At 71.8% G+C, this 57,671-nt stretch carries 45 protein-coding genes and 1 pseudogene (1 of these 46 running past the window's edge); 24 read left to right on the top strand and 22 right to left on the bottom strand.

The features are described 5' to 3' along the window. From AB0B14_RS08080 to AB0B14_RS08065, 4 genes and pseudogenes are all read left to right on the top strand, one after another. Positions 1-2,054, top strand: partial view of a glycoside hydrolase family 9 protein gene (locus AB0B14_RS08080; protein WP_357521962.1) — the 3' portion only. Its footprint begins 556 nt before the window's first position; only the last 2,054 of its 2,610 coding nucleotides appear in the window; the start codon falls outside the window, past its left edge; it ends in the stop codon at positions 2,052-2,054. Between the two features lie 76 nt (positions 2,055-2,130). After that, positions 2,131-2,400 (top strand): hypothetical protein, encoded by a 270-nt coding sequence (locus AB0B14_RS08075; protein ID WP_357521960.1) that lies wholly within the window; start codon positions 2,131-2,133, stop codon positions 2,398-2,400. 94 nt (positions 2,401-2,494) lie between these two features. Beyond that, positions 2,495-3,743 (top strand): annotated as a pseudogene (locus AB0B14_RS08070) (DUF222 domain-containing protein). A 222-nt stretch (positions 3,744-3,965) separates the two neighbouring features. Then, positions 3,966-5,222: an MFS transporter gene (locus AB0B14_RS08065; RefSeq protein WP_357521958.1), complete on the top strand. Its 1,257-nt coding sequence runs from the start codon at positions 3,966-3,968 to the stop codon at positions 5,220-5,222. Here AB0B14_RS08065 and AB0B14_RS08060 read toward each other — a convergent pair. Genes AB0B14_RS08060 through AB0B14_RS08040 form a run of 5 tightly spaced genes read right to left on the bottom strand, consistent with a single transcriptional unit; the run spans position 5,198 to position 9,772 of the window. Beyond that, positions 5,198-5,455, bottom strand: a complete 258-nt coding sequence (locus AB0B14_RS08060; RefSeq protein ID WP_357077707.1) for a UBP-type zinc finger domain-containing protein — start codon at positions 5,453-5,455, stop codon at positions 5,198-5,200. The genes AB0B14_RS08065 and AB0B14_RS08060 overlap by 25 nt on opposite strands. Then, entirely contained in the window at positions 5,452-7,023 is a 1,572-nt protein-coding gene (locus AB0B14_RS08055; protein WP_357077704.1) for a Na+/H+ antiporter, read from the bottom strand. Before AB0B14_RS08055 ends, AB0B14_RS08060 begins: the two co-directional genes overlap by 4 nt. 39 nt (positions 7,024-7,062) lie before the next feature. Beyond that, a complete protein-coding gene (locus tag AB0B14_RS08050) occupies positions 7,063-8,028 on the bottom strand; it encodes a TIGR03885 family FMN-dependent LLM class oxidoreductase (RefSeq protein WP_357077701.1) in 966 nt (321 codons plus the stop codon). Between the two features lie 52 nt (positions 8,029-8,080). Beyond that, positions 8,081-9,496: an NADP-dependent succinic semialdehyde dehydrogenase gene (locus tag AB0B14_RS08045; RefSeq protein ID WP_357077697.1), complete on the bottom strand. Its 1,416-nt coding sequence runs from the start codon at positions 9,494-9,496 to the stop codon at positions 8,081-8,083. Between the two features lie 12 nt (positions 9,497-9,508). Continuing rightward, positions 9,509-9,772, bottom strand: coding sequence for a DUF6343 family protein (locus AB0B14_RS08040; RefSeq protein ID WP_357077694.1), 264 nt, complete (start codon positions 9,770-9,772; stop codon positions 9,509-9,511). A 112-nt stretch (positions 9,773-9,884) separates the two neighbouring features. Between AB0B14_RS08040 and AB0B14_RS08035 the strand changes: the two genes are divergently transcribed. Both AB0B14_RS08035 and AB0B14_RS08030 read left to right on the top strand, forming a co-directional pair. Continuing rightward, the gene (locus tag AB0B14_RS08035) at positions 9,885-10,475 is read left to right on the top strand and encodes an antibiotic biosynthesis monooxygenase (protein ID WP_357077691.1); all 591 of its coding nucleotides are present in this window, start codon (positions 9,885-9,887) and stop codon (positions 10,473-10,475) included. A gap of 135 nt (positions 10,476-10,610) precedes the next feature. Continuing rightward, entirely contained in the window at positions 10,611-11,459 is an 849-nt protein-coding gene (locus AB0B14_RS08030) for a GDSL-type esterase/lipase family protein (RefSeq protein WP_357077688.1), read from the top strand. Between the two features lie 19 nt (positions 11,460-11,478). On the opposite strand, the gene AB0B14_RS08025 is transcribed toward AB0B14_RS08030, so the two are convergent. The 3 genes from AB0B14_RS08025 to AB0B14_RS08015 form a co-directional block, all read right to left on the bottom strand. Further along, positions 11,479-12,234 (bottom strand): EcsC family protein, encoded by a 756-nt coding sequence (locus tag AB0B14_RS08025; RefSeq protein ID WP_357521955.1) that lies wholly within the window; start codon positions 12,232-12,234, stop codon positions 11,479-11,481. Between the two features lie 49 nt (positions 12,235-12,283). Then, positions 12,284-12,430 (bottom strand): hypothetical protein, encoded by a 147-nt coding sequence (locus AB0B14_RS08020; RefSeq protein WP_357077681.1) that lies wholly within the window; start codon positions 12,428-12,430, stop codon positions 12,284-12,286. Positions 12,431-12,536: 106 nt separating this feature from the next. Continuing rightward, positions 12,537-13,388 (bottom strand): peptidase M23, encoded by an 852-nt coding sequence (locus tag AB0B14_RS08015; RefSeq protein WP_357521953.1) that lies wholly within the window; start codon positions 13,386-13,388, stop codon positions 12,537-12,539. A 421-nt stretch (positions 13,389-13,809) separates the two neighbouring features. On the opposite strand from AB0B14_RS08015, the gene AB0B14_RS08010 reads away from it, so the two are divergent. The 4 genes from AB0B14_RS08010 (at position 13,810) to AB0B14_RS07995 (ending at position 16,992) form a co-directional block, all read left to right on the top strand. Then, the gene (locus AB0B14_RS08010; protein WP_357077675.1) at positions 13,810-14,730 is read left to right on the top strand and encodes a PAC2 family protein; all 921 of its coding nucleotides are present in this window, start codon (positions 13,810-13,812) and stop codon (positions 14,728-14,730) included. Between the two features lie 37 nt (positions 14,731-14,767). Then, complete coding sequence (locus tag AB0B14_RS08005) at positions 14,768-15,565, top strand: exodeoxyribonuclease III (RefSeq protein WP_357077672.1); 798 nt, start codon at positions 14,768-14,770, stop codon at positions 15,563-15,565. A 17-nt stretch (positions 15,566-15,582) separates the two neighbouring features. Beyond that, positions 15,583-15,900, top strand: a complete 318-nt coding sequence (locus AB0B14_RS08000; protein ID WP_088947279.1) for an antibiotic biosynthesis monooxygenase — start codon at positions 15,583-15,585, stop codon at positions 15,898-15,900. A gap of 216 nt (positions 15,901-16,116) precedes the next feature. After that, positions 16,117-16,992 (top strand): alpha/beta hydrolase, encoded by an 876-nt coding sequence (locus AB0B14_RS07995; RefSeq protein WP_357521951.1) that lies wholly within the window; start codon positions 16,117-16,119, stop codon positions 16,990-16,992. A 30-nt stretch (positions 16,993-17,022) separates the two neighbouring features. Here AB0B14_RS07995 and AB0B14_RS07990 read toward each other — a convergent pair whose 3' ends face one another. Further along, entirely contained in the window at positions 17,023-17,664 is a 642-nt protein-coding gene (locus tag AB0B14_RS07990; protein ID WP_357077721.1) for a class F sortase, read from the bottom strand. Between the two features lie 208 nt (positions 17,665-17,872). Continuing rightward, positions 17,873-18,502, bottom strand: a complete 630-nt coding sequence (locus tag AB0B14_RS07985; RefSeq protein WP_357077718.1) for a hypothetical protein — start codon at positions 18,500-18,502, stop codon at positions 17,873-17,875. A 130-nt stretch (positions 18,503-18,632) separates the two neighbouring features. Here AB0B14_RS07985 and trmB point away from each other — a divergent pair, with 130 nt between their 5' ends. Both trmB and AB0B14_RS07975 read left to right on the top strand, forming a co-directional pair. Further along, positions 18,633-19,340 carry a tRNA (guanosine(46)-N7)-methyltransferase TrmB gene (gene trmB, locus AB0B14_RS07980; RefSeq protein WP_357077665.1) on the top strand — a complete coding sequence of 236 codons (708 nt, stop codon included), beginning with the start codon at positions 18,633-18,635 and terminating at the stop codon, positions 19,338-19,340. Between the two features lie 112 nt (positions 19,341-19,452). Beyond that, positions 19,453-21,966 carry a DUF3516 domain-containing protein gene (locus tag AB0B14_RS07975; RefSeq protein WP_357077661.1) on the top strand — a complete coding sequence of 838 codons (2,514 nt, stop codon included), beginning with the start codon at positions 19,453-19,455 and terminating at the stop codon, positions 21,964-21,966. Between the two features lie 185 nt (positions 21,967-22,151). Here the strand turns inward: AB0B14_RS07975 and AB0B14_RS07970 are convergent, their stop codons facing one another. After that, the gene (locus AB0B14_RS07970; protein WP_357077658.1) at positions 22,152-23,024 is read right to left on the bottom strand and encodes an oxidoreductase; all 873 of its coding nucleotides are present in this window, start codon (positions 23,022-23,024) and stop codon (positions 22,152-22,154) included. 107 nt (positions 23,025-23,131) lie between these two features. Between AB0B14_RS07970 and AB0B14_RS07965 the strand changes: the two genes are divergently transcribed. Continuing rightward, entirely contained in the window at positions 23,132-24,019 is an 888-nt protein-coding gene (locus AB0B14_RS07965; protein WP_357077655.1) for a LysR family transcriptional regulator, read from the top strand. A gap of 272 nt (positions 24,020-24,291) precedes the next feature. Then, positions 24,292-24,936, top strand: coding sequence for a hypothetical protein (locus AB0B14_RS07960; RefSeq protein ID WP_357077652.1), 645 nt, complete (start codon positions 24,292-24,294; stop codon positions 24,934-24,936). A 258-nt stretch (positions 24,937-25,194) separates the two neighbouring features. On the opposite strand, the gene AB0B14_RS07955 is transcribed toward AB0B14_RS07960, so the two are convergent. From AB0B14_RS07955 to AB0B14_RS07925, 7 genes are all read right to left on the bottom strand, one after another. Beyond that, on the bottom strand, positions 25,195-30,123 hold the full coding sequence (locus tag AB0B14_RS07955; protein ID WP_357521949.1) for a VCBS repeat-containing protein: 4,929 nt from the start codon (positions 30,121-30,123) through the stop codon (positions 25,195-25,197). Between the two features lie 21 nt (positions 30,124-30,144). After that, positions 30,145-30,387 (bottom strand): ABC transporter permease, encoded by a 243-nt coding sequence (locus tag AB0B14_RS07950; RefSeq protein WP_357077646.1) that lies wholly within the window; start codon positions 30,385-30,387, stop codon positions 30,145-30,147. A gap of 191 nt (positions 30,388-30,578) precedes the next feature. Continuing rightward, positions 30,579-31,523, bottom strand: a complete 945-nt coding sequence (locus AB0B14_RS07945; RefSeq protein ID WP_357077643.1) for an iron-siderophore ABC transporter substrate-binding protein — start codon at positions 31,521-31,523, stop codon at positions 30,579-30,581. After that, positions 31,523-32,425 (bottom strand): ABC transporter ATP-binding protein, encoded by a 903-nt coding sequence (locus AB0B14_RS07940; RefSeq protein WP_357521947.1) that lies wholly within the window; start codon positions 32,423-32,425, stop codon positions 31,523-31,525. Before AB0B14_RS07940 ends, AB0B14_RS07945 begins: the two co-directional genes overlap by 1 nt. A 20-nt stretch (positions 32,426-32,445) precedes the next feature. Beyond that, positions 32,446-33,543, bottom strand: a complete 1,098-nt coding sequence (locus AB0B14_RS07935) for an iron ABC transporter permease (RefSeq protein WP_357521945.1) — start codon at positions 33,541-33,543, stop codon at positions 32,446-32,448. Further along, positions 33,540-34,586, bottom strand: a complete 1,047-nt coding sequence (locus AB0B14_RS07930; RefSeq protein WP_357521943.1) for an iron ABC transporter permease — start codon at positions 34,584-34,586, stop codon at positions 33,540-33,542. The genes AB0B14_RS07935 and AB0B14_RS07930 overlap by 4 nt, the downstream gene beginning before the upstream one ends. Positions 34,587-34,646: 60 nt before the next feature. Next, on the bottom strand, positions 34,647-36,596 hold the full coding sequence (locus AB0B14_RS07925) for a multicopper oxidase domain-containing protein (RefSeq protein WP_357521941.1): 1,950 nt from the start codon (positions 36,594-36,596) through the stop codon (positions 34,647-34,649). Between the two features lie 121 nt (positions 36,597-36,717). On the opposite strand from AB0B14_RS07925, the gene AB0B14_RS07920 reads away from it, so the two are divergent. Next, positions 36,718-37,077: a YciI family protein gene (locus AB0B14_RS07920; RefSeq protein ID WP_357521939.1), complete on the top strand. Its 360-nt coding sequence runs from the start codon at positions 36,718-36,720 to the stop codon at positions 37,075-37,077. Positions 37,078-37,089: 12 nt separating this feature from the next. Here the strand turns inward: AB0B14_RS07920 and AB0B14_RS07915 are convergent, their stop codons facing one another. Next, positions 37,090-37,515, bottom strand: coding sequence for a cytidine deaminase (locus tag AB0B14_RS07915; protein ID WP_357521937.1), 426 nt, complete (start codon positions 37,513-37,515; stop codon positions 37,090-37,092). A 110-nt stretch (positions 37,516-37,625) separates the two neighbouring features. Here AB0B14_RS07915 and hrpA point away from each other — a divergent pair, with 110 nt between their 5' ends. After that, entirely contained in the window at positions 37,626-41,699 is a 4,074-nt protein-coding gene (gene hrpA / locus AB0B14_RS07910; RefSeq protein WP_357521935.1) for an ATP-dependent RNA helicase HrpA, read from the top strand. Positions 41,700-41,884: 185 nt separating this feature from the next. Here hrpA and rfbB read toward each other — a convergent pair whose 3' ends face one another. Together rfbB and AB0B14_RS07900 are read right to left on the bottom strand one after the other, a co-directional pair. Beyond that, positions 41,885-42,925 (bottom strand): dTDP-glucose 4,6-dehydratase, encoded by a 1,041-nt coding sequence (gene rfbB, locus AB0B14_RS07905; protein WP_357077619.1) that lies wholly within the window; start codon positions 42,923-42,925, stop codon positions 41,885-41,887. Between the two features lie 161 nt (positions 42,926-43,086). Further along, positions 43,087-44,016, bottom strand: a complete 930-nt coding sequence (locus tag AB0B14_RS07900) for a LysR family transcriptional regulator (RefSeq protein WP_357077616.1) — start codon at positions 44,014-44,016, stop codon at positions 43,087-43,089. Between the two features lie 83 nt (positions 44,017-44,099). Between AB0B14_RS07900 and AB0B14_RS07895 the strand changes: the two genes are divergently transcribed. The 7 genes from AB0B14_RS07895 (at position 44,100) to AB0B14_RS07865 (ending at position 53,228) form a co-directional block, all read left to right on the top strand. After that, positions 44,100-44,783 (top strand): succinate dehydrogenase cytochrome b subunit, encoded by a 684-nt coding sequence (locus AB0B14_RS07895; protein WP_357077715.1) that lies wholly within the window; start codon positions 44,100-44,102, stop codon positions 44,781-44,783. A 1-nt stretch (position 44,784) separates the two neighbouring features. Further along, entirely contained in the window at positions 44,785-46,722 is a 1,938-nt protein-coding gene (locus tag AB0B14_RS07890; RefSeq protein WP_357077613.1) for a fumarate reductase/succinate dehydrogenase flavoprotein subunit, read from the top strand. Next, positions 46,719-47,483 (top strand): succinate dehydrogenase/fumarate reductase iron-sulfur subunit, encoded by a 765-nt coding sequence (locus tag AB0B14_RS07885; RefSeq protein ID WP_357245649.1) that lies wholly within the window; start codon positions 46,719-46,721, stop codon positions 47,481-47,483. The genes AB0B14_RS07890 and AB0B14_RS07885 overlap by 4 nt, the downstream gene beginning before the upstream one ends. 1,223 nt (positions 47,484-48,706) lie before the next feature. After that, entirely contained in the window at positions 48,707-49,891 is a 1,185-nt protein-coding gene (locus AB0B14_RS07880; protein ID WP_357521932.1) for a zinc-dependent alcohol dehydrogenase, read from the top strand. Then, on the top strand, positions 49,888-50,817 hold the full coding sequence (locus tag AB0B14_RS07875; protein WP_357521930.1) for an SDR family NAD(P)-dependent oxidoreductase: 930 nt from the start codon (positions 49,888-49,890) through the stop codon (positions 50,815-50,817). Before AB0B14_RS07880 ends, AB0B14_RS07875 begins: the two co-directional genes overlap by 4 nt. Before the next feature lie 112 nt (positions 50,818-50,929). After that, entirely contained in the window at positions 50,930-51,934 is a 1,005-nt protein-coding gene (locus AB0B14_RS07870) for a serine hydrolase (protein WP_357077601.1), read from the top strand. 154 nt (positions 51,935-52,088) lie between these two features. Further along, the gene (locus AB0B14_RS07865) at positions 52,089-53,228 is read left to right on the top strand and encodes an MBL fold metallo-hydrolase (RefSeq protein WP_357521929.1); all 1,140 of its coding nucleotides are present in this window, start codon (positions 52,089-52,091) and stop codon (positions 53,226-53,228) included. Positions 53,229-53,370: 142 nt separating this feature from the next. On the opposite strand, the gene dgt is transcribed toward AB0B14_RS07865, so the two are convergent. Next, positions 53,371-54,882 (bottom strand): dGTP triphosphohydrolase, encoded by a 1,512-nt coding sequence (gene dgt / locus AB0B14_RS07860; RefSeq protein ID WP_357521927.1) that lies wholly within the window; start codon positions 54,880-54,882, stop codon positions 53,371-53,373. A 171-nt stretch (positions 54,883-55,053) separates the two neighbouring features. Between dgt and AB0B14_RS07855 the strand changes: the two genes are divergently transcribed. Further along, the gene (locus AB0B14_RS07855; protein WP_357521925.1) at positions 55,054-57,516 is read left to right on the top strand and encodes a Tex family protein; all 2,463 of its coding nucleotides are present in this window, start codon (positions 55,054-55,056) and stop codon (positions 57,514-57,516) included. Positions 57,517-57,671: the final 155 nt, after the last annotated feature.

Genomic DNA, 57,671 nt, shown 5'->3' with positions numbered 1-57,671 from the left:
CGCGGGTCCGCGTCAACCAGGTCGGTTACCTGCCCGGCGGCCCGAAGAACGCCACGGTCGTGACCGAGTCCACCGATCCGCTGCCCTGGCAGCTGCGCACCGGTGCCGGTGCCGTCGTGGCCAGTGGCACCACCACCGCGCGTGGCGTCGACGCCGCCTCCGGGCAGAACGTGCAGACCGTCGACTTCTCCAGCTACCGCACCCCCGGCAGCGGGCTGACGCTCACCGTCGACGGCGAGACCAGCCGCCCGTTCGACATCTCCGGCACCCTCTACGACCAACTGCGCTCCGACTCGCTGCAGTTCTTCTACGCCCAGCGCAGCGGCATCGCCATCGACGGGGACCTGATCGGCGACGAGTACGCCCGCCCCGCCGGGCACCTCGACGTGGCGCCCAACAAGGGCGACACCAACGTGCCCTGCCAGCCGGGCGTCTGCGACTACTCGCTGGACGTGCGCGGCGGTTGGTACGACGCCGGTGACCACGGCAAGTACGTCGTCAACGGCGGCATCGCCACCTACCAACTGCTGAACACCTTCGAGCGCACCAAGACCGCGGCCACCGCCGACGGCGGCGCCGCACTCGCCGACAGCACGCTGCGGGTGCCCGAGCGCAACAACGGCGTGCCGGACATCCTCGACGAGGCCCGCTGGGAGCTGGAGTTCCTGCTGCGCATGCAGGTGCCGGCCGGCAAGCCGCTCGCCGGCATGGTCCACCACAAGATCCACGACCAGAACTGGACCGGGCTGCCGCTCGCCCCGCAGGACGACCCGCAGCCGCGTGAGCTGCACCCGCCGTCGACCGCGGCCACCCTCAACCTGGCCGCCACCGCCGCCCAGTGCGCGCGGCTCTTCGCCCCCTACGACGCGGCGTTCGCGACCCGTTGCGGCACCGCCGCGAAGACGGCCTACGCCGCCGCCAAGGCCCACCCCGCGGTGTACGCCAGCCCGACCGACGGCACCGGTGGCGGCGCGTACGACGACAGCAACGTCACCGACGAGTTCTACTGGGCGGCGGCCGAGCTGTACCTGAGCACCGGTGCGCAGACCTACCTGACCGACCTGACCGCGTCGCCGCACCACACCGGTGACGTGTTCGACCCGCGCGGCTTCGGCTGGCAGAGCACGGCGGCGCTGGGCCGCCTCGACCTGGCCACCGTGCCGAGCGGGCTGCCCACCGCCGACCTCACCCGGATCCGCGCCTCGGTCACCACCGCCGCCGACGCGTACCTCGCCGAGCTCCGCCGGCAGGCGTACGGGCTGCCGATGCCCGGCGACGCCAACAGCTACTTCTGGGGCGGCAACAGCAGCATCATCAACAACGCGATCGTGCTGGGCACCGCCTTCGACCTGACCAGCAACCCCGTCTACCGCGACGGCGCGACGCAGGCGATGGACTACGTGCTCGGCCGCAACGCCCTCAACATCTCCTATGTCACCGGGTGGGGCGAGCACGCGGCAGAGAACCAGCACAGCCGGATCTTCGGCCACCAGCTCGACCCGAACCTGCCCCGCCCGCCCGCCGGCTCCCTCGCCGGTGGCGCGAACGCCGCCCTCCAGGACCCGTTCGTGGCCAAACTGCTCGCCGGCTGCGCACCGCAGTTCTGCTACGTCGACGACATCAACTCGTACTCGACGAACGAGGTGGCGATCAACTGGAACTCGGCGCTGACCTGGATCGCCTCGTTCCTGGCCGACCAGGGTGACGCCGGCGCGGTGCCGGCCACCACCTGCTCGGTGGCCTACAGCAACTACGGCACCTGGCAGGGCGGCACCGGATTCACCTCCCAGCTGACCATCCGCAACACCGGTGCCACGGCCGTCAACGGCTGGAGCGTGCGCTTCGCGTTCACCGGCGACCAGCGGGTGCGCGAGGCATGGTTGGCGAAGGTCACCCAGTCCGGTGCGACGGTGACCGCGAAGAACGAGTCACACAACGCCAAGATCAATCCTGGCGGCACTGTGACGTTCGGCTTCAACGCGACCACCTCCGGCGGCGCCAACCCGAACCCGGGCCTGGTCACCGTCAACGGCAGCCCCTGCTCGCTCTCCTGAGCACGCCCGGCTGGTGGCCGCCCCCCCCTCGGGCGGCCACCAGCTCGGCTGGATCCGCATCCCTACCATCGCGAACATGGATGGACGAGTGTGGATCCTGGTCGGGGCGGGCGCCCTGCTGCTCGCCGTGTTCCTGGTGGCCGCGCTGCTGGTCGTCGGGCGGCGCAGGCGTCGCGCACCGGCCGGAGCCGACGAGACGATGCGCCGGGCGCGCCAGGCGATCCAGGCGAGCGGGCACCGTCAGCGCCGCCACCGCCGGGGCACCATGCGCGGCAAGGGGTACGGCGGCGACGACAACCAGGCCTACAACAGTGGCATCGCCAGCGACTCCGGCGGCGAGCCCTGACCGCGGTCCCGCGCGCTGATCCGGGCCTGCCACCGCTACCGCCAGGGCGAGCAGACGACAGAAGAACGTCGTACGCCTGTTCTAATCTATTGGCGTGATTGAAACGTTGGAGCAGGCCGAGGCTGCCGTGGCGGCCTGCTTCGACACAGCGGCCTGGGCCGCCAGCGAGCACGATCTCGTGGCGGCGCTGGATGCCACGCACCGCCTTGAGCAGCGACTGGCCGCAGTCAAGCTGACCCTCGTGCGCGAGCTGGACGGTCGCGGCACCGCGACGGCGCAGGGCGCGTCCTCGACGGCGGTGTGGCTCCGCGACCGGTTACGCCTCGGGGTCGGCGCCGCCCGCCGCCTGGTCGAGCTGGCCGCGACGCTCGACACCGCCCCGCCCGGCGTGCGGGACGCGTTGGCCGGTGGGGCGGTCGACGTGGAGCAGGTGCGGGTCATCGCCGGCACCGTCGAGACCGTCCAGGCCAGCGCCGGCCCGGAGGCCGCCGACAAGGCCGTCGGCGTCCTCGTCGACTGGGCAACACAGTTCGACGCCACCCTGCTGCGCAAACTCGGCACCCGCATCCTCGACCACGTCGCCCCCGATGTCGCCGACGCCGCAGCCGAGGCCGCGTTGCGGGCACAGGAGTCACAGGCCGCCCGCGACCGGCACGTCACCATCAGCGAGCAGCCCGACGGCCGGCTACGCCTCACCGGCATCCTCAACACCGAAACCGCCGCCGCCCTGCGCGCCGCCATCGACCCGCTCACCGCACCCACCGGCCCAGACGACACCCGCACCCCGGGGCAACGCCGGCACGACGCCCTCGCCGACGCCTGCCGGCTGGCCCTGCGCACCGGCGAGCTACCCGACAACGGCGGAGACGTCGCCCAGGTCGTCGTCACCACCAGCTACGACGGGTTGACCCAGCAGTTGGGCAGCGGCGCTCTCGACACCGGCGCACACCTCAGCGCCGAGCGTGCGCCGGCTCGCCTGCGACGCGAGCATCCTGCCCGCCGTGCTCGGCGGCGCCGGCCAACCCCTCGACGTCGGCCGGCAACGCCGCCTCGTCACCGGGCCGCTACGACGGGCCCTGGTGCTCCGAGACCGGGGCTGCGCGTTCCCCGGCTGCGACCGACCACCGCGCTGGTGCGACGGCCACCACATCCGACACTGGGCCGACGGCGGCCCGACCAGCCTCGACAACGCTGTGCTGCTCTGCGGCCACCACCACCGACACCTGCACCACAGCGACTGGGTCGTCCAGCTCGGCGGTGACGGCCATCCGGAATTCATCCCACCCGCGTGGCTCGACCCCGACCAACTCCCCCGTCGCAACCACTACCACCGACGAACGTGATCTCCCCGCGTCGATCCGAGTCGAACGAACGCACTGGGGCCGACACATCCACTGAGGTTGGCTAACACGCTGGTGCCGATGAACACGCCGAGCCCAATGGCCGGCTGGGAGCGATGGGCACGTCGGAGGCGCTGAGGCAACGAACGCGCCGTAGGCGGGCTGTGACGGGTGCCGCAGCGCTCGGGGCATCGGTGACGCGTACGTCGGTCCTAGGGTCGGTGTGTGGGCACCTGGGCGGGGATTCACGGCCGCTGGCGGTCTCTGTCGCCGCTGCCGCCGCCGGGTCGGCTGCGTACCCTGTCGCTGGCCACGCTCGCCAACACCGTCGGGACCGGGCTGTGGGTGACCGGTTCGGCGCTCTACCTCACGCGCGTCGTCGGGCTGGGTCCGACGCGGGTCGGGCTGGGGCTCACGCTCGCCGGCCTGGTCGGGCTTACCGCCAGCGTGCCGCTCGGCGGGCTGGCCGACCGGCGTGATCCGCGGAACCTCCGGGCGGTCCTGCAGGTGGCGCAGGCCGGCGTCGCCGTCGCGTACCTGTTGGTCGGCTCGTTTCCGGTCTTCCTGCTGGTGGCCACACTGGACGCGCTGCTGATCTCCGGCAACCTGGCGGTCCGCGCGGCGCTCGTCGCCGCAGTCGGCGGACCGGAGGGCCGGGTGCACGCCTTCGCCACCCTACGGGCGGTGGCCAACCTGGGTGTGGCGCTCGGCGCGGCGCTGGCCGGGTTCGCGCTGGTGGCGGACACCGGGTGGGCGTACCGGCTGCTCGTGGTCGGCAATGCCGCGACCTATCTGGTGTCGGCGGCGCTGATCATGCGACTGCCGGGTTATCCGCCGGTTCGGCGGCTGCGCCGGCCCGGCCCCGGTCGTGCCCTGCGCGATCGACGCTTCCTCGCGGTCGCCGGGGCGTCAGCAGTGCTCTCCCTGCACTGGGTGGCGCTGACACTGCTGCTGCCACTGTGGGTGGTGACCCGCACCGATGCCCCGCCGGTGCTGGTCTCCGTCATGCTGCTGGTCAACACGCTGCTGACAGTGCTGCTCGCGGTGCGGCTGAGCGGCGTCGCCCGGGACACGCTGCCGGCGGCGGCGACGATGCGCCGGGCCGGGCTGGCGCTCGCGGCCGGGATGCTGCTCTGGGGCGCGACCGGCTTCGTCTCCGGCGCGCTGGCGATCGGCCTGCTGCTGGGCGCGACAGTGATCTACACCCTCGGGGACCTGTGGCACGCCGGGGCCGGGGCGGCGCTGGCCTACGACCTCGCCGCCCCGGACGCCATCGGCGCCTACCAGGGGGTCGACACGCTGCTCGCCGGCCTGGCCCGCGCGGCGGGGCCGGCGGTGCTGACCTGGCTGATCCTCGGCGGTGGCCCGATCGGCTGGCTGGCCCTGGCCGGGCTCCTCGCCGGCACCGGCCTGGCCGGGCCACCGCTGACCCGGTGGGCTCTGACAAACCGCAGCGATCAGCCGATCTCCTCGTCGACGTAGCACCAGCGCCAGGTCTCGCCCGGCTGCACCGACCGGATCACCGGGTGGCTGCTGGACTCGAAGTGCTTCGTCGCGTGCTGGTACGGCGACGAGTCGCAGCAACCGACATGCCCGCAGCTCAGGCAGCCCCGCAGGTGCACCCAGTCGGCGTTGCCGATGGCGACGCAGTCGGGGCACTCCTCGGTGGTGCGCGGCTCGACCGCGCCCGCCTCGGCCAGATGCTGACAGCTCACTTCTCGACCTCCCGCAGCAACGACTCTTCCAGGTCCAGGTCACGATAGGCCCGCACCAACACCTCCTCGGGAATCCGACCGGAGTCCCGGGCAGCCCGGAACACATCCCGCTCGGCGTCGATCATCTCCTGTCGCAGCCGACCGTACGCCTGCGACGGGGTTTCCCGCTCGGTGCCACCGAGCCGTTCCCAGGCCAGGTTGTTGCGATCCTCCAGCGCACGACGCAGCCGGTCCACGACCGCCTCCGGGGCGCTGTCGGCCAGCTTGTCGAGGCGGTCCCGGGCGGCACTGCTGGCCTGCTGCTGCACACCGGCCGCGGACAACGCGTCCTGCACCGGGTCGTCCTGGGGCAGCTTCAACCGGCGGGCGACCATCGGCAGCGTGGCACCCTGGCCGACCAGGGTGACCACGATCACCGCGAAGGCGAGCCAGATGAACAGGGCCCGGGGGTACGCCTCGTCGTCGGCCAGGGTCAGGGGCAGGGCCAGCGCGGCGGCCAGTGTCACCACTCCCCGCATCCCGGCCCACCCGATGATGATCGGGAACTTCGGTGACGGCCTCTCGTCCCGGCGGCGGACCCGGGGAACCAACCGGGCCAGGTAGGTGGCCGGGAAGAGCCAGACGAACCGGGTCAGGAAGACGGTGGCAAGCACCGCGAAGGTGATCAGGATGAGCGAGCCGGCCGGCTCGTCGAGGTCACGCAGCACCTCCCGCAATTGCAGGCCGACCAGCAGGAAGACCAAACCCTCCAGCAGGAAACGGACCAGCCGCCAGAACGCGCCGATCTGCAGGCGGGACGCTGCCGACAGCAGCTGCGGCAGTTTGTGGCCGAGCGCCAGCCCGGTGACCACCACCGCGACCACGCCGGAGGAGTGCACCGCCTCGGCGGCGAACACCACAGCGAACGGGATGATCAACGACAGCGCGTTGTCCAGCAGCGGATCGGTGATCCGCCGGTGCAGGAAGCCGAAGACCACCGCGCCGAGGGCACCGATCAGGATGCCGCCGCCGGTGGCCCGCAGCACCTCGATGGCGATCTTGTCGGCGCCGACCGCCGAGCCGGCGGTGGCCATGGTGGCGACTCGCAGCAGCACCAGCGCGGTGGCGTCGTTGACCAGGCTCTCCCCCTCCAGGATGGTGACCACCCGGCGGGGCAGCCCGACCCGGCGCGCGACGGCGGTGGCGGCCACCGCGTCCGGCGGCGCGACCACCGCGCCGAGGGCCAGGCAGATCGCGAACGGCACCTGCGGCAGCAGCAGGTGCAGCACGAACCCGACCACGAACGCGGTGAACAGCACCAGGCCGACCGCGAGCAGCAGGATCGGCCGGATGTTGTTCTTGAACGCCGGTACCGACGTCTCCAGCGCGGCGACGTAGAGCAGCGGCGGCAGGATGCCGACCAGCACCAACTCCGGGTCGAGTTCGACGTGCGGGACGCCGGGCACGAAGGAGAGCGCCAGGCCGAGCACGACGAGCACGATCGGCGCGAGCAGGCCGAGCCGGCGGGCCAGCGCGGCACCGAGGGTGGCGATCGCCAGGAACACGACGACCGGAAACAGGCTTTCCATGGGGTACGAGCCTAGGGGTTCCGCCGGTTCGGGCCTCGATCAGCCGGTCGTCCGCAGCTTCGGCAGCACCTCGGTGCCGAACGCGTCGATGAAGCCGCGCTGCTCCTGCCCGACGTGGTGCAGGGCGATCTGGTCGAAGCCCAACTCCACGTACTCCTCCAGCCAGCCGACGTGCCGGCCCAGGTCGGCCGAGATGTTCACCAGGTCGGCGACCCGCTGGGCCGGCACGTCGGCGGAGACCACGTCGAAGTGCTCGACCGTCTCCAGGTCCCAGCAGACCGGCGGCGCGAAGACGTTGCTGCGCCACTGGTCGTACGCGAGAGCCTCGGCCTGCTCCTGCTCCGGCGCCCAGGAGACGTGCACCTGCAGGTGCAGCGGGCCGCGTCCGCCGGCGTCCCGGTACGCGTCGATCATCTCGCGCAGGTGCGCCACCGGGGCGTTCACGGTGATCAGGCCGTCTGCCCACTCGGCGCACCAGCGGGCGGTGGCCACGCTGACGGCCGCGCCGACGAGCGCGGGCGGCTCCTCGGGACGGGTCCACAGCCGGGCGCGGTCCACCCGGACCAGCCCGTCGTGGCTGACCTCCTCGCCGGCCAGCAGCGCCCGGATCACGTCCACGCACTCCCGCAGGCGGGCGGCGCGGACGTCCTTGCGCGGCCACGGGTCGCCGGTGATGTGCTCGTTGCTGGCCTCACCGGTGCCCAGCGCCGCCCAGAACCGGCCCGGGTACATCGCGCCCAGGGTGCCGATCGCCTGCGCGATGATCGCCGGGTGGTACCGCTGACCGGGCGCGTTGACCACGCCGAACGGCAGGCCGGTGGCCTGCAACGCCGCGCCGAGCCACGACCAGGCGAAGCCGGACTCGCCCTGCCGGGCGCTCCACGGGGAGAAGTGGTCCGAGCACATGGCGGCGTCGAAGCCGGCCCGCTCGGCGTGCGTCACCGCCTCCAACAGGGCGCGCGGACCGATCTGCTCATGCGAGGCGTGGAAACCGAACGACGTCATGGGCGCACTTCCTACCCACGACGGCGCCGACTGATGCGTGCCGTGCCGGGAACTACTCGGCGTGCGCTCCGGCACCGGCCGAGGCGGCACCCTCGCCCACCCAGACCGTCTTGGTGTTGCAGAACTCCCGCATGCCCAGCGCCGACAACTCCCGCCCGTAACCGGAGTTCTTCACACCGCCGAACGGCAACTCCGGGTACGAGGTGGTCATCCCGTTGATGAAGACGTTGCCCGCGTCCAGGTCGGTGGCGAAGCGCTCCTGCTCGGCCGGGTCCCGGGTCCAGGCGTTCGAGCCGAGCCCGAAGCTGGTGCCGTTGGCGACCTCGATCGCCTCTTCGTACGACGACACCCGGAACAGGCCGGCGACCGGGCCGAAGACCTCCTCGGACCACATCCGCATCGTCGGGGTGAGGTCGGTGACCACTGTCGGCGGGTAGAACCAGCCGTCGCCGGCTGGCGGCTCGCCGCCGCAGAGCACCGTCGCACCGTTGTCCACCGCGTCCCGGACCTGGGCGTGCACCTCGTCGCGGCCACGCTCGCTGGCCAGCGGCCCCACGTCGGTGTTCGGGTCCATCGGGTCGCCGACCCGCAGCGCGGCCATGTTCGCGGCGAACTTCTCCGCGAAGGCGTCGAACACGTCGGTGTGCACGATGAACCGCTTCGCGGCGATGCAGGACTGGCCGTTGTTCTGGCAGCGGGCGGTGGTGGCCACCTCGGCGGCCCGGTCCACGTCGGCCGAGGGCATCACCACGAACGGGTCGCTGCCGCCGAGTTCGAGGACCGTCTTCTTCAGCTCCCGGCCGGCGATCTGGGCGATGGACCGGCCGGCGGGCTCACTGCCGGTGAGCGTGGCGGCGCGGACCCGGGGGTCACCGAGGATCGTCTCGACCGCGTCCGAGCCGACGAGCACGGTGGTGAAGGCTCCCTCGGGGAAGCCGGCCCGGCGGAACACGTCCTCCAGCAGCAGCGCGGTCTGCGGCACGTTCGAGGCGTGCTTGAGCAGACCGGTGTTGCCGGCCATCAACGCCGGCGCGGCGAAGCGCATCACCTGCCAGAGCGGGAAGTTCCACGGCATCACCGCGAGCACCACGCCGATCGGCTGGTAGCGGATGAACGCCCGGGTCGCCTTCACGGCGGGCGCGTCGGCCGGCTCGTCGGCGAGGAACCCCGGGGCCCGGTCGGCGTAGAAGCGGGCGGCCGTGGCGCACTTGGTCACCTCGGCCTGCGCCGAGGCGTACGTCTTGCCCATCTCGGTGGTCATGATCCGGGCGATCTCGTCCCGTTCGGCGTCCAGCAGGTCGGCGGCGGCGTTCATCCACCGGGCGCGCTCGTCGACGGTGGTCTCGCGCAGTTGCCGGTACGCGAGGTCGGTGCGCTCGATGGCGGCGTCGAGTTGCTCGGTGGACATCGCCTCATAGGTCTTGAGCACCTGTCCGGTGGCGGGGTTGGTGGTGGCGATGTGGGGCATCTCGTCCTCCTGTCACTCGAACAACGAGTGTCGTACGCCCGGCTCCTCGCGGCGGCGGGCGGCACGGCGGCGCTGGATCACGACCAGGTCGACCACGGCGACCACGGCGAAGATCGCGCAGACCACGCCGAGCCAGACGATGCCGGCGGCGAACGCCAGCACCGCGAAGAGCACCATGATCACCAGCCCGAAGCCGGCGAGGGTGAGGCGAAGGTTCAGTGCGCTGTTCGCGTGGCCGACCGTGCCACGGGCACGCCGGGGCTGCGATCTCGTCATACCCAGGGAGCTACCCGCGATCGGCCCGGTTAACCGGTACGACGCGCTCGCAGGCCGGTGTGCTCCGGCACATCCGATCGCGCCGCGGGCCCGCGACCCGCACGATGGGCGCATGTCAATGACCCTCGCCGTGCCGGTGACCGTCGCCATCGCCCGCCGTGTCGATCCGTCCCGGGCCAGCGAGATGGTGGCCTGGATGCGGGCCGGCACGGCGTTGGCCGAGGCGTTCCCGGGTTTCCTCGGCGCCGGATGGGTGCAGAGCGGCCCCGGCTCGCCGGACTGGCACATGCTCTATCGCTTCGCCGACGCCGAGACGCTGCGCCGGTGGGAGGAGTCGCCACAGCGGCGCTGGTGGCTCAGCTCGGCCCAGGGCATCGTCGAGCACACCCGCGTCGAGCGGCGTACCGGCATCGAGGGCTGGTTCGACCCGCCGCTGGAGCACTCGGTGGACCCGGTCGAACCGGTCGCACCGGCGTCGCCGCCGAGGTGGAAGCAGGCGGTGACCATCTGGTTGGCGTTCTTTCCGCTCAGCCTCAGCGCCACCCTGCTGACAAGTCGTTTCCTCGCCGACGTGCCGTTGGCGGCACGGGTGCTGCTGATGACGCTCTGCCTGACCCCGCTGATGACCTATCTGGTGCTGCCCCGGATCACCCGGGCCCTGCACGGGTGGCTGCACGGACAGCCGGCACGGCGGCGGAATTAAAGCACCTCCGAACGCTGTCACCTACGCTCTGCCGCATACCCGACAGCAACTTCCCGGCACGCCACGTCTGGCGCATAGAGTTACCGCGCTGTCGCTCTGTGCTGCGAAACGCTGTGCTGCGAAACGGGGGATGTCATGCCTCGACGGTGGGTCGCCGCGCTGGCCTGTCTCGCAGCGCTTGTCGCGTTGGCCTGCGAGGGCGGCACCTCCGCGTCACCCCGCCCCACCAAGAGCGGCCCGTCGAGCGGGCCGGGCGGCATCGCCGCGCTCGGCGACTCGATCACCACCGGCTTCGCCTCCTGCCTGGTGCTCACCTCGTGCGAGCGCAACTCCTGGTCCACCGGCGACGGGCTGCGGGTGCAGAGCCACTACCGGCGGCTGCTCGACCAGAATTCGGCGATCCGCGACCGGACGTACAACCACGCCCGCGCCGGCGCCCGCGCGGACGCCCTGGAAGGTCAGGCGCAGGCAGCGGTACGCGACCGCCCCGACTACGTCACGGTGCTCATCGGCGCCAACGACGCCTGCCGCGGCGGGGTGGACGCGATGACGCCGGTGGCGCAGTTCCGGGCCGACGTGGACCGGGGGCTGCGGGTGCTGCGGACCGGCCGCCCGAAGGCCCGGGTGCTGGTGGTGAGCATCCCCGACCTGTACCGGCTCTGGGAGGTCGGGCACGACGACCCACGGGCGGTCCGCGCGTGGCGGCGGGGGGTCTGCCCGGCCCTGCTGGCCGAGGCGACCTCGACGGCGCCCGCCGACCGGGCGCGCCGGGCCGCCGTCCGGGACCGGATCGACGCGTACAACGCCGAGTTGGTCGCGGCCTGCCGGGCGTACGGATCCCGCTGCCGCCACGACGGCGGCGCGGCACACAAGGTCCGCTTCACCCTGGACCTGCTCAACCCGCTGGACTGGTTCCACCCCAACGCCACCGGGCAGAGCCGGCTCGCCGAGGTGACCTGGCGACCCTCCGGTATGGCCGGTTGACCGGCCCGGAGGGAGACCGTCAGGGGTGGCGGGGCCCCGGGAGTGCGGTGCCCCGGGTGCGGTAAAGGGCCCGGGAACGCTGCGCGAGGTCCTTGGTGGCCGACGAGTTGGCCCAGGTGCCGAGCACGATGGCCGCACCTGGGATGACCTTGGCGACGATCCGCTTGGCGGCCCGGACTCCGGCCATCTGGGCCAGCCGGACGCCGAGTTGCAGCATCACCCGACCGAGCGGGCGCTGGCCACCCAGGCCGAAGAGCGCGTCGGCGCGTTCCCGACCGGCGGCCACGCCGAGCGCCAGCCGGGCGCTCTCGGCGACCTTGTGCACGCGCTGCAACACGAGCAGATCGGTGGCCCGGTCGCTGTGCATCGGGTCGACGTCGTACGCGGCGGCGATGTGCAACACCATGCGGGCCTGGGTCCAGGCCAGAACGCCCACGTCGATCACGGCGCCGGGCAGCCCGGCCGCGCCGGAGACCGCACCGGACAGCCGGGCCAGGTTGACGAACTTGCGTGTCGCCTGGTCGGCCAGGGCGTCGGCCGAGACACCGGGCTGCTCGGCCCGGGCCCGGTCGGCCCACTGCTCGGCTTCCGGCCCGAGTCGGCGCACCGCCTCCAGGGCAAGGTGCTCCGGAGCGTACTGGGGGTCGTCGCGCATCCGGTCCCACAGCCGGGCCGGCGGACCCTCGGGGGCGTCCGCCGACCCGGCCGGCAGGTCGACGGACGGTTGGGGAGTAGGGGCGGCGGGCTGGCCGCCGACGGGCGGGGTGTCGGTCACCGGGTCTCCCCTGGGATGGGAATGGCGGACAGGGCGGCCGATGGAGCGGTCAGCGGCGGCGGTTGGACAGCTTGGCCGCCAGACCCTTGAGCTTCTGCTGGTTGGCGGGCTTGGCCATCTCTCGACGACCCCGCTCCACCATCTGCTGCCCCTTCGGCGATCTCAGGAACGTGGTGATCCGCTGCATCAGTGACATGGCGTCCTCCTGTCGATGGTCCCTCAGTCATGTGTACCCCGAACCCGCAACACATGTACCCGGGATGCGACAGCCTCAACCCTGACCGTCCACAGTGGGCGGTAGACTACCGCCCCGGCACGATGGCGTCGACGACCCGGGTGGCCCGCCACTCGTGCTGCTGGTAGTACTCGGGGTACGCGGAGACCTGCACGGCCTGGGCGGCGTCGGTGAGCCGCATCCGCTCCCAGCCGGGCACCTGCTCCAGCGCGCCGAGGAACTGCCGGGTGGCGAACTCCGGGTCCATCAGCCGACCCACCGGGCCCCAGCCGCTGCTGGACCGCTGCTGGAACAACCCGACCGAGTCGTGGTCCCAGCCGACGCCCTGGTGTGGGTAGTCCTGCGACTCGGGCAGCACCCCGCTGGCCACGTTGTAGAGGTTGCTCTCCTGCATGGCGGTGGCGACCGCGATCACCAGCCCCCGGCGGGGCACCCCCATCTTGCGGCCGGCGCGCACGATCGCCTCGGCGTTCTCCATCTGGTCCTCGTCCAGCCCGGCGACGGGCGCCGGCCTGGTCGGGCGGGCCGGGGCGGCCTTGCGAGCCGGCGCGGTGGTGTCCGGGTCGGCGGGAGTCGCCGTGGCGGACGCGGCGGGGGTCGTCGGGGCGGCGGTGCGATCGAGGCCACGGGAGGCGCGCTGCTGCTCGGCGCGTTGCGCCAGTTCCGCGCCGGAGATCGCGTCGCGGCGGGTGGCGGCACCCGCGGTCTCGTCCCGAACCTGCGCGACGGCGGCCAGGCCGAGGCAGCAGACCACACCGGTCGCCAGCGCCACCTGCGCCCGGCGTCGACCGGCCAGGTCCCGGGTGTACGCCCGGAGGCGACTCGCGGCGGTTGTCCGTTCGGTTGAGGTGCCATCCTCCGTATCGGCAGTGGGGCTGCTCGGGGCGTACGGGTCGTCGAGGGTGCCGTCGTCACGCATCAGCCGAGGCTAGGCAGAGGGAACCCCCGATTACGCACGGTGATCACGTGGCGATCACCACACCTCGGGGTCGTACTGGTGGACGACCCGGGCGGGTCGACCCGCCCGGGGAACGTTCCTCGCGTACCGGATGAAGCCGGCGGCGCACGCAGGCCGGCACGGCCGGTGCCAGGCCCGGACATCCAACCCCCGGGGCTGACATGATCGACAAACTCGGCCTTTGGGCCGAACGATCCCTCGGCCGATCAGCCGACCCACACCCGCCTGGCGGCGTAATCGGGCGATTAGTCCGGTCATGCCCAACCGCCGGGCGACGGATCGCCCGGCGCAGGAATGCACCAGGATGGCGGGTACGTTGCCCGAACGGGTGCCCTCCGTCGCGTGGGCACCCCGCAGGCACATTTCAGGGAGGTCCGCACCGGTGCTCGACCCACATGAGCTCTACCAGCTCACCGACGATCTGCCCGACCTCGGGCAACCGGTCCTGATCCAGGCCCTCACCGGGTTCGTGGACGCCGGCAACGCCAGCCGGCTGGCGCGTGAGCAGCTGCTCACCTCGCTGGAGGGTCGGCCCATCGCCACGTTCGACGTCGACCAGCTCTTCGACTACCGGTCGCGACGACCGGTGATGACCTTCGTCGAGGACCACTGGGAGAGCGTCGACGCGCCCAAGCTGGAGCTGCACCTGCTGCACGACGACGACGAAACCCCGTTCCTGCTGCTCACCGGCCCCGAGCCGGACCTGCAGTGGGAGCGGTTCGTCGCCGCCGTCGCCGGGCTGGCCGCCCGTCTGGACGTCCGGCTCACCGTGGGGCTCAACTCGATCCCGATGGCCGTGCCGCACACCCGACCGACCGGGGTGACCGCGCACGCCACCCGCCCCGAGCTGATCGCCGGCTACGAGCCCTGGCTGCAACGCGTCCAGGTGCCCGGCAGCGTCGGCCACCTGCTGGAGTTCCGCCTCGGCGAGCAGGGCCGCGACGCGCTGGGCTTCGCCGCCCACGTGCCGCACTACGTGGCGCAGACCGAGTATCCGGCCGCCGCCGAGGTGCTGCTCACCTCCGTGTCGCGCAGCACCGGGCTGCTGCTGCCCGGCGACGGGCTGCGCTCGGCCGCCGAGGTGGTCCGGGTGGAGATCGACCGCCAGGTCGCGCAGACCGAGGACGCCGCCGCCCTGGTCCAGGCCCTGGAGGAGCAGTACGACGCGTTCGCCCGGGGTCGGGGCGAGAAGAACCTGCTCGCCCCGGACGCCGGGCCGCTACCCACGGCCGACGAACTCGGCGCGGAACTGGAACGGTTCCTGGCCGAACAGACCCGTCCCGGCGACACCCCGGGCAGCTGACCCGGCGCGCCGGGGGCGGATGCGGCAGGCTGGGGGCATGCGCCTGGCGACCTGGAACGTCAACTCGGTGAAGGCCCGCCTCCCCCGGCTGCTGCAGTGGCTGGCCGACACCGGGCCGGACGTCGTCTGCCTGCAGGAGACCAAGTGCCCCGACGGCGCCTTCCCGGTGACCGAGGTGGGCGAGCTGGGCTACACCGTGGCCAGCCACAGCGACGGCCGGTGGAACGGGGTCGCCATCCTGTCCCGGGTCGGGCTGGCCGACGTCCGGGTCGGGTTCGCCGGTGAGCCCGGCTTTCCCGACCCGGAGGCCCGCGCCATCTCCGCCACCTGCGACGGGGTCCGGGTCTGGTCGGTGTACGTGCCGAACGGCCGCACGCCCGACGACCCGCACTACGCGTACAAGCTGGCCTGGTTCGCGGCGCTGCGCGACGCGGTGGAGGCCGAGCTGTCCGGTGGGCTCCCGCTGGCCGTCTGCGGCGACTTCAACGTCGCCCCGACCGACGCCGACGTCTGGGACCCGGCGGTGTTCACCCACTCCACCCACGTCACCCCGGCGGAGCGGGCGGCCCTCGCGGCACTGCGCGACCTGGGCCTCGTCGACGTGGTGCCGACCCCGATGAAGGGGCCGCACCCCTTCACCTACTGGGACTACCGGGCCGGGATGTTCCACCAGAACAAGGGCATGAGAATCGACCTGGTGTACGCGTCCGCGCCGCTCGCCCGCGCGGTCGGTTCGGCGTACGTCGACCGGGAGGCCCGCAAGGGCAAGGGCCCCTCCGACCACGCCCCGATCGTCGTCGACGCGGAGCTGGTGCCCGCGGTCGAGGGGTTCTGAGTGGCTAGGGTGGACAGATGGCAGTCGTGAAGATCAACGCAATCGAGGTTCCGCCCGGCGGTGGCGCGGAGTTGGAGAAGCGGTTCGCCGCCCGAGCCGGCGCGGTGGAGAACTCCCCCGGCTTCCTCGGCTTCGAGTTGCTCCGGCCGGTGGCCGGTGAGACCCGCTACTTCGTCTACACGAGGTGGGAGACCGAGGAGGCGTACCAGGCCTGGGCCGCCGGCCCGTCGCGGGCCGCCCACGCCGCCGCACCCGGCGAGAAGCCACGCCCCCCGGTCGCCACCGGCGCCAGCCTGCTGGAGTTCGAGGTGGCCCTACACGTCCCCCAGCCCTGACCGTCACCCCAGGCCCTGACCGGCCGGCCGGATCACGCGCGGATCCTCCGCCGGAGCGAACCCGGGGCCGGAGGCGGTCTGCGCTGATAGCGTCGTAGCGCGTCGACCGGATCGCTCCGGCCGCCCGGGCAGCCCGACAGCGGCGACCGTCGGTCGCGCTGCCCGCGGCACGCCGTCGGCACCGGCGAGTCCAGGCAGTCACGGGGGATCGCGGCCATGTTCGACGGGTTCGAGGAATTCGACATCGCCACGTCCGGAGCGACGATCCACGGCCGCCGGGGCGGGAGCGGGCCGCCGGTCCTGCTCCTGCACGGCATTCCCGAGACGCACCTCATGTGGCACCGGGTCGCGCCGCGGCTCGCCGAGACGTACACCGTCGTCGCCACCGACCTGCGGGGGTGGGGCGACAGCGGCACACCGCCGAGCACCGCGGATCACGAGCCGTACAGCATGCGCGCCATCGCCCGCGACCAGGTCGAGGTGATGCGGAGTCTGGGGTACGAGCGGTTCCGGCTCGTCGGCCACGATCGCGGAGCCCGCTGCGCGTACCGTCTCGCGCTGGACGAACCAGACGCCGTCACCCGGCTCGCCGTCCTGGACGTCGTGCCCATCGGCGACGTCTACAACCGCGCCGACAGGACGTTCAGCCTCTCCTACTGGGTCTGGTCCTTCCTGGCCGCACCATTCCCGGTGCCGGAACGCTTCGTCGACGCGGCGCCCGCCGTACTCGTCGACTTCATGCTCGACACCTGGCCCGAGGTGAAGGATGCCTTCCCACCCGAGGTACGCGCGGCGTACGTCAGGCAGTTCAGCGATCCCGCCACGGTCCACGCCATCTGTGAGGAGTTCCGCGCGGCCGCGACGCTGGACTACCAGCAGGACGAGGCGGATCGCGGCACCCGGAAGATCGGCTGCCCGGTCCTGTTCCTGTGGAGCCAACGAGGTCAGGTCGCGAAGCTCTACGACGATCCGCTCGCGATCTGGCGGGAGTGGGCCGACGACGTACGCGGCGAGCCGGTCGGAGTGGGGCACTTCATCCCGGAAGAGGCCCCGGACGAGACGACTCGCCAACTCCTCGCCTTCCTGAGCTGACGCCGGGTCGACCTGCGCGCGCCGCGCGGGTCAGGGCTTGCGGGACGACTGGAGGGTGGCGAAGGCGATCACGTTGTCGGCGTAACCGGTGCGGCCTCCGATGAACTGACCGCCGCAGGTGATCAACCGCAGCCCGGCGGGGCCGTCGTCGCCATAGATGCGCTCGGCGGGCAGCCGGTCCTTCGGGAAGTGCTCCACGGTGTCGACCTTGAAGATCACCGTCGACCGGTCCGCCCGGGCCACCTCGATGAGGTCGCCCGGCTTCAGCTTGCCCAGGTCGTAGAAGACCGAGGGTCCGCTCTTGGTGTCCACGTGCCCGACGATCACCGCCGGGCCGGGCTCGCCGGGCGTGGGACCACGGTCGTACCAGCCGGTCTCGTTGTGCCGCTCCAGCGGCGGTACGGCGATCGAGCCGTCCCGGGCCTGCCCGACGGGTGCCACCGGCGCGGCCACCTTGATGGCGGGCACGGTGAGGCGCACCGGGCGGCTGGCCGACAACCCGACCGACTCGCTGCGCGCCGGTCGGTCCCCGCCGGCCGGGGCCCAGTCGAACGGGCCGACCGAGCGGCCCAGCCCCGCCCCGGTGGCGAAGACCCCCGCCAGCACCAGCACCACGGCCAGCGGCACCGACCAGGGGCTGCGGCCGGTCGGCCGGCTCCGCCGAGGCGCCACGGCGGTCGGCGGGCGAGCGGCGACCACCGGTCGATCGGAGCCCACCGCACGATCGTCCACCGCCGGGCGGGCAACCACCTCCCGGCGATCCGAGCCCAGCCCACGATCGTCCATCGGCGGGCGGGCACCGGCCGGAGGCGACGAGCCAGAAGCGCCCGGCTGGCGGGAACCGGGCGGCGGCGGTGGGTGGAAGATCTCCATGACGGGCTCAGCGACGCGCGACGCCACGGACCGGATGTGGCCGGCGTAGCGCCACGATGGCGAGGATCAACCCGGTGATGGTCAGCGCCGCGCCGCCGGGCAGCAGCAGCTTGCCGGTCATTCCGTCGGCACCGCCACCGAAGCCGGTGGCCGGACCACGACTGGGATGGGCCGGGACCTTCTTGACCACCTGGAGCATGGTCGAGGCGGTCTCACCATCGCGGCACTCGAGCTTGACCCGGTAGTTGCCGGGGCGCGTACGCTCGCGGACCATCGGCGCGGCGGTGAGCACGCCACCCTGCGGCTGTACGCCGACCGCGCCGAAGGCGTCGGAGACGACTGTGGCGCCCACCGAGTTGTCCTGACAACTGGCCCGGATCCCGACCAGGTAGCCGGGCTGCACCGTGCTGGGGCTCACCTCGACGAAAACGTCTATCGGCGCCGGTTGGGGCGCGCCACCCGGTGGGCCTCCGGGCTGCGGCGCGGGAGCCGCCAGCACCGAGGCGACAGGCGGGGAGGCGGCGAACGCCGAGGTGACAGGCGCGGGAGCCGCGAACGCGGGAGGGGAGGCGAGCAGGGGGCCGGCGAGCACGGTCAGCACCGACAGGGTAACGCCGCCACGGGTCACTGTCACGATGCCCCCTCTCGACGCCGCACGGCCGAGTCGGGCAGTGGAGTCCCCGACCTGCCGTACCAGTTGGATCCTCTCATTTCCGGTCGCACATCACATCCGATTCGTCGGCGGCGTCGCGTACTCTCGGATCGCTGTGACCGCCACCGAGCACGACCCCGCCGCCCCGCCCGTGAGCCGGATGATCCGCACGTTCCACCCCCGTCGAGGTCGGATGAGCGACCGGCAGACCGACGCGTTGGGCCGCCTCTGGCCCGCGTACGGCCTGGATGTGCCGGACGGACCGGTTGTGCCCGTCGACCTGGCCGACCTGTTCGGTCGCCGGGCGCCGGTGGTGTTGGAAATCGGCTCTGGCATGGGCGACAGCACCGCCGCGATGGCTGCCGCCGACCCGGACCGAGATTATCTGGCGGTCGAGGTGCACACGCCGGGAATCGCCAACCTGCTCGACCTGGTGGACCGGCACGGCCTGCGGAACGTGCGGGTAGCCCAGGGCGACGCGTTGTCCCTGGTCAACGGCCTGCCCGAGGGCGTGCTGGATGCCGTGCACGTCTTCTTCCCTGACCCGTGGCCGAAGGCCCGCCACCACAAGCGGCGGATCATCCAGCCGACGCACGTGGCGCTGCTGCGGTCCCGACTGCGGCCCGGCGGGACGCTGCACTGCGCGACGGACTGGGCCGAATATGCCGAGGCGATGCGGACCACCCTGGAGGCGGACCCGGAGTTGGTGGACGCGTACGGCGGCTTCGCGCCGCGTCCGGCGCACCGCCCGGTGACGAAGTTCGAACGGCGCGCGATCACCGCCGGCCGGCCCGTCGCGGACCTGCTGTACCGCCGCCGGTGACCGCCGGCACACCCTGCCAGAAGGCCGACGGGGCGCTACACACACCCGGCCAGGAGCCCGGCGGGGGCCGGGTTGGCGCGCGGGGGCATGGTGCAGGCACCATGGACAGGCTATGACGCTCACCGCCGCGCTGCCGACAAGCGCCGACCCCGACACCCTCTTCGACGCGTTCGCCGGCTGGGCGAAGGAGCGCGGCCTCGACCTCTACCCCCATCAGGAGGAGGCGGTCATCGAGATCGTCTCCGGCGCCAACCTGATCATGAACACGCCCACCGGCTCGGGCAAGAGCCTGGTGGCGATCGCGGCGCACTTCGCCGCCCTCGCCGACAGCCGGACGACCTTCTACACCGCGCCGATCAAGGCGTTGGTGTCGGAGAAGTTCTTCGCCCTGTGCGAGGTCTTCGGCGCCGAGAACGTCGGCATGCTCACCGGTGACGCCAGCGTCAACGCCGATGCCCCGATCATCTGCTGCACCGCGGAGATCCTGGCCAACCTGGCGCTGCGCGAGGGCACGAAGGCCGACGTCGGCCAGGTGATCATGGATGAGTTCCACTTCTACGCCGAGCCCGACCGGGGCTGGGCGTGGCAGGTGCCGATCATCGAGCTGCCGCAGGCCCAGTTCATCCTGATGTCCGCCACCCTCGGCGACACCACCCGGTTCGTGGACGACCTGACCCGCCGTACCGGACGGGCGACCGCCGTCGTGCGCACGGCGGAGCGGCCGGTCCCGCTGATCTTCTCGTACGCCATGACGCCGCTGCACGAGACCCTGGAAGAGCTGCTGGAGACCAAGCAGGCCCCGGTGTACGTCGTGCACTTCACCCAGGCCGCTGCGCTGGAACGTGCCCAGGCGTTGATGAGCGTCAACGTCTGCTCCCGCGCCGAGAAGGACATGATCGCCCAGGCGATCGGTGGTTTCCGGTTCACCTCCGGCTTCGGCAAGACGCTGTCCCGGCTGGTCCGGCACGGCATCGGCGTGCACCACGCGGGCATGCTGCCCAAGTACCGCCGCCTGGTGGAGACCCTCGCCCAGGCCGGCCTGCTCAAGGTCATCTGCGGCACCGACACGCTCGGCGTCGGCATCAACGTGCCGATCCGCACGGTGCTGTTCACCGGCCTGTCCAAGTACGACGGGGTCCGTACCCGGCTGCTCAAGAACCGGGAGTTCCACCAGATCGCCGGGCGGGCCGGCCGGGCCGGCTACGACACCATCGGCCGGGTCGTGGTGCAGGCACCCGAGCACGTCATCGACAACGAGAAGGCCCTCGCGAAGGCCGGCGACGATCCGAAGAAGCGGCGCAAGGTGGTCCGCAAGAAGCCGCCGGAGGGCTCGATCGGCTGGGGCCAGCCCACCTTCGACCGGCTTGTCGACGCCGAGCCGGAGCCGCTGACCTCCAGCTTCCAGGTCAGCCACTCGATGCTGCTCAACGTCATCGGTCGACCCGGGGACGCGTTCACCGCGATGCGGCACCTGCTCACCGACAACCACGAGGAGCCCGCCGCCCAGCGCCGGCACATCCGCCGGGCGATCGCCATCTACCGGGCGCTGCGCGCCGGCGGGGTCGTCGAGGAGCTGCCCGAGCCGGACGAGACCGGCCGGCGGATCCGGCTCACCGTCGACCTCCAGCTCGACTTCGCGCTCAACCAGCCGCTCTCACCCCTGGCCCTGGCCACCATCGAGCTGCTCGACGCCGAATCCCCGTCGTACGCCCTCGACGTGCTGAGCGTGATCGAGTCGATCCTCGACGACCCCCGGCAGATCCTGTCCGCGCAGCAGTTCAAGGCGCGCGGCGAGGCGGTCGCCGCGATGAAGGCCGAGGGCATCGAGTACGAGGCGCGCCTCGAACTGCTCGACGAGGTGACCCACCCGAAGCCCCTCGCCGAGTTGCTGGAGGCCGCGTACGAGATGTACCGGCAGGGCCACCCCTGGGTCGCCGACCACCAACTCTCCCCCAAGGCCGTGGTCCGCGACATGTACGAGCGGGCGATGACCTTCACCGAGTACGTGCAGTTCTACGGGCTGACCCGCTCGGAGGGCCTCGTCCTGCGCTATCTGGCCGACGCGTACAAGACGCTGCGCCAGACCGTGCCCGAGGACGCCAAGACCGAGGAGCTGATCGACCTCATCGAGTGGCTGGGTGAGCTGGTCCGCCAGGTCGACTCCAGCCTCATCGACGAGTGGGAGCGGCTGCGCAACCCGTCCGACGTGGCCGAGGTGGCCCAGGCGCACGCCGCCCTGACCGACCGGCCGCCCGCGGTGACCCGCAACGCGCGGGCGTTCCGGGTGCTGGTGCGCAACGCGCTGTTCCGCCGGGTCGAGCTGGCCGCGCTACGCCGCTGGGATCTGCTCGCCGAGTTGGACGCCGGCGACGGCTGGGACTACGACGCGTGGGCCGACGCGCTCGCGCCGTACTTCGAGGAGTACGACTCGATCGGCGTCGGGCCGGACGCCCGAGGGCCGGCGTTGCTGATGATCGAGCAGGGTCGGGAGCGGTGGACCGTCCGGCAGAGCTTCGACGACCCCAACGGCGACCACGACTGGGGCATCAGCGCCGAGATCGACCTGGTGGCCTCCGACGAGGTCGGCGCGGCGGTCGTCCGGATCACCGACGTCGGCCAGCTCTAGCGATCATCTCGACCAGGGGGTCGCCGGTACGCCGGCGGCTCCCCTTGTCGTGTCTTCCAGTCCGTTCCGAGCAAGGGTGGCCGGCGGCTGACCCGGCAGCAGGGGGTGCGGGCATTCCGGGGCCGATCCGTCCGGATCTGGTTGGCCATTCGTGCAGCGGACCGTTCCCACCAGGATCTGCCCGTTCAGCGGGCGTCGGCGAAGTGGACGCTGCGGGCGGTCGGTTCCCAGGCCAGGAACTCGACGCGGGCTTGCTCCAGGCTGGCCGAGATCGCGTCTGCCGCATCGTTGCCGAGGACCAGCCGCAGCGGGGTCGCGTCCGCGTCGAGTGCGGCGAGGATGGCGGTGGCGGCCTTGGCGGGGTCGCCGGGCTGCCGGCCGTCGGCCGCGTCGAGGTTCGCCGCGACCGCCCCCACGCTGTCGGCGTACGCGTCGATCGCAGGAGCGCGCAGCATGGCCCCGGCGGCGTTGAGGTTCGTCCGGAAGGCTCCCGGCTCGACGATCAGTACCTTGATCCCGAACGGAGCCACCTCGGCCGCCAGTGCCTCGGAGAGTCCCTCCAGAGCGAACTTGGTCGCCGAGTAGGCGGAGACCCCGGCGAAGGACATCCGCCCGCCCATGCTGCTGAGCTGCACGATGGCGCCCGAACCCCGCCGGCGCATGTGCGGCAGCACCTCCCGGGTCAGGGCCGCGGGACCGAAGAAGTGCAGGTCCATCAGGTCACGTAGCTGCCGGTCGGTGGTCGCCTCGACCGCGCCGACCAGAGCGCGGCCGGCGTTGTTGACCAGGACGTCGATCCGGCCGTACCAGAGGATGACCTGCGCGACCACCGCGGTGATCCGGGCCGCGTCCGTGACGTCGAGTTCGACCAGGCATAACCGGTCGGGGTGGGCCGCGGCCAGGTCCTGGAGCGTCTGCGGGCGGCGAGCGGTTGCCACGACGGTGTCACCGGCACGCAGCGCTGCCTCGGCGATCGTCCGGCCGAAGCCGGAGGAGGCCCCGGTGATCAGCCAGATCCGGCCGGTCGGCGGGCGGGTGGACGGGGTTTCGGTGGACATCTCGGCCTCCAGTGGCGCGATGAGCTGACCACAGTGTGGCCAGCGGCGACCTGGCGCGTCCAAGACAGAAGATCGTTCAGGCCATAAGGCCGATTTATGATTCCGGGATGGAGCTGCGCCAACTGCGCTACCTGGTGGCGATCGACGAGGCCGGGAATCTGGGCCGGGCCGCCCAAGGGCTCTACGTCAGCCAGCCCGCTCTCTCCTACGCCCTGCGCAAACTGGAGGCGGAGATCGGCGTGCAGCTCTTCGACCGGCACGCAGGGGGCGTGACGCCGACCGCCGCCGGGCGCGACGTGGTCGCCGAGGCGCGCCGTACGCTCCGGCAGGTCGACCGGATCACGGCCGTGGCGCAGCGGCACCGGCGCGGCCAGACCGGCGTGCTGCGGGTGGGCTTCGAGGCGAGCGGCGCGGGCGAGCTGACGACGCGTTCCCGGGCGGAGTTCGCCCGCCGGTATCCGGGCGTACGGGTGGAGCCAAGGCGATTTGACTGGGGCGAGGAGGCCACCGCACTGCGCGATGGCCGGGTCGACGTCGCCTTCGTCTGGCTCCCGAACGACCTCACCGGCATGCGTGTCGAGGTGGTACAGACGGAGCAGCGGCTGCTTGCCGTGGCCCGGGAACACCCACTCGCCGGTCGGGACAGCGTCTCGATCCTGGAAACCAACGACGAGCCGTTGGTGTGGACCGAGCGGGCGCCGCGCGAGTGGGTGGACTGGTGGGCGGTGAACCCGCGGCCGGACGGGTCGAGCCCTCGCTGGGGCCCAACCAGCAACAACGTCGAGGAGATGTTGGAGCAGGTGGCGGAGGGGACGGCCATCTGCTTCGCACCGGAGAGCATGGCGAGCTACTACGCCCGTCCCGACCTCGCCTGGGTGCCGCTGATCGACGTCGAACCGCTCCGGATCGCCCTCGCCTGGCCCGACCGCACCGACACCCGACTCGTCGGCGGTTTTGCCCACGTGGTCCGGGAACTCGCCGCCGAGAGAGCCTAGCCGGACCGTTGCGGTGTGCAGCCATAGGACACGGCGGTGGGTGCTCGCCGCCGCCAGCTCCGGCGTACCGACCAACTCTTCCCGACCGTGCCGCCGCACCGCGGACGGGACGCTAGCGACCATCTCCACCAGGGGGCCGCCGGTACGCCGGCGGCCCCCTTTGTCGTGTCTTCCACGCCCCCGTTTTCACTGGGCGATGTCAGACCCGTCGATTAGAATGTATGTACTAATCGAGTTCCTGACCTGCAGGATTACGACTAGGGAGGACGCCCGTGACCGCTCCCGCCTCCACGCCTCTCACCCCCTACGCCACGCTGCTCGGCTTCACCCGCTACGTCGACCGCACCGGCCCCACCAAGGCGACCTTCGTGGGCGGGCTGCGCAAGCAGCGTGCCAGTCGGTCCGGCTTCAACCCGCACGGCCAGTTCGTCAAGGCACTCAAGGCCGACATCGCCTTCCACACCGGCGGCACGCACCTGGCCGGGGTGGTCGACGTGGTCAAGCCACGCTGGCGCCCGCTCTACCAGGCGCTCGTCCCCGGTGCCACGGCCTGGCTGCACTCCCTCGGCGATCCGGCCGCCCTCGACCTGGCCCAGACCCGCGACGCCCTGGCCATGCTGGGTGACCTGCCCGTCAAGATCAACCCCCACTTCGGGGTACGCCACGCCGACGGTCGCGCCGAAGCGATCCGGCTGCACTTCGACGAGACCCCACCGAGTGCGGAGTCGGTGCTCGCCACCCTGCACCTGATGGCCCGACACATGGACGCGGTGCTCCCGCACGCCGAGCCGGTCCTGGTCGACGTCCGCCGTGGCCAGGCCCACCGCATGCCCACCGATGCCAAGCCCGACCAGATCGAACGCTGGCTGTCCGGCGAAGCCGCCGCCTTCCGCGCCATCTGGTCCACCGCCGCCTGATTGCTGCCTCCCGTCCGGGTGAGCCAGCGACCTGGACGGGAGAATCGGCACCGCCCCTCACCGTCGCTGCCCCCGCCCCGCGCGGCAGGGGCAGCGACGGGCGTATTCGGCCCGATCAGGCAGTCACACCGGGCACCTGGCCGGACGGGAACTCCAGCGCCCGCACCGCCGCGACCAGCTCTCGCGCCCGCCGGGCCAACCGGCCAACCGGCCAACCGGCCAACCGGCCAACCGGGACAGTCGACCCCGGACCGGACGTCAGAGCCGGTCGTCGTGCGGCGTGATCTCGTCGGGGTCGACGACGATTGACCGGCCGTCGTCGAAGGTGACAAGCACGCGGTCGTCCGGCATGGCCTGCGCCGTGCCGACCCGCCCGTCCCTCGTGCGGACCAGAGACCGTCGCAGGTCCACGGAAGCCGGCGGATGGTCCTCGAAAACCGCGGGAGCGGTGCTGGTCGCCGCCGCGGTGCTGGTCGCCGCGAAGCCGCTGATCCGCATGATGCTCCGCCCGGCGAACGACACGTACAGCGCCGGGTCCGCGGGGTTCGAGACCCAGTCGAAGTAGCAGTTGGCGGGCCGGCCACGGACGGCACCCGTGTCGAGCAGCCGAGTCCAGATGACGCCGTTGGTGGTCATGAACGCACCGGCGAGACCGACGGCGAAGCGACGCCCTGGGTTGACGGGGTCGAACTGCATGTCGCTGAGGATGGCGCCGTAGTGGTCGCCCTGACCGTCGGCGTCCTCGTCACGGTCGGCTTCGATGCGCCCACCGCAGGTGAGCAGCTGTTCCAGGCTGGCGTCGACGCGCCAGGTGACACCGCCGTCGTCGGAGCGCACGACGTGCTCACGGTCCAACACGTACAGCAGGTTGGGCCGGTACGGGTCGACGAAGAACCGGCGCGCCTGCCCGGCACCCCCACCAGGCACCAACTGCTGCCACGCGGCCATCCCGTCGGTCCACTTCCAGAGCCGACGCGCGTCGTCACCGCCGACGACGAACACGGTGCCGCTGTGCCCCCCGGACGCCTGGACGAGGCTGACGTTCGGGTCGGGCAGGAACGGCCCCTGTTGCTCGAACGGCCCACCCTCGCCAGCGCCGAAGTTGGGAATGACGAACAGGGGCCGCGGCGGGAAGGTGCCGTCGCCCTTGTTGACTGCGATGAGGACGCCCGCGTCACCGAACCCGACGATGTCGGCGTGACCGGCGCTTGTCACCTCGGCAAGAAACCGTGGATGCTGCTCGACCCGCCAGTCGGAGTCGTAGCCGAAGTCGGGGATGGCGGGTGTGGGCGTGAACGCGAAGGTGCCGTCGCCCCGCCCGAGTGCGACGTAGACCCCGTCGTCGCCGAACGCCACGATGTCGGCGCCACCACCGCCGGTCAGATCGGCCAGGAAACGCGGGTGCTTCTCGACCCGCCACCCAGAGTCGTAACCCAGATCCGCCAACACGAACTGCGCCCCGGCGAACGTACCGTCACCGTTGTTCAACGCGACCCACACACCGTCGTCACCGAACGCCACGACATCGGCACAACCGTCACCGGTCAGGTCCGCCAACACCCGAACATGTCTCTCCACCCGCCACCCACCAGCCTCATACCCGAAATCGGGAATCACCGGCACCGGAGTGAACGCGAACGAACCGTCACCCCGGTTCAGAGCCACATACACACCGTCATCACCGAACGCCACGATGTCGGCCCGGCCGTCACCCGTCAGATCCGCCAACACCCGGACATGCTTCTCCACCCGCCAGCCAGACTCATAACCCAGATCCGCCAACACGAACTGCACCGCGCCGAACGTGCCGTCACCGTTGTTCAGCGCGACGGAGACGCCGTCGTCGCCGAAACCGACGATGTCGGCGCAGCCGTCACCGGTCAGGTCCACTGCGAACCGGAGGTGCTTCTCGACCCGCCAACTGCCCGCATCGTGCCCGAAGTCGCTGACCACTGGCACCGGCGTGAAGCGGAAGGTGCCGTCGGAGTTGCTCAGCGCCACATAGACGCCCGCGTTGCCGAAGGCGACGATGTCGGCGCCACCGGAGTTGGTCAGATCGGCGAGCAGCCGTGGGTGCTTCTCGACCCGCCAGCCAGACTCGTAACCCAGATCCGCCAGGACGAGCCGGGGGTCGGCGAACGAGCCGCGGGACGTGCTCAACGCGGTCCACACGCCCGCGTCGCCGAAGCCGACGACGTCCGCGTGACCTTCCCCCGTGACGTCCGCGAGCAGGCGGAGGTGCCTGTCCACCCGCCAGCCGCCGGGGGTGTCCCAGTCCGTGCGCTTCGTGACGTCGCGCAGGTTCCTGGTGCGCAGGAGCACGGCCAGGTTGTTGGGGAACGTGCCCAGGTCCCGGGACGAGAAGTTGCCGAAGAAGCGGATGAAGACCTGGTCGTCGGGCTGCGGCGCGTCACCCGGCAGGTCCCGCACGATGGGGCGGTATCCACGGATGACGAACCCGCTCGTCGCGTTCCAGATGGTCGAACCAGGGCGCAGGGAGGGCCCCGGAATCATCTGCCGCCGCGTCCTGCTGGTGAGGTCCGGCAGCGCGCCGGGTGCGGCACCGTAGACGGCCAGGGTCTGGCCCGTGCCCCCGGTGGCCAACTGTCCGTCGGTGTTCCAGCGCGGCGTGAAGACCAACATCGAGGACGGTCGCAGCGGATCGGCGAAGGAGCAGTCGTTGTCGCCGCCGCCGTAGTCCTGCGGCCGCCACGTCTGCCCGCCGTCGGCTGAGGCGAAGCCGTCGTTGTCGCCGGTGTTGAGCGAGATGACCGGGCCACGACCCGGGATCGCCACGCCGGCGATGTTCACGACGGACAGAGTGCTGATGCTGCCCGCGGCGTGGAAGTTCCGACCGCCGTCGGTGCTACGGAAGATACCCCCGTCGCTGGCCATCCAGACGGTGCCAGCGGTCGAGGCGTACGTCCCGTCCTGAACCGTTGCCGCGAAGTCGGGCGACAGGAAGATCCCGTGCAGGTCGACGTGCGCGTGTTGACCGTCGTCGAGTTCGTGCCAGTCCGCCCCGGACGCGGGATCGAGCGGGGCCGCGAAGACTTTCGCGCGCTGCGGGCCGTAGAACAGCACCTCGCCGTGGCCCGGACGGGTGGCGGCGACGAAGACGTTACCGCTGAACTGTTTCTGTTGCCGCAGGTCAGGCAGCGGAACCGGGGTCCACCGCGACGCGTTCGTCCGGGTGAACTGCGTGTAGTCGCCGCGCCACAGCTCGGGTGGGACCAGGTTGGCGTCGGCCGTCGCGAAGACCTCCAGAGGCGAGCGGGGCGACACCACCATGACCCGCTCGTTCGGCGCGTTCGCGAGACCCGTCGCCCCGCCGATGGTGGCCGGGATCGGCCCGACGTCGGCAACCCAGGTCAGGCCGGCGTCGGCGGAGACGAAGACCTTTCGGCTGGCGAGCGCGTACACGATCGGAGGTTGGAGAGCGCCCGGGGGCGTGGCGGCGACCGCGACGTGGTTGACCTGTTGGAAGCCGCCGCCCGGCATGGGCATGACATCGGCGAAGGTGGCGCCGCCGTCGGTGCTGACCGCGAGGGAGCTGCCGCCCGCGGCGTACACCAGGTTCGCGGTGCCCGGCGCCCAGACGAGCTGACCGGCGCCGGGCAGCCGTGCCTGGCCGGTGGAACGGGGGAACCCGTGTACGCGCGTCCAGTTCACCCCTCGGTCACTCGACCGCCACACGCCGGCATCCTGTGACTCGCGGTCGCACTGCGCCAGGGCGAGCACGACCGCCCCGGCCCCGAAGTTGGGTAGCACGAGCCGCGGCGGCTCGAAGGAGGTCCCACTGGCGAGGCTGACGTAGACGCCAGCGTCGCCGAAGCCGACGATGTCGGCGTGGCCGTCGCCGGTCACGTCGACCAGGAACCGGGGATGCTTCTCCACCCGCCAGCCCGAGTCGTAGCCGAAGTCGCGCACCACCAACTGCGACGGCTGGAAGGTGCCGTCCCCGTTGTTGCGGGCGAGGTGGACGCCCGCATTGCCGAAGCCGACGATGTCCGCGTGCCCGAGGGTGGTCACGTCGGCCACGAGGCGCGGGTGCCGTGCGACCCGCCAGCCACCGGCGTTGTGACCGAACTGGTTGAGGGCGGGTGTGGGCGTGAACGCGAACGTGCCGTCGCCGTTGCCGAGCGCGACGTACACGCCGTCGTCGCCGAACGCCACGATGTCGGCGCCGCCCCCGTCGGTCAGGTTCGCCAGGACCCGGACGTGCTTCTCGACCCGCCAGCCCGAGTCGTAACCCAGATCCGCCAGCACGAAGCGCGGCGCGGCGAACGTGCCGTCGCCGTTGTTCAACGCGACCCACACACCGTCGTCACCGAACGCCACGATGTCGGCGCAACCGTCACCGGTCAGATCCGCCAGCACACGGACGTGCCTCTCGACCCGCCAACCGCCAGCCTCGTACCCGAAGTCAGGGATGGCCGGCACCGGCGTGAACGCGAACGTGCCGTCGCCCTGGTTCAGCGCGACGTACACGCCGTCGTCGCCGAACGCCACGATGTCGGCGCAACCGTCACCGGTCAGATCCGCCAGGACCCGGACGTGCTTCTCGACCCGCCAGCCCGAGTCGTAACCCAGATCCGCCAGCACGAACTGCGCCGCTCCGAACGTGCCGTCACCGTTGTTGCGGGCGACCCAGACGCCCGCGTCGCCGAAGCCGACGATGTCGGCGCGGCCGTCACCGGTCAGGTCGGCCACGAACCGCGGGTGCCTGTCCACCTGCCAACCGCCGGCCTGCGTCCCGAAGTCCGCCGACAGCAGCCGCGGCGCGGCGAACGTACCGTCTGATCTGCTCGTCGCGGTCCACAAGCCGGTGTCCCCGAAGCCGACGATGCCGGCGCCGGGGTCCGCGGAGATCCCGCCCAGCAGGCGCGGATTGCGCTCGACCGCCCAGCGCGCCGAGTCTGGCGCGACGGCGATCGACGTCACGCAGTAGCCGCCCATCGCGCCCGGCACACCGAACTGACCCGCACCTGGCTGCGGCCGCTCGACCTGCGACCACGACTCCCCGCCGTCCTCGGAGACCCAGAGGTTGCTCGAGAAGGAGCCGGCGAACACCAATTGACCATCATCGGAGCTGTCGAGGGACAGCATCCGCCCCGTCGTGAACTGTCCCGACTTCCGGTTCGGTGTGTTGGACCGGGTCGGGCTGACATCCTTGATCGTTGGCACGAGGGCCCTCCCGGTGAGTCCCTACTGCGCGAGCGCCGTCCGTCGCCACTCGAAGCGGGCGGACACCGCGAACACCGCGGACAGGACGAACAGCCCGGCGACCATCAGCCACTCGACCGTGCCGTCGTGGTTGTCGGGCTCGAAGCCGAACGCCTCGAGCCAGTCCTTCCAGAGAAGGGTCAGCACGAACAGCACTCCGAAAAGTGCCGCTGATGCGATCTCGACCCAGAAGCGGGTCCGAACCGTGCGCTGTGGAGGATTCACGTCTCGCTCCTCGCCAGGAGAACCATGAGGTTCGATTGACGCAGCGTAGGCCCGATTCGCAGTTCGTGGACGTCCGGTAGGCGACAGCTCACCCGATGATGCGCCATCAGCAAACCCGGAGGCTGGGGCGCAAGAAAAAGGAGTGGCTGTCCGGGTCGGACAGCCACTCCTTTTCGGTGTGTACGCCGAGATCAGCCGGCGAGATACTTCGCGAGGTCGTCGAGGATCTTGTTGGCGGCGCCGACGCCGATGCCGGTCATCCAGACCTCGTCGGAGACGGAGTACGCCTTGCCGGCCTTGACCGCGCCGAGGCCCTTCCAGAGCGTGCCGCCGGCCACCTTGGCCTGCTCGGCGGCGGCCTTGTCGCCGTACGCGGTCACGAAGATGACGTCACCGTCGACCTCGTTGACCCGCTCGGGGCTGACCAGGTCGAAGCGCTTGTCCTCCTTGTTGGCGAGCAACTGCCGCTCGGGGCGACCCAACCCGGTGTCACCGAGGACGATGCCGGAGAACGAGTCCGGGCCGTACACCCGGATGTTGCCCGGGAGGAAGCGCACGATCGACACCTTGCGGGCGGCGGCGTCGCCGAGGGTCGTGCCGAAGTCCTTGGCCCGCTTCTCGTAGGCGGCGAGCAGGTCCTTGGCCTGCTGCTCGCGGCCGAGCGCCTTGCCGTCGAGGAGGAAGTTGTCCTTCCAGGTGATGCCCACCTTGTCGGTGAACACGGTCGGCGCGATGGCGGCCAGCTCGTCGTAGAACTTCTCCTGGCGGAACTTGCTGCCGAGGATGAGGTCGGGCTTCAGCGCGTTGATCGCCTCCAGGTCGGGCTCGGCGAGCACCCCGACGGCCTTGATGCCGGCGAGCTTGTCCGCGCCGAAGTAGGTCGGCCAGCTCTTCGCCTCACCGGCGGTCGCCGCGCCGACGGGCGTGATGCCCAGCGAGAGCGCCGTGTCGATCTTGTCGGTGTCGAGCACGACGACGCGCTTGGGCTCGGCCGGGACCTTGGTGGTGCCCATGGCGTGGGTGATCTCCCGGGTCTCCCCGGTGGTGGAGCCGGCGACCGGGTCGCTCTCACCGCAGGCGGTGAGTCCGACGCCGAGGGCGACGGCCGCGGCGAGGGCGGCGACGAGACGACGCATCAGAGTCCTTTCGAGGGGTACGAACCGGAGAGCGGGTTGGCCGCGTCACCGGCAACGGGTCGGGCGACCGGTACGGACGCCGTCGACGAAGAGGGGTCACCCGCGCCAGCGGGAGCCGGAGCGTTACCGCCGGTGTGTGCGGGCACCACCAGTGGCGCACCGGTCACCGGGCAGGGCACGACGACGCAGGCGAGCCCGAAGACGTCGCGGACCAGGTCGGCGGTGAGGATCTCCCGGGGCGGTCCGGAGGCGACCACCGCGCCGGCACGCATCGCGACCAGATGGTCGGCGTACCGGGCGGCCTGGTTCAGGTCGTGCAGCACGGCGACGACGGTGCGGCCCCGCTCGACGCGCAGCCGGTGCAGGAGGTCCAGCACCTCCACCTGGTGGGCCAGGTCGAGGAAGGTGGTCGGCTCGTCCAGCAGCAGGGCGTCGGTGTCCTGGGCGAGCGTCATGGCGATCCAGACCCGCTGGCGTTGACCACCGGAGAGGCTGTCCACGGGTCGGTCGGCCAGGTCGGCCACGTCGGCCAGGGTCATCGCCTCCTCCACCGCCGCGCCGTCCTCGGACGACCACTGCCGCCACCAGCGCTGGTACGGCTGCCGGCCACGGCCGACCAGGTCCGCCACGGTGACGCCCTCGGGCACCAGTGGGCTCTGCGGCAGGACGCCGAGCCGGCGGGCGACCTCACGGGTCGGCAGGTCGCGGATCGCGGTGCCGTCCAGCAGCACCGTGCCCCGGCGCGGGCTGAGCAGTCGGGCCATCGTGCGCAACAGGGTGGACTTGCCGCACGCGTTCGGCCCGACGATCACGGTGAACGCGTCGGTGGGCAGGTCCAGGTCGAGGCCGTCGAGCACGGTCCGCTCGTCGTAGCCGACGACCAGGTCGCGGGTGGAGAGCATCACACGACTCCTTGAGTGCGTCACGACGACCGCCGCCGGCCGCGCAGCAGCAGGAAGATCAGGTACGGGCCGCCGATCGCCGCGGTCAGCACACCGGCGGGCAACTGCGTGGGGGCGAGCAGCCGTCGGCCGGCCAGGTCCGCCAGCACCAGCAGCAGCGCGCCGAGCAGCCCCGCGCAGACAAGCGGTGGCCGTTCGGCACGTACCAGCCGCCGGGCCACCTGGGGGGCGACAAGCGCCACGAAGTCGACGGCGCCGACCTGGGCGGTGACCATCGCGGCGACGAGCACACCGGTGCCGGCCAGGCCGATCCGGCGAGCCACCGGGCGTAGCCCGACGCCCCGGGCGGTGTCGTCGTCGAGAGCGGTGCTGTTCAGCGCCCAGCCGGCCCAGGCCAACACCGGCAGCAGCACCAGCAGCGTGCCGGCGATCCAGGCGGCCTCGGTCCAGCCCTTGCCGGCGAGGGTGCCGATCAGCCAGAGCTGCGCGCGCAGCCCGTCGATCGGGTCGGCGGTGAGCATGACCACCTCGGTCAGCGCCCGGAAGGCGAACGCCACCGCCACTCCGGCGAGCACGAACCGCTGCGCGGCCAGCCCGTGCCGGGCACCCAGGACGAACAACAGCACCGCCGCGAGCAGCCCGCCCACCAGCGCGGTGGGCGCCACCAGCACCGCGGCCATCCCGCTGGTCAGGGCCACTGTCGCGGCCAGGCCCGCGCCCTGGGTGATGCCGATGACGTCCGGGCTGGCCAGCGGGTTGCGGGCCACGCTCTGGATCAGCGTGCCCGCCACGCCGAAGGCCGCACCGGCGACAGCCGCCAGCACGACCCGCGGCAGCCGAAGATCAAAGACCACGAGGTCGTACGGGGTGCCGGCGCCGGAGAGGGCGCGCAGCACGTCGGCCGGGGCGACGTACGGGGTGCCCAGCGAGAGGCTGAGCACGACGGCCAGCAGGAGCAGCACGATCAGCACACCGGCCACCAGCACGGCACGACGGCGGACCAGCAGGCTGACCGGGCCGACCCGCACCAGCGACCGCCCGGGCAGCCGAGCACCCGCCGCGCCGACGGCCGCGACGCTCGACAAGCCAGCCGGGCTGGACGGGCGTGCGGGGGTCACGCGGTCACCACCCGGGCGCGGCGGACCAGGACGGCCAGCAGTGGCGCGCCGATCAGGGCGGTGATGATCCCGGCGGGTATCTCGCCGGGCGGGGCGACGAGCCGGCCGACGACGTCGGCGCCGAGCAGCAGCGCCGGGCCGAGCAGGGCGGAGACAGCGAGGGTCCAGCGGTGGTCGGCGCCGACCAGGGCACGCGCCAGGTGCGGTACGGCCAGCCCGACGAAGGCGACAGGCCCGGCCGCGGCCACCGCCGCGCCGGTCAGCAGCACCGCGGCGAGGCCGCCGCCGAGTCGGACCAGGCCGATGCGGTGGCCGAGGCCGCGGGCCACGTCGTCGCCGAGGGCCAACGCGTCCAGGCCGCGGGCCACCAGGGCGGCCAGCAGCAGACCGGCGAGGACGAACGGCAACACCTGCGCGGTGACCGACAGGTCGCGGCCGGCCAGCCCGCCGACCACCCAGAACCGGTACTCCTCGAAGGTGCGGGCGTCGATGCTGAGCAGCGCGTACACCCCGGAGGCCAGGCTGGCGTCGAGCGCCGCGCCGACCAGCGCGAGGGTGACCGGGCTGGCGCCCTCGCGGGCCCTGGTGGCGATGGCGAAGACCAGCAGCCCGGCGATCAGCGCGCCGCCGATGCCGAACCAGACGTACCCGGCGAGCGTGCCGACGCCGAAGACGGAGATGGCGAGCACCACCCCGAACGAGGCGCCCGCGCTGATGCCGAGGATGCGCGGTTCGGCGAGGGGGTTGCGGGTGAGCGCCTGGAACAACACACCGGCCACGGCGAGTGCGAGACCCACGGCGAGGCCGAGCGCGGTACGCGGCATGCGCAGCTCACGCACGATGGTGCTGGCATCGCCGTCGTCGGGTGCGACGAGCGCGTGCCAGACCTGGTCGATGCCGAGGTGTCGGCTGCCGAGCGCGAAGCTGGCCAGCACGGCGAGCAGCAACACCAGCGCCGCCCCGGCGGTGACGGCCACCCGGCGGCCGGTACGGGTGCCGGACCGGCTGCGGTCCTGGGTCGGCCGGCTGGCGAGGGCGGTCACGAATCTCCTGCACGATCGGGCTTAGGTTCGCCTAACCTTAGCCGACCTGCGGAAAGTGACCTAACCGGCGTCGGTCGATGCCGTCGAGGGCTCTCCCGGCACGCCGCCGTCCCCGGCCGCCGCGCCGCCGTGCGGCAGGACGGTCAGCGGTCGCATCATCTCGTTGTCCTCGTGCTCCAGCAGGTGACAGTGCCAGGCGTAGCGTCCCGGCAGGTCGAAGCGCGCCTTGATCCGGGTCACCTCCCAGGGGTACGCGAGCACCGTGTCCATCCAGCCCCGCTCCCCCGGGCCCGGCCGCGCCCTCCCCGAGTGTCCTCGGCCGAGTAGCTCGAACTGGACCTGGTGCAGGTGGACCGGATGAACGAGCCGGGTGAAGTTGCGCACCTCCCACACCTCGGTGGCGCCGAGGGTGGGTTGCTCGGTCACCGGGTCGCTCCAGCGCAGCGGCAGGCCCCGGCCCCGCTCGTCGAGGACGCCCAGCAGCATGGTCATCGACCCGCCGGACCTCCGCTCGTTGAGCGACAACCGGCGTACCCGCTGGGCCGGGCCGAGCCGCGGGTGCGACGGCAGCCGCAGGTGCTCCGGTGGCACGCTCGGGTCGGCGCCGGTCGCCTCGGTGACCACGAAGCGCAGCACCTGCCCGGTGGTGTGTGGGTCGGCGGCGTCGAAGTCCACACCGGGCCGACCGCCGCGGTACGCCCAGTCGGGTCCCTCGTTGACGAGGTACAGCTCGGTGCCGGCCGGCACGTCGGTGAAGTCGACGATCGCGTCGACCCGCTGGGCGGGGCCGAGGGTCACCCGTTCGTGCGGCACCGGCTCGGGCAGGAGACCGCCGTCGCTGCCGATCTGCCAGACCGGCAGCACCGGCCGGGCCGGTCGCGCGGTGGCGTTGGCGACCACGCTGAGCAGCAGGAACCGGCTGTTGCATCCGTTGAGCAGCCGGAACCGGTAACGCCGACGTTGGACCGTCAACGTGGGCCAGGTGCGACCGTTGACCACCATGGCGGACCCGGAGAACCCCGACGTCCACAGCGGTGGCACCTCACCGTGCGACGAGTGCGCGTCCGGGTAGAGCAGATCGCCGTCGGCGGTGAAGCTGCGGTCCTGGATCAGCAGCGGAATGTCGCGGTGGTGGGCGTTCGGCGGATCGTCGCGGGCCGGCGCCGGGCCGGGCAGCACCCCGTCGGGCAGGTCGTCCCCGCCGCCGAGCAGGTAGAACCCGGCCGGCCCGGCGTAGACGTTCTCCCGGGTGAGCCCGAGGGTGTGGTCGTGGTACCAGAGGGTGCCGGCCCGCTGGTCGTTCGCGTACTCGAAGGTGGCCGAACCCGGCGCCCAGCGCCGGCCGGAACCCTCGGCGAAGCGGGACCGGAACTCGCGGTACGCGGTGCCGGTCACGGCGAAGCCGGCGGGCAGGTCGCGGGCCACCGGGAGGTACCACGCCTCGGAGTGGCCGTCGCTCTCCTGCGTGCTGTGCCCACCGTGCAGGTGCACCACCTGGGGCACCGGGCCGCGGTACCCCCGGGGGTCGCCGTCCCAGCGACCGCGGTGGTCGCGGTGCTCGACGCCACCGCCGGGGTTGGCCCAGTGCAGGCTGGGATCCACCGGCAGCAGGTGCGGCAGGTAGTCGCCCCGGCCGTCGACGAGCTGGTTGACCCAGGTCACCCGGACCGGGCGGCCCACCCGCGCCATGATGGTGGGCGCCGGGTAGCCGAAGCTGCCGGGGTGGGCGGTGGAGCCGTAACCCCACACGGTGGTACGCGGCCAGGACGGCGGCAGGATCTGCTGGCGGAACTGTCGTACCGCGATCACGTACTCGTCCCGCTCCGGGCCGGTGGCAACCGCCGGCATGGCCGGTGGGATCCGCAGCGGCGTGACGTACTTCGGGATCTCGCCGGCGTCCAGCGGCGTCGCCGCCGCGAGCGCCCGTCCCGACGCCGGCCCGGCCGCCGGGGTCAGCGCCGCGGCACCACCGGCGGCACTGGCCGCGAGCACCTGTCGTCTGGTGACCATGCCGCATACCTCCCCAATCGCAACGAACCTCGGTTCGAGAATGAGATTCGCAGACGATGGCAGGGCGGACAGATAGCAGATGCCACCCAGAAGAGGAAGATTCGCACCATAGGGTGTGGGCATGCGATTCGACAGGCACACGGTCGTCCTGCTGACCCGACCGTCGGATCCGCCGGAGCTGCCACAGGACGCGATCGACCGGATACGGGACGCGCACCTGGCGCACCAGGCGGGCCTCGTGGAGCAGGGGCTGGTGCTGGCGACCGGGCCGTTCCTGCACCCCGACGACGACCGGCTGCGGGGTCTCGTCGTGCTCTCCATCGCCCCGGACGAGGCGCGCGCTCTCTACGCCAACGACCCTGCCGTGCGGGCCGGACGGCTGGCCGTGCAGGTGACGAGCTGGCTGGTGCCGGAGGGCAACCTGCGGTTCGAGAGCGTGCCGGTGCCGCAGTCGATGCTGGAGGCGGCCTCCGGGGACTGACCCCGCGCCCGGTCAGGCGGCCGAGCCGCTCCCGGCCTCCGCCGGCAACTCCCCGAGCGGGACCACCCGCAGGGCGTCCATCGGGCCGACGATCACCCGCAGCTCCGGGAACTGGTCCCGCAGCACCTGCCGACACCCGACACAGGGCGCGACGACCTCGCGGCCGCGGTCGGCGACCGTGACGATCGTCTCCAGCGCGGTGACGCCCTGCGTGGCGGCCGTGCCGATCACGACAAGTTCGGCGCAGGCCCCGCCGGTGGCGTGCCGGACGTTCACGCCCGTGAAGACCCGCCCCTCCGCGGTCCGGGCCGCCGACGCGACAGTGTGGTGCTGGCTGCGGCAGCGCAGCTTGGAGACCGCCGTGGCGGCCTGCACCAACGCGCGGTCGGTGTCGCGCATCTCCATCCGGCTCCCCCAGCGCTCGACGTCGGCCGCCAACTCTAGGTCCCGCTCGTGGCCGTCCGGGGACGGGAGGTGGCCTCCGGAGAGCCGGCCACTCGGTAACCCAGGGGCGGTACGCCGCGAGGCTGCCTATCCTTGGGCACGACATGCAGAATCCAACCGCCTCCGTCGCGACCGACCCGGTTCGCGAGCTGCACCGCCGCCTGACCCCTCTGATGTTCCGCGACCAGCGCCGGCTCCAGCGGCGGCTGGACGGTGCCCGCAAGCTGCGCGACCCGCAGCGGCGGGAGGCGGCGCTGACCGAGATCACCGCCGACCTGGTCCGGGCCGAGCAGCGGCTCGCCGCCCGCCAGGCCGCGGTGCCGGTGATCACGTACCCGGTGGGTCTGCCGGTCAGTGAGCGCAAGGACGACATCGCCGCCGCCATCCGCGACCACCAGGTGGTGATCGTGGCGGGCGAGACCGGCTCCGGCAAGACCACCCAGATCCCCAAGATCTGCCTGGAGCTGGGGCGCGGGGTGCACGGCCTGATCGGGCACACCCAGCCCCGGCGGTTGGCCGCCCGCACGGTGGCCGACCGGATCGCCGACGAGCTGGGCACCGAGTTGGGCGACGTGGTCGGCTACAAGGTGCGCTTCACCGACCAGGTCAGCGAGCGCAGCCTGGTCAAGTTGATGACCGACGGCATCCTGCTGGCCGAGTTGCAGACCGACCGGATGCTGCGCCAGTACGACACGTTGATCATCGACGAGGCGCACGAGCGCAGCCTCAACATCGACTTCATCCTCGGGTACCTGCGGGAGCTGCTGCCCCGCCGACCCGACCTCAAGGTGATCATCACCTCGGCGACCATCGAGACCGACCGGTTCGCCCGGCACTTCGCCGGGCCGGCCACGGCCGACGAGCCGGACGGCGTACCCGCGCCGGTGGTCGAGGTCTCCGGCCGCACATACCCGGTGGAGGTGCGCTACCGGCCGCTGCTCGAACTCGCCGAGGGCGAGGAGGACGGCGACGGCGACGAGGAGACCGTCCGTGACCAGATCCAGGCGATCGGCGACGCAGTGGAGGAGTTGGCCGCCGAGGGCCCCGGCGACATCCTGGTCTTCCTCAGCGGCGAGCGGGAGATCCGGGACACCGCCGACGCGCTCGGCAAACTCGTGCAGACCAAGCGCTCGCTGCTCGGCACCGAGATCCTGCCGCTGTACGCGCGGCTGTCCAGCGCCGAGCAGCACCGCGTCTTCGCCGCGCACAGCTCACGCCGGGTGGTGCTCGCCACGAACGTCGCGGAGACCTCGCTGACGGTGCCCGGCATCAAGTACGTGGTGGACCCGGGCACCGCCCGCATCTCCCGCTACTCCAGCCGGCTCAAGGTGCAGCGGCTGCCGATCGAGCCGGTCTCCCAGGCGTCGGCCAACCAGCGCAAGGGCCGCTGCGGCCGTACCTCCGACGGCATCTGCATTCGCCTCTACGACGAGCAGGACTTCCTGTCCCGCCCCGAGTTCACCGACCCGGAGATCCTGCGCACCAACCTCGCGTCGGTCATCCTCCAGATGACCGCGATCGGGCTCGGCGACCTCGCCGCGTTCCCGTTCATCGACCCACCGGACAAGCGCAACATCAGCGACGGCGTCAACCTGCTGCACGAGCTGGGCGCGTTGGACCCGACCGAGGCCGACCCGGCGAAGCGACTCACCACGCTGGGCCGGCGGCTGGCCCAGTTGCCGGTCGACCCGCGGCTGGCCCGGATGGTGGTCGAGGGCGAACGCAACGGCTGCGCCACCGAGGTGTTGGTGATCGCCGCCGCGCTCTCCATCCAGGACCCGCGCGAGCGGCCGGCGGAGAAGCAGACCCAGGCCGACCAGGCGCACGCCCGGTTCGCCGACAAGGAGTCGGACTTCGTCGCCTACCTCAACCTGTGGCGCTACCTGCGCGAGCAGCAACGGGAGCTGTCCTCCAGCGCGTTCCGCCGGATGTGCAAGGCGGAGTACCTCAACTACCTGCGGATCCGCGAGTGGCAGGACATCGTCGGCCAGTTGCGTCAGGTGCTGCGTACCCCGCAGCAGGAGGGTGACCGGCGTGGTGGGCGGCCGGCGCGCGACGCCGCCGACGACGCGGACGCCGGCCGGGGTGCGGGCCGCCGTGGCGGCGCGGACCTGCCGGAGGAGATCGACACCCCGAAGGTGCACCAGTCGCTGCTGCCCGGCCTGCTGTCGCACGTGGGCCTCAAGGACGCCCAGAAACACGAGTACCTGGGTGCGCGGGGCGCGAAGTTCGGGATCTTTCCGGGGTCGGCGTTGTTCAAGAAGCCGCCGCGCTGGGTGATGGCGGCCGAGTTGGTGGAGACCTCCCGGCTGTGGGGCCGCATCGCCGGCCGGGTCGAGCCGGAGTGGGTCGAGCCCCTCGCGCAGCACCTGGTCAAGCGCAGCTACAGCGAGCCGCACTGGGAGAAGAAGCAGGCCGCGGTGATGGCCTACGAGAAGGTCACCCTGTACGGCGTCCCGCTGGTCAGCTCCCGCAAGGTCAACTTCGGTCGGATCGATCCGGCGTTGAGCCGGGAGCTGTTCATCCGGCACGCCCTGGTCGAGGGCGACTGGCAGACCCACCACCAGTTCTGGGCGGACAACAAGCGGTTGCTCGCCGAGATCGAGGAGTTGGAGAGCCGGGCCCGCCGCCGGGACATCCTGGTCGACGACGAGACCATTTTCGGCTTCTACGACCAGCGGATCCCCGCCGACGTGTCCTCCGGCCGGCATTTCGACAGTTGGTGGAAGAAGACCCGCCGTGAGCAGCCCGACCTGCTCACCTTCACCCGCGAGGTGCTGGTCAACGACGGCCGGCCGGGGGTGGACGAGGACGACTACCCGGACGAGTGGCAGGCCGACGGGGTGCGCCTGCCGCTGACCTACCGCTTCGAGCCGGGCACGCCCGACGACGGCGTCACCGTGGACATCCCGCTGCCGCTGCTCAACCAGGTGCCGGCGGAGAGCTTCGACTGGCAGGTGCCGGGGCTGCGCGAGGAGACGGTGATCGCGCTGATCCGCTCGCTGCCCAAGGCGATCCGCCGCAACTTCGTCCCGGTGCCGGACTACGCCCGGGCCGCCCTGGCGACGATCACCCCCGGCGAGACATCGCTGCTGGACGCGCTCACCCGTGAGCTGCGCCGGATGACCGGGGTGACAGTGCCCCGCGACGCCTGGGAGCCGGGCAAGCTGCCCGCCCACCTGCGGGTGACCTTCCGGGTCCTCGGCGACGACGACAAACCGGTCGCCGAGGGCAAGGACCTGCCGGCCCTGCAACGCCAACTGCGTCAGGAGGTACGCCAGGTGGTGGCGGCCGCCGCGCCGGAGGTGGCCCGCACCGGGCTGCGCGAATGGAGCATCGGCACCCTGCCGCGGACCATCGAGCAGGTCCGCGCTGGCTATGCGGTGACCGCGTACCCGGCGCTCGTCGACGAGGGCACGACGGTCGGGGTGAAGGTGTTCGACTCCCCCGCCGAGGCGGAGGCGGCACACTGGGCCGGCACCCGCCGGTTGTTGCGGCTCACCGTGCCGTCCCCGGCGCGGTTCCTGCAGGGCCGGCTCACCAACGAGGCGAAGCTGGCGCTGAGCCGCAACCCGCACGGCGGCGTGCAGGAGCTGATCGAGGACGCAGCCGGCGCGGCCATCGACCGGCTGATCGGTGCGGCCGGCGGGCCGGCCTGGGACACCGACGGGTTCGCGGCGCTGCGGGAGAAGGTCCGGGCCGACCTGGTCGACACCGTGGTCGAGGTGATGGACCGGGCCCGCCGGGTGCTCGCCGCCGCGTACGCCGTGGAGCAGCGGCTCGGCGCCACCCGCAACCTCGCCGTGGTGGCCGCGCTTGCCGACATCCGCAAGCAGCTCGCCGGGCTGGTGCACGCCGGTTTCATCACCGAGGCGGGCTACGCCCGGCTGCCCGACCTGCTGCGTTACCTGACCGCCATCGAGCGCCGGTTGGAACGCCTCGGCGGCAATCCGCAGCGGGACCGCCAGCAGCAGGACCGGATCGCGGTGGTGCAGAAGGAGTACGACGACCTGCTCGCCGCGCTGCCGCCGGCCCGCCGACAGGAGGCCGCCGTACGGCAGATCCGCTGGATGATCGAGGAGTTGCGGGTGAACGTGTTCGCCCAAGCGCTGGGCACCCCGTACCCCGTCTCCGAACAGCGGATCTACCGGGCGATGGACGACGCCGAGGGCCGCTGACCGACTCCGGTCGGTCAGCGGCTTGTCCGTCCCTTTGCTCTGCACCCGCCGAGGCGACACTCACGGCCGGTGGCCGGTTGTTCGTCCGCCGCCCTTTGCTCTGCACCCGCGGAGGCGACACTCACGGTCCGTAGCTGGCGCCTCCGCGGGTGCAGAGCAAAGGGAACGCACGACCCTCGCGGCGTTCAGCGCGCGTGCACGGAGAGCCCTCGGGGGCCTGCCACGGTCCGGACGGCGCTGGCCAGCGCCGGGCCGCGGGGCTCCCCGACGGCGGCTGACCACCAGGCCCGGTTCTCCCGGTACCAGCGGAAGACCTCGTCCAGCCCGTCGACGAACCGGATCTGCGGCGCGAAGCCGAGCTCTTCGGTGATCTTGCGATAGTCCAGCGAGTAACGCTGGTCCTGCACCTTGCGGTCCGGCACGTGCCGGACCCGTTCCCAGCCGACACCGGCCAGCCGCAGGATCCGCTCGGCGAGGGCGCGGTTGGTGAGTTCGAGGTCGCCACCGATGTTGTAGACCTCGCCGGCCCGGCCCTTGGCCAGCACCAGCGCGATGGCCCGGCAGTGGTCGTCCACGTGCAGCCACTCGCGCACCGCGCTGCCGTCGCCGTGCAGGGTGATGTCCTGACCGGTGAGCAGGCTGGTGACGAAGCGTGGAATGACCTTCTCCACGTGCTGGTACGGGCCGTAGTTGTTGGCGCAGCGGGTGATCGACACGTCCACGTCGTACGTGCGCCAGTAGGACCGGACCACGCAGTCGCTGGCGGCCTTGGACGCCGCGTACGGGGAGTTGGGCTCCAGCGCGCAGCTCTCGTTCCAGGAACCCGCGCTGATCGAGCCGTACACCTCGTCGGTGGAGACGTGCACGACCCGGCCGACACCACCGCGGGCACACGCGGCCAGCAGGTGGTGCGAACCCATCACGTTTGTCTCGAAGAACGGCGCCGGGTCGTCGATGGATCGGTCGACATGGGACTCGGCGGCGAAGTGCACCACGGCGTCGTGCCCCGGCACCACGTCGGCGAGCAGCTGTCGGTCGCAGATGTCCCCCCGGACGAACGTGAGGCGGGGGTGCGCGAGCGGCAGGTTGGCCCGATCACTGGCATAGGTCAGCTTGTCGATCACGGTCACGTCCGCGTGCTCGAACCCGACGTATCGCCCGTCGAGCAGGCTGCGCGCGAAATGCGATCCGATGAAGCCAGCACCGCCGGTAACCAGGATCCTCATGGATGGCCTCCCTGCCGGCGGGGAACGCCGTCGGTGAGTCGTACGGAGACGAATGGGGCTTTTGCCCGCAAGGAATCACCTTAGGTGACAGGCATCGGCACCGACCGTGATATTTACGCCTTAAGCACGAATTAACTCAGCGGGTCGATTACCGGACCCGCTCAGAGCGGATCCACGCCGGGTGGCAGGTCGTCGCCGTCGATCGCCGAGTGGATGTAGTCCAGCAGGATCCGCCGGAGCTCCCGGCCGGCGTGGGTCGGCACGACGTCGCGGCGCCGGGCCACCGCGATGGTCCGCCGCACCCCGGGCGGGGCCAGCGGGGTGGCCCGCACGGCCGGCCGACGAGCCAGCACGATGCCCGGCACCAACGCGATGCCGAGCCCCGCCTCGACGAAGCTGAGCACCGCGTCCATCTCGCCTCCGTCCACCGCGAAGGTCGGCTCGAAGCCCGCGTCGCGGCACGCCTGGATGGTGGCGTCGCGCAGGTCGTACCCCTCCCGGAACATCACCATCGGCTGGTCGCGCAGGTCGGTGATGTGCAGCTCCCCGGTCGCCGAGGCGGTCGGCACCTCCGCCACCGAGGCCACCACCAGGCTCTCCCGCAGGATCGGGTCGACGCGCAGGCCCGGGTCGGCACCCTGGGCCGGCATGATGATCAGCGCCAGGTCGAGGTCGCCGCGGAGCAGGTCACGGACGAGATCCTGCGATCCGCTCTCCTCAACCCGGAGGTCGATGGTGGGGTGGGCGTCACGGAACCGGCGCAGCACCGGCGGGGCGAGCGAGGTGGCCAGGCTCGGGGTCGCCCCGAGCCGGACCCGACCCCGGCGCAGCCCGACCAGCTCCTGCACCTCCCGGGTGGCGGTCTCCACGTCGGCGAGGATGCGGGTGGCCAACGGCAGCAGCACCTCGCCCGCCGCGGTGAGGGCGATGTTGCCCCTTACCCGCTCGAACAGCGGCGCACCGAGGTCGGCCTCCAGAGCGTGAATTTGCTTACTCAGTGAGGGCTGAGTTATGCCGACGATGTCGGCGGCATGAGTGAAATGTCGTACTTCGGCCACCGCAACGAAGTACCGCAGCTGATGGAGTTGCATCTACATAGCTTACGGCTATCAACACTACGAGTTTGATGCATTGGACGACTGATCGAAGTGCTCCTAGCGTCGGTTCCGTGGTCATCACGAAAACTCGGTCGCCCATCCGCTCGAACGTCGGCCTCAAAGCCGTCATGGCGGTGACGGGCATCCTGCTGGCGCTGTTCCTGATCGCGCACATGTTCGGCAACCTGAAGGTGTTCACGGGGGAGACCTCGTTCGACCACTACGCGCACTGGCTGCGCGACATCGGCAAGCCGCTGCTGCCCGGCGTCTGGTTCCTGTGGATCCTGCGTACCGCGCTGGTGGTGGCGGTCGTCGCCCACATCGTGGCGGCCACCGTGCTGGCCCGGCGCGCCCGCGCCGCCCGCCCGGTCAAGTACGCCCACCGCAAGAAGGTCAACGGCAGCTATGCCGCCCGCACGATGCGCTGGGGCGGCGTGATCATCCTGCTCTTCGTGATCTACCACCTGCTGGACCTCACCACCGGCACGCTCAACCCGGTCGGCGACGCCAGCAAGCCGTACGGCAACGTCGTCGCCGACTTCGCGCCGGAGCGCTGGTACGTCACGCTCTTCTACACGCTCGCCATCCTCGCGGTGGGCTTCCACCTGCGCCACGGCGCGTTCAGCGCGTTCCGCAGTCTCGGCCAGCAGACGCCCCGCGGCGAGCGCCGGGCGCGCACCGCCGCGCTGGTCTTCGCCGTGCTGCTCTGCGCCGGATACCTGGTGGTCCCGTTCGCCGTACTCACCGGATTGGTGTCCTGACATGGAACTCTTCACCGAGGGCGACCCGATCGCCGACACCAGGGCTCCCGCCGGCCCGGTCGAGAAGCGTTGGGAGACCCGACGCTTCGAGGCCAAGCTGGTCAACCCCGCCAACCGTCGCAAGATGACAGTGATCGTGGTCGGCACCGGCCTGGCCGGCGGCTCGGCCGCGGCGACCCTGGCCGAGCAGGGCTACCACGTCAAGTCCTACTGCTACCAGGACAGCCCGCGCCGGGCGCACTCCATCGCGGCACAGGGCGGCATCAACGCGGCGAAGAACTACCGCAACGACGGCGACTCCGTACACCGGCTGTTCTACGACACCGTCAAGGGCGGCGACTTCCGCTCCCGGGAGTCGAACGTGCACCGGCTCGCCGAGGTGTCGGTCAACATCATCGACCAGTGCGTCGCCCAGGGTGTGCCGTTCGCCCGCGAGTACGGCGGCCTGCTGGACACCCGCTCCTTCGGTGGCGCCCAGGTGCAGCGCACCTTCTACGCCCGGGGCCAGACGGGCCAGCAACTGCTGCTCGGCGCGTACCAGGCCCTGGAGCGGCAGATCGGCCTCGGCAACGTGGAGATGAACGCCCGGCACGAGATGCTGGAGCTGGTCATCGTCGACGGCAAGGCCCGAGGCATCGTCGTCCGCGACCTGGTCACCGGCGAGATCAGCACCGAGATGGCCGACGCCGTCGTGCTCGCCTCCGGCGGCTACGGCAACGTCTTCTACCTCTCCACGAACGCCAAGGGCTGCAACGTCACCGCTACCTGGCGGGCCCACCGCAAGGGCGCGTACTTCGCCAACCCCTGCTACACGCAGATCCACCCGACCTGCATCCCGGTCTCCGGCGACCACCAGTCGAAGCTGACCCTGATGAGCGAGTCGCTGCGCAACGACGGCCGGGTCTGGGTGCCGAAGACCAAGGGCGACGACCGCAGCCCCAAGGACATCCCCGAGGACGAGCGGGACTACTACCTGGAGCGGATCTACCCCTCCTTCGGCAACCTGGTCCCCCGCGACATCGCCTCCCGCGCCGCCAAGAACGTCTGCGACGAGGGCCGCGGCGTCGGGCCGACCAAGCTCGGTGTCTACCTCGACTTCGCCGACGCGATCGGTCGGCTCGGCCGCAAGGCCATCGAGGCCAAGTACGGCAACCTCTTCGAGATGTACGAGCGGATCACCGGCGAGGACCCGTACGAGGTGCCGATGCGCATCTACCCCGCCGTGCACTACACGATGGGCGGCCTCTGGGTCGACTACGACCTCCAGTCGAGCATCCCCGGCCTGTTCGTGATCGGCGAGGCGAACTTCTCCGACCACGGCGCGAACCGCCTCGGCGCCTCGGCGCTGATGCAGGGCCTCGCCGACGGCTACTTCGTCCTGCCCACCACGATCGCCAACTACCTGGCGTCGGGCGGGTTGGAGAAGGTCGACGCCAGCCACCCGGCGGCCGTCGAGGCCCGTACCGAGGTCGAGGACCGGATCCAGCGGCTGCTCGCCGTCGACGGCGACCGCACCGTGGACTCGTTCCACCGGGAGCTGGGCCAGATCATGTGGGAACACTGCGGCATGGAACGCAGCGAGGCCGGGCTGCGCAAGGCGATCGACGAGATCCGCGACCTGCGCGAGCAGTTCTGGCAGCGGGTCAAGGTGTCCGGCACCGGCGAGGAACTCAACCAGTCGCTGGAGAAGGCCGGCCGGGTTGCCGACTTCTTCGAACTGGCCGAGCTGATGTGCATCGACGCCCTACACCGCGAGGAGTCCTGCGGCGGCCACTTCCGGGCCGAGCACCAGACCCCCGACGGTGAGGCGCAGCGCGACGACGACCGGTTCGCGTACGTGGCGGCCTGGGAGTTCACCGCCACCGGTGAACCCTCGGTGCTGCACAAGGAAGACCTGAAGTTCGAATACGTCCACCCCACGCAGCGGAGCTACAAGTGAACCTGACCCTGCGCATCTGGCGCCAGAAGGGCCCTGAGGACAAGGGTCGGATGGTGACCTACCCGGTCGACGACGTGTCCCCCGACATGTCCTTCCTGGAGATGCTCGACGTACTCAACGAGCGGCTGATCCTCGCCGGCGAGGACCCGGTCGCCTTCGACCACGACTGCCGCGAGGGCATCTGCGGCATGTGCGGCCTGATGATCAACGGCGACGCGCACGGGCCGCAGCGCGGCACCACCGCGTGCCAGCTGCACATGCGGCAGTTCACCGACGGCGAGACGATCGACATCGAGCCGTGGCGGGCCAGCGCCTTCCCGGTCATCAAGGACCTGGTCGTCAACCGGGGCGCCTTCGACAAGATCATCGCCGCCGGTGGTTACATCACCGCACCGACCGGCAGCGCGCCCGAGGCGCACTCCACCCCGGTCGCCAAGGCCAACGCGGACGCCGCCTTCGAGTCGGCGGCCTGCATCGGCTGCGGCGCCTGCGTGGCAGCCTGCCCGAACGGCTCCGGCATGCTCTTCACCGCCGCCAAGCTCACCCAGCTCTCCCTGCTGCCGCAGGGCCAGCCGGAGCGCTACACCCGGGTCATCGGCATGGTCGACGCGCACGACGAGGCCGGCTTCGGCGGCTGCACCAACGCCGGCGAGTGCACCCCGGCCTGCCCGAAGGGCATCCCACTGAACACCATCGGCCGCCTCAACCGCGACTACCTCGCGGCCACCGCCAAGGGGGCCGGCAACACCCCCGGCTCCTGAGGCGCCACGCCACCCGGACCGCCGTGCCCCCGCACCTCCGGGGGTACGGCGGTTTGGCGGTTGCGGTCTCGTCTTTGGTTGCGGTCAGGCTTGATCCCTCCGCCGGGGACGGTCGCCCCAGCCCTGACCTTGGTCACGGTGCGTCCGCCGGTTGCGCTTCTGCGGTGGTACGCCGGCGCCTGCCGAGCACCGAGGCCCCGCTGGCTGTCACGCCCCGCCCCTTCGCATCGCCTCACCGCCCCGCCACGCCCTGCCGCGCCTTGCCTCCTCGCTACGCCCCGCCGCTCTGCCTCGACTCGCCCCACCTCTTCGCCTCGACCCGCCATGTCTCCCCGCCACGCCCTGCCGCATCGCCTCACTACGCCCCGTCGCGCTCCGCCTCGGCTCTCCCCGCCTCGACTTCTCGGGCACTGCGCTCGGTCGCGCTCCACCTCGTCCCCCTCGCCTCGCGCCGGCTTCTCGGGCCACTGCGCTCGGCCGCACGCCACCTCACCCCTCTCGGAGCGCATGATCCACTCGGGTTTCAGGAAGTCGGGCTGTCGCCGGGCCTCGGATACCGCGACTTCAAGAAAGACGAGTTGATCAGCTCGACCTTGCCCTGGAGAACGCGCCAGCCGCACTGACAAAAGGGGCCAAGAAGGCAGATCGCACGTCCTGTGGGTCGCCGATCGGCGCCGGAAGCGCAGGGCGGACGCCACGACGGGCCAGCGCAGCGAGAACACGGGCAGACGCACCAGCAGACCAGGGCCGGAAGCAACGAGCGGTCCGCACCAGCGGGCCAGGGCGGGAAACACACGAGCGGACCCCACCCACGCAAGCGCGGAGAGCGACGAGCAGACCAACCACGCAGAACGCAGAACGCAGCAGCGGACCCCACCACACGAGCGCGGAGAAGCGCACCAGCGGGCCCCACCAACGAGCGCGCAGAACGCAGAACGCACCACCGGACGTCGCCCACGCGAGGGCTGGGGGCGACCGTCCCCGGCGGAGGGATCAAGCCTGACCGCCCGGAGCCGGGGACGGTCGCCCCCAGCCCGGACCGCAACCACCGACCAGCCAGCAACCACCGACCAGCCAGCAACCACCGACCAGACCCAACCGACACCAGGACCAACGCGGACCACCTGAGCCAGGAGGGCGCGAACCGTGGCCCTCGGGTGCGGCCGGTTCAACTCCTCTCTCCCGGGTAGCAGTCAGGCAGCGACCAAGGGAGGCGACCAGTCATGAAGGCGTTGACGTGGCAGGGCAAGCGGGACGTACGGGTCGAGGAGGTGCCGGACCCGCGGATCGAGGAGCCGACCGACGCGATCGTGAAGATCACGTCGACCGCGATCTGCGGCTCGGACCTGCACCTGTACGAGGTGCTCGGGCCGTACCTGAAGCCCGGTGACGTCCTGGGCCACGAACCGATGGGCATCGTCGAGGAGGTCGGGTCGGAGGTGACCGGGCTCCGGCCGGGCGACCGGGTGGTGGTGCCGTTCAACATCTCCTGCGGCAGTTGTTGGATGTGTAGCCGGCAGCTCTACGCGCAGTGCGAGACCACGCAGGTCACCAGCGAGGGCAAGGGCGCGTCGTTGTTCGGGTACACCTCGCTCTATGGTTCGGTGCCCGGCGGGCAGGCCGAGTACCTGCGGGTTCCGCAGGCCCACTTCGGCCCGATCAAGATCCCGGAGACCGGTGTCGACGAGCGTTACCTCTACCTGTCCGACATCCTGCCCACCGCGTGGCAGGCCGTGAAGTACGCGGACACCCCGCCGGGCGGCACCCTGGCCGTGTTCGGGCTGGGCCCGGTCGGGCAGTTCTGCGCCCGGATCGGCCGTCATCTCGGTGCCGGCCGGGTGATCGGGTTGGACCTGGTGCCCGAGCGGCTGGAGTTGGCCCGCCGGCACGGCATCGAGGTGCTCGACGTGCGCGAGTTGTCCGATGTGCCGGGTGCGCTGATCGACCTGGTCGACGGGCGTGGCCCGGATGCGGTGATCGACGCGGTCGGCATGGAGGCGCACGGTTCGCCGGGCGGCAAGCTGGCCCACGCGGCCGTCGGGCTTCTGCCGGACAAGCTGGCCCAGGTGATGACCGACAAGGGCGCCCTGGACCGGTTGTCGGTGCTGCACGCCGCCGTCAAGGCGGTCCGGCGCGGCGGCACCGTGTCGATCTCCGGCGTCTACGGCGGTGAGGTGGACCCGATGCCGCTGATGGAGATGTTCGATCGGGGCATCCAACTGCGGATGGGGCAGTGCCACGTGCGCCGGTGGACCGACGAGATCCTGCCGCTGCTCTCCGGCGACGACGATCCGCTGGGCGTGGAGGACCTGCGTACCCACCGGTTGCCGCTGGCGCGCGCTCCGCAGGCGTACGAGATGTTCCAGAAGAAGGACGACGGCTGCATCAAGGTCGTGCTCGAACCGTGAGCCGGGTGGTGGTGGTCGTCGGCGCGAGCAGCGGGGTCGGCCGGGCGACAGCCCGGGCGTTCGCCGAGCGCGGCGACCGCCTCGTCCTCGCGGCCCGCGCCACCACGACCCTTGCCGAGGTACGCGCGGAGTGCGCCGACGTCGACGTGCTGACCGTGCCGACCGACGTCACCGAGCCGGGCGCGTTGCAGGCGCTCGCGGACGCGGCGATCGGGCGGTTCGGTCGCATCGACGTCTGGGTGCACACGGCGGCGGTGATGGCCTACGGGCGCTTCGACGAGGTGCCCGAGCGGGTCTTCGACCAGGTGGTACGCACCGACCTGCTCGGCACCGCCGCCTCGGTGCGGGTGGCGCTGCGGCACTTCCGGGCTGCCGGAGCCGGCACCGTCGTTCTCACCGGCTCGGTGCTCGGGCACATCACCGCGCCGTACATGAGCGCGTACGTGGCCAGCAAGTGGGGGTTGCAGGGGCTGGCCCGGACGGTGCAGCAGGAGTTGCGCGACCGCCCGGAGATCCAGTTGTGCCTGGTCAACCCGGGCAGCGTGGACACTCCCGTCTACCAGCAGGCGGCGAACTATCTGGGCCGGATCGGGCGGCCCCCACCGCCGGTGACCAGCCCGCGGCGGGTGGCCCGGGCCATCGTGGACTGTGTGGACCGGCCGCGCCGGGAGGTCTCGGTGGGTCGGCTCAACGTGGTGTTGCGCGCCGGCTTCACCGTACTGCCGGGGGTCTACGACGTGTTGGTCGGGCCGTTGATGCGGGCGTTGGGCCTCGGTGGACGGCCGGTCGCCGCGCACGACGGCTCGGTCTTCGCCCCGAACCCGGCCGGCGAGGCGGTACGCGGCGGCCACCTCCCTGACCTGCGGCAACTCCTGTTCGGCACGGTTGGTGCGGTTGGCACCGCATTGCGCCGTCGGCTCGGCTGATCTGTTCGGGACTGTTTGCGACTGTTTGGGGTTCGTCTTGCGTCGATCAACTCGCCTAGGGTGGTGGGCCAGCAAGCGCTCTGGCGCTCCACTATGGGGGAGACGATTGACCATGCGACTGAACCGTAGGACCGCACTCGGGTTGGGCACGATGGCTACCGCGGGCACGGTGCTGGGCGCCGCCGCTCCGGCGAGCGCCGCCGAGAGCACCGAGGCCGCCCCGACCACCCCCGCCCGGGCCGCCACCCGGATTGCCTCGATCTTCACCAGGCACAGCACCGAGGCCGGCGGCAACTGGCAGGCGTACATCAGCGTGGCCGACCCGGCCGGGACGCCGGTGGTCGCGGTGGCGGCCGACGCGGACCGGCGGATCGAGGCGTACAGCGTCAACAAGATCGCGGTCGCCACGGCGGTGCTCGACAAGGTCGACCGCGGGCTGCTCACCCTGGACCAGCAGGTCGAGGTGACCGCGGCGATCGTGGTGCCGGGCGGTGACGGCATCTTCAGCCTGGACGGCGCGTACCCCAGTAAGGTGACGATCGGGCACGTGCTGGCCAACCTGCTGACCGTGTCGGACGACACCGCGGTACGGCTGTCTGGGCTGGTCGCCCCGGCCGCGGAGATCAACTCCATCCTGGTCGCCAAGGGCTTCCCGAACACCCAGGTCGAGCCGGTGGCCAACCCCAACCGGTTCTTCCTCGGCACCAGCACCCCGCGTGAGACGCACGACCTGCTGCGCGCCCTGGTCGGCGGCACCCTGCTCTCGCCCGCCTCGACGACGTACCTGCTGGGTATCCTGCGTTCGCCGGTGGCGTTCACCGACGGCATCCGGCGCACGATGTCCTCCGACGAGCGGGCGCGGATCGCCACCAAGGCCGGCTGGTACGCCGACGCCCGGCACGAGGCCGGCGTGATCTTCGACCGTTCCGGTGCGGCGGTGCTCACCTACGCGCTGTTCGCCGACGGTCAGGCGGACCCGGACAACTTCGGCGCCACCCACCCGGCGGTGCAGGCCCGCGCCGCCATGGGCCCCAAGTTCCTGGCCGCGGTGGACCGCATCGCGGGCGCGGGCAAGACGTTCCGGATCACCGCCCGCCGCCCCAGCAACGGCGGCTAGCAGGTTAGAGATCAAGCTAGGAGCCTGCTCGAAGCCCCTGGCCGGCCTGCCGCCGGCCAGGGGCTTCGACACACCCGACCCGGCGGGGCGACCGCCGCGGCACCGCTCGGCGCGGGTGACTACCGTGTAGGGCGGACACGTCGGAGGGACGGCAATGGCACCAGCGCGGAGCACGGACGTCGAACGGTCGCTCGGGCGGCGGATGCGGGGCGCGGCGGGCCTGGCCGCGCTCGCCGGCCTGGCCTGGGTCGCCCGGGATGTGCCGGCGGCCCTCGGTGGCCGACTCAGCGGGGCCCGGGCCGAGCGCGCGGCCCGCTCACCCCAGTTCCGCGAGGGCACCTTCCACAACCGGGCCGGCACCCGCACCATGATCGCCGAGCCGGGGCGCAACCTGCTCCGCGAGCTGATCTTCGGCAAGCAGAAGCGGCGTCCCACCGCACCCGTGCCGCTGCTGCGCCCCAGCGCCGGCACGGCCGACACCGCCGACGAGCTCACCATCGTCTGGTACGGGCACGCCTCGACGCTCATCGAGATCGAGGGCCGGCGGGTGCTGCTCGACCCGGTGTGGAGCGACCGTTGCTCACCGTCCGGGCTGGTCGGCCCGCGTCGGCTGCACGAACCACCGGTACGACTCGACGAACTGCCCCCGCTGGACGCCATCCTCATCTCCCACGACCACTACGACCACCTCGACATGGCCACCGTGCGGGCGCTGCTGGCCGGGCAGTCCGCGCCGTTCCTGGTGCCGCTCGGTGTGGGCGCGCACCTGGACCGTTGGGGCGTACCGGCCGAACGGATCATCGAACTGGACTGGTCCGAGTCGCACCGGGTCGCCGGGCTGGAGATCACCGCGACCGCCGCCCAGCACTTCTCCGGTCGGGGGTTGCGCCGCGACGGCACCCTGTGGAGCTCCTGGGTGGTGGCCGGGGCGCGCCGCCGGGTCTTCTACACCGGCGACTCCGGCTACTTCGACGGGTACGCGGAGATCGGTGCCGAGCACGGCCCGTTCGACGTGACGCTGATGCAGATCGGCGCGTACGACCGGGCCTGGCCGACGATCCACATGTTCCCCGAGGAGGCCGTCAGCGCCCACCTCGACCTGCGCGGTGGGCTGTTCGTCCCGGTGCACTGGGCGACGTTCAACCTGGCCCTGCACGACTGGTCCGAGCCGGTCGACCGGCTGTGGGCCGAGGCGAAGGCCCGCGACGTGCGGCTCGCCGTGCCCCGCCCGGGTGAGCGGGTGGTGGTCGACGAGCCGCCCGCCGTCGACGGCTGGTGGCAGGCCATCGCCTGAACCAGGCCAAGGCAGGCATCGCCTGAACCAGGCCACAGCAGGCATCGCCTGAACCAGGCCACAGCAGGCATCGCCTGAACCAGGCCACAGCAGGCATCGCCTGAACCAGGCCACGGCAGGCATCGCCTGAGGGGCGGGCCGCTCAGAGCACGAACGCGTCGGTCCAGAGGGCACCGGAGCGGCCGGACAGCGCGTCCAGCATGGCCACCGCCTGTCCGTCGGTGAGCTGTGCGACGAAATCCACGATGGCCCGGCCCCGGGCCCGCCCGATCCGATCCGGGGTACGCGGGTGCAGCTCCGCCTCGGCCAACTCGACCAGGTCGTGCAGTCGGCGGGGCAACCGGGACTCCTCCTCCGGGTCGAGTAGCCACTCCCAGAGCGCCTCGACCAGGGTGCCCAGCAGTCGGGCCTGGCCGCGCTGGTGCAGGGCGAGGTCCGGGCGGGCCAGCACGAAGCGGTGGTGGACGAACTTGAGCACCTGCACCTCGTGCCACTGCGCGCCGCCGAGCAGCACGTGCCCGGAACGCACCGAGGGCGCGTCGGTCACCGTGATCGCCTCGACGAAGCGCGTGGACCAGCGGGCGGAGAACCGCGCCACGTACTGCTCGGCTTCGATCGAACCGTCGAACGGCATCGCCAGCAGCCCGTCGACCAGCTCCTCGCGGACGTGCTCGACGGCGGCGGCGAAGGCGTCATCGTCCGCGATCCAGGCGTCCTTGCGGTGCAGCTGCCGACGGAGCCGCTCGATCGCGGCACCGGGTCGTCGCGCCGCGGTGGCCAGCGCCGCGTCGGTGATCGCCCGGAGTTGCCCGCTCTCGCGCTGCCAGGCCATCAGCTCGGCGGAGACCGACCCCTGTTGGAGCACACCGACCCGGTAGAAGTCCTCCACGTCGTGGATGGCGTACGCGATGTCGTCGGCGGTGTCCATCACGGACGCCTCCACGGTCTGCTGCCAGTCCGGGATGCGACAGGCGAACGGCTCCCGCGCCTGCCGCAGGTCGTCCAGTTCGGTGCGGTACGCGCCGAACTTCGACGAGCCGCTCTCCGGGTCGTCCGGCGGCGGGGTGGCGCCGCGCGGCGACGGGTCCATGGTGCGGGGGTGCGGGTCGGGGTGGTCCAGCCGGGTCCACGGGTACTTCAGCATCGCCGCGCGGACCGCCGCGGTCAGGTCCAACCCGGTGGTGGCCGCGCCCCGGATCTCGGTGCTGGTGACGATCCGGTACGACTGCGCGTTGCCCTCGAAACCGTCGGTGAGGCCGAGGCGCTGGCGGGCCAGCCGATCCAGCACCCGCTCCCCCAGGTGCCCGAACGGCGGGTGACCGAGGTCGTGGGCGAGCGCGGCGGCCTCCACCACGTCGGGGTCGCAGCCGCCAAGCTTGTCCAGCAGGTCACGCGACCGGTCGTCGGCGTTCAGCCGCTCGGCTACCGCCCGCGCGACCTGGGCGACCTTCAGGCTGTGGGTGAGCCGATTGTGCACCAGCAGCCCGGAGCCGACCGGGCTGATCACCTGGGTGACACCACCGAGGCGGGCGAAGAACGGCGAGCCGACGATGCGGTCCCGGTCGGCGCGGAACGGGTTGGCCGTCAGGTCGCCGAGGGCCCGGGCGCTGCCGCCGAAGAGCCGCCGGGCGCGCGGCTCCGCAGGTGTTTCCATGATCGCCACGCTAGCGCAGGCCCGGCGGCGCCGTCCGGGGGTCACCCCGGCCGGGCCCGGCGACGTCAGCCCGGCCCGGCCGGGCGCGGCGACGCCGCCGGGGGCCGCCCGGCAGAATGCAGGCGGTACCCGCTCTGTGAAGGCGGATCGAGTCGAAGGCGGATCGAGATCGTGACCCAGTCTGTTCATCAGCGGATCGCCGACGAGCTCGGCGTGGCCGAGCGTCAGGTGCGGGCGGCCGTGGAGCTGCTCGACGGCGGCGCCACCGTGCCGTTCATCGCCCGTTACCGCAAGGAGGCCACCGGCCTGCTCGACGACACCCAGCTGCGCACGCTGGAGGAGCGGCTGCGCTACCTGCGCGAGCTGGACGAGCGACGGGCGGCGGTGCTGGAGTCCATCCGCGGTCAGGGCAAGCTGGACGAGGCCCTGGAAGCGCAGATCATGGCCGCCGACTCGAAGTCCCGGCTGGAGGACATCTACCTGCCGTACAAGCCGAAGCGGCGCACCCGGGCGCAGATCGCCCGGGAGGCCGGGTTGGCCCCGCTGGCCGAGACGCTGCTTGCCGACCCCAGTCAGGACCCACGGGCCACGGCCGCCGGGTTCGTCGACGCGGAGAAGGGCGTCGCGGACGCCGCCGCCGCGTTGGAGGGCGCGCGGGCCATCCTGATCGAGACCTTCGCGGAGGACGCCGACCTGATCGGCACGCTGCGCGAGCAGATGTGGTCGCGGGGGCGTCTGGTGTCCCGGGTACGCGAGGGTCAGGAGGCGGCCGGCGCCAAGTTCGCCGACTACTTCGACTTCTCCGAGCCGTACCCGAAGCTGCCCTCACACCGCATCCTGGCCATGTTCCGGGGTGAGAAGGAGGGCGTGCTCGACCTGACCATGGAGTCGGAGGAGGCCGGCGAGGCGGACGCGGTGCCGACCGGCCCGACCCGGTACGAGGCGGCCATCGCCGGCCGGTTCGGGGTGTCCGACGCGGGCCGACCGGCCGACCGTTGGCTGGCCGACACGGTGCGCTGGGCGTGGCGTACCCGGATCCTCATCCACCTCGGCGCGGACCTGCGGATGCGGCTGTGGCAGGCGGCCGAGGAGGAGGCGGTACGCGTCTTCGCCACCAACCTGCGCGACCTGCTGCTGGCCGCCCCGGCCGGCACCCGCCCGACGATGGGCCTGGACCCGGGCCTGCGGACCGGCGTGAAGGTGGCAGTGGTGGACGCCACCGGCAAGGTGCTCGCCACCGACACCATCTACCCGCACGAGCCTCGCCGGCAGTGGGACGCGTCGGTCGAGGCCCTCGCCCGGCTGGCCGGGGCGCACGGGGTGGAGCTGATCGCCATCGGCAACGGCACCGCCTCGCGGGAGACCGACAAGCTGGCCGGTGACCTGATCGCGCGGCACCCGCAGCTCAACCTGACCAAGGTGATGGTCTCCGAGGCCGGCGCGTCGGTCTACTCCGCCTCCGCGTACGCCTCCCAGGAGCTGCCGGGGATGGACGTGTCGCTGCGGGGGGCGGTGTCCATCGCCCGCCGACTCCAGGACCCGCTCGCCGAGCTGGTCAAGATCGATCCACGGTCGATCGGGGTCGGCCAGTACCAGCACGACCTGTCCGAGGTGAAGCTGTCCCGGTCGCTGGACGCGGTGGTGGAGGACTGCGTCAACGCGGTCGGGGTGGACGTCAACACCGCCTCCGCGCCGCTGCTGACCCGGGTCTCCGGGATCGGCGCCGGCCTGGCCGAGAACATCGTGTTGCACCGGGACGCCAACGGGCCGTTCCGCTCGCGTACCGAGTTGAAGAAGGTGGCGCGGCTCGGGCCGAAGGCGTTCGAGCAGTGCGCGGGCTTCCTGCGCATCCCCGACGGCGACGACCCGCTGGACTCGTCCAGCGTGCACCCGGAGGCGTACCCGGTGGTGCGCCGGATCCTCGCCAGCACCGGGCAGGACCTGCGCTCGGTGATCGGCAGGAGCGCGATCCTGCGCGGGCTGCGGGCCACCGATTTCGTCGACGACCGGTTCGGCCTGCCCACCGTCACCGACATCCTCGCCGAGTTGGAGAAGCCGGGCCGTGATCCCCGGCCGGAGTTCCGCACCGCGACCTTCGTCGAGGGGGTGGAGAAGATCGGCGACCTGACCCCGGGCATGGTGCTGGAGGGTGTGGTCACCAACGTGGCCGCGTTCGGCGCCTTCGTGGACGTCGGGGTGCACCAGGACGGTCTGGTGCACGTGTCGGCGATGTCCCGGACCTTCGTCAAGGACCCCCGCGAGGTGGTCAAGTCCGGTGACGTGGTGCGGGTGCGGGTGCTCGACGTGGACGTACCCCGAAAGCGGATCTCGCTGACTCTGCGCCTGGAAGACGAGCCGGCCGCCGCCGGTGACGGTGGTCGGACGAGCCAGGAGGGGCGCGGCGGCCCGGCCCAGCGCGGACCGCAGGGCGGTCGCGGCGGGCAGCCGGGGTCCGCCGGTCGCGGCGGGTCCGGCGGCCAGGCAGGGTCCGGCGGTCGCGGCGGATCCGGCGGCCAGGGCGGATCCGGCGGTCGCGGCGGCCAGGGCGCACGGGGCGGCCAGCAGCGGCAGGGCGCACCGGCACCGGCCAACGACGCGATGGCGGAGGCTCTGCGCCGCGCAGGACTCGCCTGATCCGTCGGCCGGCGCGAGGAGGCGCCCGGAATGCCCCAAGGTGGGACGGCCATCCTCGGCCCGCCCGCGACAACATCCAGGCCGAACCACCCCACCCCCCACCCACCCCCACCCCCACCCCCCACCCTCCGTCGATCATGGAGTTGTTGTCACGA

The sequence above is a fragment of the Micromonospora sp. NPDC049171 genome (assembly GCF_040648275.1).
Classification (GTDB): domain Bacteria; phylum Actinomycetota; class Actinomycetes; order Mycobacteriales; family Micromonosporaceae; genus Micromonospora.
This window is presented reverse-complemented; position numbering and strand designations above follow the sequence as displayed.

Excerpts from the sequence above, each read along its gene's own strand:
- AB0B14_RS08030 (WP_357077688.1), top strand. The coding sequence starts at position 10,611 with ATGCCTCGACGGTGGGTCGCCGCGCTGGCCTGTCTCGCAGCGCTTGTC.
- AB0B14_RS08000 (WP_088947279.1), top strand. The coding sequence starts at position 15,583 with ATGGCAGTCGTGAAGATCAACGCAATCGAGGTTCCGCCCGGCGGTGGC.
- AB0B14_RS08045 (WP_357077697.1), bottom strand. The coding sequence starts at position 9,496 with ATGCCCCACATCGCCACCACCAACCCCGCCACCGGACAGGTGCTCAAG.
- AB0B14_RS07965 (WP_357077655.1), top strand. The coding sequence starts at position 23,132 with ATGGAGCTGCGCCAACTGCGCTACCTGGTGGCGATCGACGAGGCCGGG.
- AB0B14_RS07920 (WP_357521939.1), top strand. The coding sequence starts at position 36,718 with ATGCGATTCGACAGGCACACGGTCGTCCTGCTGACCCGACCGTCGGAT.
- AB0B14_RS08055 (WP_357077704.1), bottom strand. The coding sequence starts at position 7,023 with ATGGAAAGCCTGTTTCCGGTCGTCGTGTTCCTGGCGATCGCCACCCTC.
- hrpA (WP_357521935.1), top strand. The coding sequence starts at position 37,626 with ATGCAGAATCCAACCGCCTCCGTCGCGACCGACCCGGTTCGCGAGCTG.
- AB0B14_RS07900 (WP_357077616.1), bottom strand. The coding sequence starts at position 44,016 with ATGCAACTCCATCAGCTGCGGTACTTCGTTGCGGTGGCCGAAGTACGA.
- AB0B14_RS07945 (WP_357077643.1), bottom strand. The coding sequence starts at position 31,523 with ATGCGTCGTCTCGTCGCCGCCCTCGCCGCGGCCGTCGCCCTCGGCGTC.
- AB0B14_RS08020 (WP_357077681.1), bottom strand. The coding sequence starts at position 12,430 with ATGTCACTGATGCAGCGGATCACCACGTTCCTGAGATCGCCGAAGGGG.
- AB0B14_RS07865 (WP_357521929.1), top strand. The coding sequence starts at position 52,089 with ATGGCACCAGCGCGGAGCACGGACGTCGAACGGTCGCTCGGGCGGCGG.
- AB0B14_RS07995 (WP_357521951.1), top strand. The coding sequence starts at position 16,117 with ATGTTCGACGGGTTCGAGGAATTCGACATCGCCACGTCCGGAGCGACG.
- AB0B14_RS07870 (WP_357077601.1), top strand. The coding sequence starts at position 50,930 with ATGCGACTGAACCGTAGGACCGCACTCGGGTTGGGCACGATGGCTACC.
- dgt (WP_357521927.1), bottom strand. The coding sequence starts at position 54,882 with ATGGAAACACCTGCGGAGCCGCGCGCCCGGCGGCTCTTCGGCGGCAGC.
- AB0B14_RS07975 (WP_357077661.1), top strand. The coding sequence starts at position 19,453 with ATGACGCTCACCGCCGCGCTGCCGACAAGCGCCGACCCCGACACCCTC.
- rfbB (WP_357077619.1), bottom strand. The coding sequence starts at position 42,925 with ATGAGGATCCTGGTTACCGGCGGTGCTGGCTTCATCGGATCGCATTTC.
- AB0B14_RS08035 (WP_357077691.1), top strand. The coding sequence starts at position 9,885 with ATGTCAATGACCCTCGCCGTGCCGGTGACCGTCGCCATCGCCCGCCGT.
- AB0B14_RS08040 (WP_357077694.1), bottom strand. The coding sequence starts at position 9,772 with ATGACGAGATCGCAGCCCCGGCGTGCCCGTGGCACGGTCGGCCACGCG.
- AB0B14_RS08015 (WP_357521953.1), bottom strand. The coding sequence starts at position 13,388 with ATGCGTGACGACGGCACCCTCGACGACCCGTACGCCCCGAGCAGCCCC.
- AB0B14_RS07890 (WP_357077613.1), top strand. The coding sequence starts at position 44,785 with ATGGAACTCTTCACCGAGGGCGACCCGATCGCCGACACCAGGGCTCCC.
- AB0B14_RS08075 (WP_357521960.1), top strand. The coding sequence starts at position 2,131 with ATGGATGGACGAGTGTGGATCCTGGTCGGGGCGGGCGCCCTGCTGCTC.
- AB0B14_RS07880 (WP_357521932.1), top strand. The coding sequence starts at position 48,707 with ATGAAGGCGTTGACGTGGCAGGGCAAGCGGGACGTACGGGTCGAGGAG.
- AB0B14_RS08005 (WP_357077672.1), top strand. The coding sequence starts at position 14,768 with ATGCGCCTGGCGACCTGGAACGTCAACTCGGTGAAGGCCCGCCTCCCC.
- AB0B14_RS08050 (WP_357077701.1), bottom strand. The coding sequence starts at position 8,028 with ATGACGTCGTTCGGTTTCCACGCCTCGCATGAGCAGATCGGTCCGCGC.
- AB0B14_RS07940 (WP_357521947.1), bottom strand. The coding sequence starts at position 32,425 with ATGCTCTCCACCCGCGACCTGGTCGTCGGCTACGACGAGCGGACCGTG.
- AB0B14_RS07970 (WP_357077658.1), bottom strand. The coding sequence starts at position 23,024 with ATGTCCACCGAAACCCCGTCCACCCGCCCGCCGACCGGCCGGATCTGG.
- AB0B14_RS07925 (WP_357521941.1), bottom strand. The coding sequence starts at position 36,596 with ATGGTCACCAGACGACAGGTGCTCGCGGCCAGTGCCGCCGGTGGTGCC.